The organism is Pseudomonas sp. RIT-PI-AD, from assembly GCF_025642785.1.
GTDB lineage: Bacteria > Pseudomonadota > Gammaproteobacteria > Pseudomonadales > Pseudomonadaceae > Pseudomonas_T.
Genome location: NZ_JANZKU010000006.1, coordinates 114,168 through 169,306, shown reverse-complemented (window position 1 = coordinate 169,306; position 55,139 = coordinate 114,168). Strand labels below are relative to the sequence as shown.

The window sequence follows — 55,139 nt, the reverse complement described above, 5'->3', positions numbered from 1 at the left end:
AAGTCGAAGTCGTGGGTCAGGTGGTAGTCGCGGGCATGGGGAAAGTAGCGGTAGTAGTGAGCGGCAGCGGCCGCCGTGTCGGCCTCGTCCAGGACGCGTGCTTCGGCGAGCAGGGTCAGGCGCCCGGCGGCCTGCACGTCGTCCGCGCCGCGCTCGCCCACCAGCAGCGAACACTTGGAGTCCTTCTGCAGGTTATGGGTGTGCTGGGCGATCCGGCTGATGAGGATCAGCGGGCGTCCCGCGCCGTCCAGGCAGTAGGGAACCACCGAACCGAAGGGGAAGCCGGGCATGGCTTTGGAATGGGTGGAGAGCACCCCCTGGTATTCCTTGAGCAGTAATTCTCGGGCATGCTGGGCCGCTTTATCACTCACCTTCAAGACTCCTCGCAAGATCCGGCGCAACGGACAGGCGCTCAGCATAACGGTTTAACGCCGGCGAGGAACACGCTCGCAACAACCTACGAGGGGATTGCCATGCAACTCAAAGACAAAGTCATCATCGTCACTGGCGGCTGCCAGGGTCTCGGCCGCGCCATGGGCGAATACCTCGCGGCCAAGGGCGCGCGCCTGGCGCTGGTCGACCTGAACGCGGAGAAACTCGAGGCGGCGGTCGCCGCCTGCAAGGCGGCCGGCGGAGAGGCGCGGGCCTACCTGTGCAACGTCGCCGACGAAGAGCAGGTCACCCAGATGGTCGCCCAGGTGGCAGATGATTTCGGCGCTATCAATGGCCTGGTGAACAACGCCGGTATCCTGCGCGACGGCCTCACCATTAAGGTGAAGGACGGCGAAATGAGCAAGATGAGCCTGGCGCAATGGCAGGCGGTGATCGACGTCAACCTGACCGGGGTGTTCCTCTGCACCCGCGAAGTGGCGGCCAAGATGATCGAGCTGAAGAACGAAGGCGCCATCGTCAACATTTCCTCGATTTCCCGCGCCGGCAACGTCGGCCAGGCCAACTATTCGGCCGCCAAGGCGGGCGTCGCCGCCGACACCGTGGTCTGGGCCAAGGAACTGGCGCGCTACGGCATCCGCGTGGCAGGGGTCGCGCCCGGTTTCATCGAAACCGAGATGACCGGCAGCATGAAACCGGAAGCCCTGGAGAAAATGACCGCCGGCATTCCTCTCAAGCGCATGGGCAAACCGGTGGAAATCGCCCACTCGGTGGCCTACATCCTGGAGAACGACTACTACACCGGTCGTATCCTGGAGCTGGACGGCGGCCTGCGCCTGTAACCGAGGGCAAACGGACCGGATCGAGGATCCGGTCCACGGGAAACGGGGAAAGGCGGAGAAGGCTCGAAGAACCGCCGATCAGGCGACGGTATCTACCGCGCCGCTGAGAACGGCCACGAACGCGGCCTGTTTCCCACCGTGGCGGAGACGCCGAGCGCACACCGCCCATCGGGCACGGCGAAAACCCGTGCCCTGCCCGGCGAACGGCCTTACCAGCCGACGCCGAAACCGACGCTGTAGCGGGTCTCATCCAAGTCGCCCTCGGCACCGCTGACCAAATCCTTCTCGGCCTTCATGTTCAGCGAAGCCCACTCGGTGACCTTGTAGCGCAGGCCGAGCTCGGCATCCAGGGTGTAGTCGGCGACGTTGCCCAGGGGCTTGCCCACTTCGCCGTTGGTGAACAGCTCGAAGGCCTTGCCGATCAGGTAGCGGTTGTAGTCCCACTTCACGCCGAGGGCGTAGAAGTTTTCCTTGTTGCCGGACTCGTACTCGTGGTCGGTGCGATTGAGCAGTGTGGTGAGCGAGAACGCCCCCAGCTCGTTATCCCAGAACTGGTAGCCAGGACCGGTACCCAGGGTGCGCTGGCGGCGCAATTCCTCGATCTTGTCGGTCTTGTATTCCGCCCTGCCCTGCCAGAACCAGTGTTCGTCGAGGAAACGGTCGAGGGCGTATTCGGCGCTCCAGTTATCGGTGGTCTTCACGTCGTCCTGGAATTCGCGGTTGTATTCGCCCTTGCCGTTATGACGCCAGAGACCATGGCGGGCGGAGGTCTTGAAGTCGACGTCGTAGTCGTCGGTATCCTTCTCGGCGCGCTTGTAGTCGAGGGACACGTCGATGTCACCCTTCCACACGAGGTCTTGGATCAGCGGCTTGGGCGTGAGGATCTGCTCGATACTCGCCAGCTCGACGGTCTTCGGCGCCTCGGTGCCGGTGGAAACCGTCACCTTGCCGGGGTCGGCGGGCTGCATCTTCTGTACCAGTTGGCCGTTAAGGTCGCGCTCGCTTTCCTGGCGAACCAGCAGGTCGTGCTTGCTTTCCAGGGTGGCGATCTTCTTCCAGTCCAGCGGGATGGAGCCGCCGTACTCGGTTTTCAGGACCAGCTTGCCGCCGTCGAAGACTTGGATGGTGCCGGTGAGGCGATCGCCGTTCTTCATCCAGACGGTATCGGCCAACAGCGGAGAGGAAACGGATGCGATGGACACGCACAACAGAGTTCTGGACAACATAAGCGATATACGCCCCAGGTTCGCGAAAAACCGGGCATTATCCGCATGCCCGGCGACAGAGCAACGACTGACCGTCGGAGAAAAGCCGAGTTCCACGAAAAATCCGCCCGTATCCAACCTCGCGCAGATTTTTCACCCGAAAAAATCACGCCGGGCGTCGTGTTGCCTCGGCCAGCCCGTTCGAAACGCATGAGAGATACCGGTGTGAGCAGTCGCACGCCCCCTCCCCAACCGGACAGTTGGGCGGCCTCGCCGCCGGACAGCGCCGAGGCGCGCCGGGAAGCGCTTTATCTGACCCTCGCGCAGGTCCCGGCGGGCCAGGTGATCAGCTATGGGCAACTCGCCGCCCTGGCCGGGTTGGGTCGCGCGGCCCGCTGGGTCGGCCGCACGCTGTCCCAACTGCCCGAGGGCACCGTGCTGCCCTGGCATCGGGTGCTCGGCGCCGGCGGACGGCTCAGCCTGGGCGCCGGCAGCGCATCCGGGGCTGAACAAAGGGCGCGATTGCGTGCCGAAGGGGTGACCATCCGAAACGATCGGGTGGACATGCGTCGCCACGGCTGGCATCCCATGCCGCCCAGCGGTTAGAGTGCGCGCTTCGTTCAGCACCGTGTTTTCCCGGACTTTCACGCCCCATGCCTCATAGTACCTGGCGCGCCGCCCTGGCCGCCTACGCCAGCCCCGCCACGCTGGTCCTGCTGCTCCTGGGGTTCGCCGCCGGCATGCCCTACATGCTGGTGTTTTCCACCCTGTCGGTGTGGCTGCGCGAAGCGGGGGTGTCCCACCAGGCGATCGGCTACGCCAGCCTGATCGGCCTCGCCTACGCCTTCAAATGGGTGTGGTCGCCGCTTCTCGACCAATGGCGCCTGCCGTTGCTCGGCACGCTCGGTCGGCGACGCTCCTGGCTGGTGCTGTCGCAGATCATGGTGGCGCTCGGGCTGATCGGCATGGCCTTGTGCGACCCCCAGCAACACCTGTCCTGGCTGATCGCCATCGCCGTGGTGGTGGCCTTCGCCTCCGCCACCCAGGACATCGCGGTGGATGCCTACCGCCTGGAAATCGTCGACGACAGCCGCCAGGCCGCCCTTGCCGCCAGCTACATGGCCGGCTATCGGGTGGCCGCCTTGCTGGCCACCGCGGGCGCCCTGTACTTCGCCGACTGGTTCGGCTCCACCGACCACGTCTACAAGCATGGCGCCTGGGCCAGCACCTACCTGATCTTCGCCCTGATGATGGTGCCGGCGCTGATCACCTGCCTGCTGATGCGCGAACCGCCGGTGCCGCTGCGTACCCAGCGCGCCGCGGCGCGCTTCGGGCTGTGGCGGCAATTGATGTCGGTGTTCGTGCTGATCGTGCTGCTGGTCTCGGTGCCGGCGCTGTTCACCCAGCTGTACAACACCGATTTCCACGCCGCGCTGTTCGAAGGCAACGACCCGTCGATCCTGATCACCGAAGACCGCGCCTTCCTGCGCGCCTTGCTCTACGCGATCCTCACCGGCTTCTGCCTGTCGAGCCTCGGGCGTCGCAGCCTGGCGCCGGTCCTCACCCCGATCAACGACTTTATCCTGCGTTACCGTTGGCACGCCCTGCTGATGCTGGGCCTGATCGCCACCTATCGGATGTCGGATACGGTGATGGGAGTGATGGCCAACGTCTTCTACATCGACCTCGGCTTCGCCAAGGACCAGATCGCCAGCGTCAGCAAGGTGTTCGGGCTGATCATGACCCTCGCCGGCGCCGGCGTCGGCGGCCTGCTGATCGTCCGCTTCGGCATCCTGCCGATCCTGTTTATCGGCGGCGTCGCCTCGGCCGCGACCAACCTGATGTTCGCCGTGCTGGCCGGGATGGGCGCGCATCTGAACATGCTGATGCTGACCATCTCCTGCGACAACTTCAGCTCGGGCATGGCCACCTCGGCGTTCGTCGCCTACCTGTCCAGCCTGACCAACCTCAAGTTCTCCGCCACCCAGTACGCGCTGCTCAGCTCGATCATGCTGCTGCTGCCGCGCCTGATCGGCGGCTACTCCGGCGCCATGGTGGAAAAGCTCGGCTACGAGCAGTTCTTCGTCTTCACCGCGCTCCTCGGCGTCCCCACCCTGATCCTGATCGCCCTGCAGTGGAGCCGCCAGCGCCGGCATCCCCTGGAGACGCCGGCGGACACTCCGGTCCCGGACACTCCGGCCGTCGAACGCGCCGACTGAGCGAGGCACCGGCCGTCTAGGCCGGCTCGCCCTGGTGAGTTTCCGCGGCATCGCTCTGGATCAGCTTGACGATGCGGTTCGGCAGGGCGATGTCCACGCCCGCGGCCCGCAGGCGGTCGCGAATCTCCTCGTTGAAGCGGAAGGTCACCGGCCAGTAGTCGCTATTGGATGTCCACAGGCGCAGCGAGAGGGTGATCGCGTTCTCGCCGAGCCCCGCCACCACCGCCACCGGCGCCGGCTCCTTGAGCACCCGCGGGTCCTCGGCCATGTCCATCAGCACCTGGCGCGCGCGGGACAGATCGGAGTCGTAGGCCACCTTGACGTCGAACACCACCTGGCGCGTGGCTTGCCGCGAGGTGTTGGTGATGATGCCGTTGGACAGGTTACCGTTGGGCACGATCACGGTCTTGTTGTCGCCGGTGCGCAACACGGTATGGAAGATCTGGATGCTGTCCACCGTGCCGCTCACGCCCTGGGCCTCGATCCAGTCGCCGATGCGGAAGGGCCGGAACAACAAGATCAGCACGCCGCCGGCGAAATTCGCCAGGCTGCCTTGCAGGGCCAGGCCGATGGCCAGGCCGGCGGCGCCGATGGCCGCGATGAAGGAGGTGGTCTCGACGCCGATCATCGAGGCGACGCTGAGGATCAGCAGCACCTTCAGAACGATGTTCGACAGGCTGCCGATGAAGGTCTGCAAAGCCGGATCGGCGTGCCGGAAGGCGAGCAAGGCGGAAAGCTTGACGGTCAGCCGGTTGACCAGCCACCAGCCGACCAGCAGCGTGGCCACCGCCAGCAACAGCCGGCCGCCGTACTCCATGAGCAACGGCAGCCAGGCTTCGGAGAGCCGGACCAGCTTGTCGATTTCCGCGTTGATTTCCATGACGTCCTCCTATGGGTATGAGCGCATAGGAAGTGCGACGCCCGCTTGACCCCGGAGGTTCCCGGTCAGGGATGCGTGTCGCTCAGTCGCGGAAGTTGATGTATTGCAGCGGCATCCCCAGCTCCTGGGTGCGCAGCAAGGCGATGGCCTCCTGCAGGTCGTCGCGTTTCTTGCCGGTGATGCGCACCTGCTCGCCCTGGATCGCCGCCTGAACCTTCAGCTTGGCATCCTTGATCAGCGCGACGATTTTCTTCGCCAGCTCCTTCTCGATACCTTCGCGGAGAATGGCTTCCTGCTTGACCACCTTGCCCGAGGCGTAGGGGTCCTTGAGCTCCAGGCACTGCGGGTCGATCTTGCGCTTGACCAGGCTGAGGCGGAGGATCTCGATCATTTGCTCGAGCTGGAAATCGGCATCGGCGGTCAGGGTGACGGTCTTATCCTTGTATTCGAAGGTACCCTTGCCGCGAAGATCGTAGCGACGCTCCAGTTCCTTGAGCGCATTATCGATGGCGTTGGTGACTTCGTGCTTGTCCAGTTCGGACACCACGTCGAACGAGGGCATGGACTCTCTCCAGATAGACGGCGGCAGCGGCATCACCGATGGGCTGCGCCTGGCTTGACGATTAAAATGCGCAGTCATTATATAACCGCAGTTATAAACACTGCCCGGCCATGTACCGGCTACCTCCCTCCTACGAGTCCCCTCAATGCCCAATCCCCAACTCAGCATCCTGGTGGTGGACGACGCCAAATTCTCCAGCGCCATGATCGGACGAGCCCTGAGCCAGGCCGGTTACCAGGATGTACGCTTCGCCAACAGCGCCATGGAAGCGTTGCGCCTGATCGAGCAGCGCCCGGCCAGCGTGCTCCTGGCGGATTGGCTGATGCCGGAAATAGACGGCTTGGAGCTCACCGGGCAGGTACGCCAGCTGGATGAAACCGCCGATCACTACACCTACGTCATCCTGCTCACCGGCAAGGAAGGCGAGAACGTCCTCAGCGAGGCCTTCGACAACGGCGTCGACGACTTCATCAGCAAGGCGGCGATGAGCGAGCAGTTGGTGCCACGGGTGTTCGCCGCCGACCGGCTGTGCAACACCCTGCAACGCCTGTTGCAGGAAAAGCGCCTGTTGACCCAGAACATCGCCAGCCTGGAACGGCGCAACCTGGTGGATCCGCTGACCGGGCTGGGCAATCCGCGCTACCTGCGCCAGAAACTCGCCGACAGCCTGCGCCAGGTCGAGTCCCGGGGCGGCGCGCTGTGCTACCTGCTGATCGGCTTGCAGGAGGCCGCGCAATTGCGCCAGCAGTACGGCGAGCGTTTCTACAACGAGCTGCTGCATAGCGTGGCCAGGCGCCTGCAACAACTGGTGCGCCCCCTGGACGTGCTGACTCGCCTGGACAACGACCACTTCGGCCTGATCACCCTGCTCGAAGACCTCCACGAGTGCTCGCCGAGCAGCTTCAAGCGCCTGCACGAGGGGCTCAACCTGAAGGCCTTCAAGACCAGCGAGGGCTTCATCAGCCTGAAGGCCGGGATCAGCCTGGTGGGCCTGGACACGCGCGCGCTGCCGGTGGAGGTCGATGACCTGATCCGCCATGCCGGCGCCCTGCTGCCGGACTCCTATGGCAGCGGGCGGGTCGCCGCCATGCGCCTGCCGCTGCCATGAGCGGCCGCGCGCAAGGCTCCTCGCGATGACCTGGCACATCCTCGGCGCCGGTAGCCTGGGCGGGCTCTGGGCCGCGCGCCTGGCCCGCGCCGGCCTGCCGGTGCGGCTGATCCTGCGCGACGCGCAACGCCTCGCCGCCTACCGCGCGCAGGGCGGCCTGACCCTGGTGGAGGACGGCGTCGCCCGGCGTTACCCGATCCCGGCGGAAACCCCGCAGCACCCCGCGGCGATCCCTCGTCTGCTGCTGGCCTGCAAGGCGTACGATGCCGAGGCAGCGGCCGCCGCCCTGGCGCCGCGCCTGGGTGGGCACAGCGACGTGGTGCTGTTGCAGAACGGTCTCGGTAGCCAGGACGCGGTGGCCGCGCGCCTGGCCTCCTCGCGCTGCATCCTCGCCTCCAGCACCGAAGGCGCCTTCCGCGACGGGGATTTCCGTGTGGTATTCGCCGGCGCGGGGTTCACCTGGCTGGGCGACCCGCGCGATCCAACGCCGCCGGCCTGGCTCGCCGACCTCCAGGCCGCCGCCATCCCCCATGGCTGGAGCGCGGACATCCTCTCGCGGTTGTGGCGCAAGCTGGCGCTGAACTGCGCGATCAATCCGCTCAGCGTGCTCTACGACTGCCGCAACGGCGCGCTGGCCGGACACGCCGAGGAAATCGCCGACCTCTGCGCCGAACTGGGCCGCTTGCTCGAAGCCTGCGGCAGGACCGAGGCGGCACTCGACCTGCGGGACGAAGTGACGCGGGTGATCGAGGCCACCGCCGGCAACTTCTCCTCCATGCATCAGGATGTCGCCCGCGGCCGGCGCACCGAAATCGCCTACCTGCTCGGCCATGCCTGCGCCGCCGCGGCGCGACGTGGGCTCGCCCTGCCGCGGTTGCAGGCGCTGCAACGACGGCTGCGGGCGCACCTGGAACGACGCGGATTGCCGCTGGACTGACCCCGCGCTACCCTGCCCGCTCCTCCCTCGATCGGGCCTACCCGTGATCCGTCTGCGTCGCAGCCTCGATAACCTGCCGGTCGGCCAGAAACTGCTGGCGGCGTTGCTCGCGCTGCTCACCACGGTGCTGCTGGTGGCCAACACCGCGTTCATCTGCGCCGCCTACTGGATTTCCCAGGAAAGCATGGCGCCCCAGGCCTTGCAGACCCTCGGCCGGCTGATCGCCAGCCCGCCCCTGAGCCAGCAGGCCCTGGCTTCGCCGGCCGCCGCCGAGGAAGTGCTCAAGCGCCTGGACACCTACGCCCCGCTGCGCGCGGCGGCCCTCTACGATGGCAGCGGCCAGTCCCTGGCGCAGTTGCATCGCGGCCACAGCCTGGAATTGCCGGAGCATCTGGACGAACTGGATAACTGGCGCCACAGCGAATTCCGCGCCAATCAACTGATCGAGCTGCCGCAGCCGGACAAGCCGCCCGGTCACCTGCTGCTGGTGGCGTCCAGCGAATTGCCCGGGGTGTTCTACACCGGCACCCTCACCGCCAGCCTGGTGATCCTCGCCTTCAGCGTCCTGCTCTGGCTGCTGGTGGCGCGGCAGATCCGCCGCCTGGTGACGCGGCCGATCCGCAACCTGGAAGAGCTCTCCCGGCAGGTCACCCGCGAGGAGAACTACTCGCTGCGGGCCTCCCGCGGCAACCAGGACGAAATCGGCAGCCTGGCGGACGCCTTCAACACCATGCTCAGCCGCATCGAGGCCCGCGAACAACAGCTCAAGCGCGCCCGCGACGACGCCCAGGAGGCCTCCGACCAGGCCCAGAGCCTGGCCGAGGAAACCCGCCACTCGAACCGCAAGCTGGAGCTGGAGGTGCAGGTCCGCAGCAAGATCGAGAAGAAACTCACCGGTTTCCAGAACTACCTCAACAGCATCATCGACTCGATGCCGTCGGCGCTGATCGCCCTGGACGAACAGCTCTTCGTCACCCAGTGGAACCAGGAAGCCAGCGCCCTCTCCGGGACCTCCCTGGACGACGCGCTGAACCAGCCGGTGTTCCTCGCCTTCCCTTCGCTGAAACCGTTCCACGCCCAGATCAAGCACACCGCCGACCAGCACGTGGTGGAAAAGATCGAACGGGTCACCTGGCCCAAGGACGGCGAGCCGCGCCACTACGCGCTGACCTTCTACCCGCTGATGGGCGGCGGCGGTCGCGGCGTGGTGATCCGGATCGACGACATCACCCAACGCCTGTCCATGGAAGAACTCATGGTGCAGTCGGAAAAGATGCTCTCGGTCGGCGGGCTGGCGGCGGGCATGGCCCATGAGATCAACAACCCCCTCGGCGCCATCCTGCACAACGTGCAGAACATCCGCCGGCGCCTCTCGCCGGAGCTGGAAAAGAACCTGGAGCAGGCGGAACTCACCGGCGTGCGCCTCGAGCGGGTGCGCAGCTACCTCGAGGCCCGTGAGGTCCCGCGCTTGCTGGACGGCATCCAGCAGGCCGGCGCGCGGGCGGCGAAGATCGTCAGCCACATGCTGTCGTTCAGCCGGATGAGCACCCGCCAGCTGGCGCCCTGCCAGTTGCCGGTGCTGATCGACCAGGCCGTCGACATCGCCGGCAACGATTTCGACCTGACCGAGGGCTTCGACTTCAAGAGCATCGCCATCGTCCGCGATTTCGACCCCCGGCTCGGCCCGGTGCCGGCCACCGCCAACGAGCTGGAACAGGTCCTGCTCAACCTGCTGAAGAACGCCGCCCAGGCGATCCACCAGCGCGAGGACGACATCGAGGGGCGCATCGACCTGCGTACCCGGCTCAACCCGCCCTGGGCGGAAATCCAGGTGGAAGACAACGGCGGCGGCATGCCGGAGAACGTGCGCAAGCGCATCTTCGAACCCTTCTTCACCACCAAGGAAGTCGGCCAGGGCACCGGCCTGGGCCTGTCGGTTTCCTACTTCATCGTCACCAACAACCATAAAGGGCAGATGGAAGTGCAGTCGAAACCGGGCCAGGGCACCTGTTTCACCCTGCGCCTGCCGCTGACCACCGCCCCCGAAGGAACCCCGAGCTGATGGGCAACCGACTCTCGAAGATCTACACCCGCACCGGCGACCGTGGCGAAACCGGCCTGGCCAACGGCCGGGTGGCCAAGGATCATCCGCGCATCGAAGCCATCGGCGAAGTGGACAGCCTGAACAGCCAGCTCGGCCTGTTGCTGGCCGAACTCGCCGAGCAACGCTCGCGCTGGCCAGGCCTGGCCGAACCGCTGGAGGTGCTGGGGCCCTGCCAGCACCGCCTGTTCGACCTGGGCGGCGAACTGGCGATGCCGGATTACCAGGCCCTCCAGACGGAGGAAGTGACGCGCCTGGAGGCCGCCATCGACCGCTGGAACGACGAGCTCGGGCCGCTGGAAAACTTCATCCTGCCCGGCGGTTCGCGGTTGATCGCGCAGACCCACGTCTGCCGCAGCCTGGCCCGCAGCGCCGAGCGCCGCTGCCAGAGCCTGAACGGCGAAGAACCCCTGCGCGCGGTGACCCTCGCCTACCTCAACCGCCTCTCCGACCTGCTGTTCGTGGCCGCCCGCCTGGTCGCCCGGCGCCAAGGGGTGGCCGAAGTGCTCTGGCAGGCCGCGCCCAAGCTCGGCGACTGACGCGCGCCGGCAGCCGCTCAACCCCAGCGGGGCACCGGGTCGCGTACCGCCGGGGTCGCCCACGGCGGCGGCTCGGCCTCGCCTGCGGCTTCGAGCGGATTGCTCCGGCGCTGGTACTGCCGCGGCGACAGGCCGTAGCGCGCGCGGAACTCCCGGGAGAAATGCGCGCCGTCGGCGAAACCGCAATCCAGCGCGACCTGGGTGATGCTGCCGCTGCCGTTGAGCAGCAGCCAGCTACCGTACTCCAGCCGCAAGGTACGGGTGAACTCCATGGGCGAGATGCCCAGCGCCTGGTGGAAGGCCCGCGCCAGTTGCCGCCGCCCCAGGCCCACGTAACGTGCCACCGCGTCCAGCGAGGGCAGGCTGTCGATACGTTGCTCGATGTAGTGGGCGGCCTGGCGCACCCGGTCGTCCTTGATCGCGCCGAGGTCGGCGTAGAAGTGTGCCTGCGGCAGCTCGCCGGGGCGCATGCCCTGCAGCATCATGTGGCGCACCGCCCGCTGCGCCCGGTCGCGCCCGCAATGGCGCGCCACCAAGTACAGCGCCAGATCGATGGCGGCGGTCGAACCGGCGCAGGTGATCAGGTCGCCCTCGTCGATGAACAGATGGTCGACCGCCGCGCGGGTCTTCGGAAACCGCCCATGGAAGGCATCCAGCACGTTCCAGTGCACGCAGACGGTGCGCGTCCCCACCACCCCGGCCTCGGCCAGCGCGAAGGTGCCGGTGCAGATGCCGAGCAGGCGGGTACGGCTCGCCGCCACCCGGCGCAGCCAGGTACGCAGGGACTCCGGCAGCGGGCTCAGGTAATCGTTGCCGCCGCAGACGGCCAGGTAGTCGAAGGCACCGATGTCCTCGCTGAGGCCTTCGGTGACATCGAGGGTCAGGCCGGCGCTGGAAGTGCGCGGCAGCCCGTCGGCGCTCATCACCCGCCAGGTGATCTCCAGTTGGCGACTGCCGCCGCCGATGTCGGCGGCCAGCCTGAGCACATCGACGAAGCCGGAGAACGCGGCCAGGGTGAAGCGATCCAGCAGCACCAGGCCCAGGGTCAGGCGCGGCGGTCGCTCCGGACATGTCGGCGCCGGCGTGCCCGCGCTCGGGACAGCCCTTCCCCGGATCGCTTCGTCGTCCTGCGAAGGCATCGGCATGACTCGATCGTTCAAGTTGGTGACCTCGTGGTGCAAGCCCCGTCGCCTGGCTTGGTGCAAGATCGATGCCGTTGACATTGACCCGGCGCGAGGCACGACATGAAATTCGGAACGACACTCCAGTTCAAGGCGGCTCTCCTGGCAACCGCGGTAAGCGGCGTGTGTGCGCAGGCGGCGACGGCCGAGGAAAAATCCCTGACCGTCGCCCTCTACGGCGGCAACTGGGGCGATGCGTTCGTCAGTTGCGTCGCGCAGCCCTTCACCCGCGCCACCGGGGTCAAGGTGGTCACGGAAATCGGCACCTCCACCACCACCCTCGCCAAGCTCCAGCAACAACGGGCCAAGCCGGGCATCGACGTGGCCTGGATGGACGGCGGGATCAGCGAACTGGCCGAGCAGGCCGGGGTACTCGATGCCCTGGACCCCAATGCCATCCCGCATCTGGCCGATGTCGTCCCGCAAGGCCTGTACCGCGCCGGGGAGCATGTCTTCGCGGTGAGCAGCGGCTACTACTCCCTCGGGCTGACCTACAACACCCACGAAATCACCCAGCCGCCGACCAGTTGGGACGACCTGTGGAAACCCGCCTATGCCGGCGCCGTGACCCTGCCTTCGCCGGCCAACTCGGCCGGGGTACCCTTCCTGTTCTTCCTCGCGCAGGTCCGCGGCATCGACTCCGCCGACCTGTCGCCGCTGCTGGAGCACCTGGCGAAGCTGGATACCTCGTCCTACTACGACAGCTCCGGCGCGGCGAGCAATGCCTTCCAGAGCGGCGAGGCGATCATCGGCGCGCACTTCAACGTCGGCGCCTGGGACCTGATCGACAAGGGCCTGCCCATCGGCTTCGTGGTGCCCAAGGAGGGTGCCTGGGCCACCGACGCGCGGCTGCACCTGATCAAGGGCGCGCCGAACAAAGCGGCCGGGCAGCGTTTCATCGACACCGCGCTGACCCGCGAAGCGTCCGCCTGCCTGGCCGAAAAGCTGTACCTCGGCCCCGCGGTGAAGGGGGTCCAGGTCGCACCGGCGGTGGCCGCCAAGCTGCCCTGGGGCACACGGGGTTCCCTCGCCGACCTGCGCATGCTCGATTGGGGCACCATCAATGCCCGACGCGCGGCGGTCACCGACGAATGGAACCGCAAGGTCGCCCGCTGAACCCACGACGAGGTAGCAGCATGCCGGCGTTATTGAACATCGAGGCGGTCAGCAAGCGTTTCGGCGCCTTCGCCGCCCTGCAGGACATCCACCTGCACATCGGGCAGCGGGAGTTCGTCGCGCTGCTCGGCCCCAGCGGGTGCGGCAAGACCACTCTGCTGCGCACCATCGCCGGCTTTTCGCACCCGGACAGCGGGCGCCTGTCGATCGACGGCCAGGACATCGGCCGTCTGCCCCCCTACCGGCGCCCGCTGAACACGGTGTTCCAGAACTACGCGTTGTTTCCCCACATGACCGTGCTGGAAAACGTCGCCTACGGGCCTCGCCGGCAGGGCGCCAGCCGCCGCGAAGCCGGGCAACGGGCGAACGAGGCGCTGACCCTGGTCGGCCTCGAGGACCTCGGCGAGCGCTACCCGCGGGAAATGTCCGGTGGCCAGCAGCAGCGGGTGGCCCTGGCCCGCGCCATCGTCAATCGACCCAAGCTGCTGTTGCTCGACGAGCCCCTGTCGGCGCTGGACCTGAAGCTGCGCAAACGCATGCAGCTGGAGCTCAAGCACCTCCAGGAAAAGCTCGGCATCGCCTTCGTCTTCGTCACCCACGATCAGGAAGAGGCCATGACCATGGCCGACCGCATCGTGGTGATGAACGCCGGGCGCATCGAACAGGTGGGCAGCACCACCGAGGTCTACAGCACACCGGCCACGCGCTTCGTGGCGGAGTTCATCGGCGAGGCCAACCTGATCGACTACCGCCTCGACCCCGAGGGCCGGGTCCGGCTCGACGCGCAGGCGCTCGCCCTGACGCTGCCGGCCCCCGCTGCGCCCGCCGGCATCGCCGTGCTGCGCCCGGAACACCTACGGCTCCTCGACGAGGGCGATGACGGCGCGGCGTGTCGCCTGCACGCCCGGGTGAAGGACATCGTCAGCGTGGGCAGCCACACGCTGCTGCACGTGGAGACCGACGAAGGCGCCCAGTTGATGGCGCGCACCCCTGGCCTGCCCAGCCGCCACCTCGGGGTCGGCAGCCGGGTGACGCTGGGCTTCGAGCCCGTCCATCTGCACCTCATAGGCGCGCCGCGATGAGCCGCGTCCCGGGCATGCCGATGGCGATGCTGGCGGCACCGCTGGCGTTCTTCCTCGCGTTCTTCCTCGCCCCGCTGGCCGTGGTGATCCTCGCCAGCCTCGGCGACGCGAACGGCGCCTGGACGCTGGAGCAATACCTGCGGGTGCTCGCCGACCGCTACCACTGGGAGGTGATCCTGGTGACCTTCCGCATCGCCTGCCTGACCACCCTGGCGAGCCTGGCGCTGGGCTATCCGCTGGCCTGGTACCTGACCCGCATGGTGCGCTGGCGGGCCTGGCGACGCGCCTGCGTGATCCTGCTGGTGGTGCCGATGTTCACCAGCAACATCGTGCGCTCGTTCGGCTGGATGGTGCTGCTCGGGCGCAAGGGCCTGCTCAACCAGAGCCTGCTGGACAGCGGCCTGATCGAGCGGCCGCTGCGCCTGCTCGGCACCGAGACGGGCATTCTGATCGGCATGGTCTACGTGCTGCTGCCGTTCATGGTGCTGGCCATCGGCAATGCCCTGAGCCGCCTCGACGCCTCCCACGAGCTGGCCTCCGCCGACCTCGGCGCGACCCCGCGGGCGACCTTCCTACACGTGATCCTGCCGCTGACCCTGCCCGGGGTGATCTCCGGCTGCATCATGGTCTTCACCCTGGCGGTGAGCGCCTACGTCACCCCGGCGCTGCTCTCCGGCGGCCGGGTCACCGTGCTGTCCATGCTGATCTTCCAGCAGTACAGCTCGGTCTTCGACTTCCATTACGGCGGCGCCCTGAGCGTGGTGCTGCTAGTGTTCACGCTGGTGATGGTCGGCCTCGCCGGGCGCATCGGCCGCCCGAGGGGGGACGCCTGATGCCGACGCGCCTGCTGTTGCGCCTGGTGGCCTGGGCCACCCTCGCCTACCTGCTGCTGCCCCTTTTGGTGATCCTGGGCGCCTCGCTCACGGCCACGCCCTACCTGGCGTTCCCGCCCCAGGGCTGGACCCTGGACTGGTACCGGCAGATGCTCGCCGACCCGAGCTACCGCGCCGCCTTCGCCACCAGCAGCCAGCTGGCCCTGGGCGCTACCCTGCTCTCGGTGCTGCTCAGCGTGCCCGCCGCGCTGGCCATCGCCCGCTACCGCTTTCCCGGGCGCCAGGCCGTCAGCGCCCTGCTGATGTCGCCGCTGGTGCTGCCGCACATCGTGCTCGGCGCGGCACTGCTGCAATTCGGCGGCTACTTCGGCCTGGTGCGCAGCTTTCCGGCCCTGCTCATCGGTCACACAGTGATCGTCGCGCCCTTCGTCCTGCGCGCGGTCCTGACCCTGCTGACGCCGGAACAGCGCGCCCTGGAAGAGGCCTCCTACGACCTCGGCGCGAGCCCCTGGTCGACCTTCTGGCGAGTGGTCCTGCCGCAGATCCGGCCCGGCATCGTCACCGGTTCGATCTTCGCCTTCATCTCGTCCTGGATAAACGTCGAGCTGTCGGTGTTCAACACCAGCGCCGCGCTGAACACCATCCCGGTGAAGCTCTTCAACTACGTGCAATACACCATCGACCCGCTGATCGCCGCCGTGTCCGGCGCCACCATCGTGGCCGCCATCGTCGCGATCCTCGCTCTGGATTTCATCGGCCTGGACCTCTTGCCAGACCGGAAATGAACGCCACCCACCCGTCAGTCCCCAGGAGTTCGGTCATGCGCAAGCAAGACGTGTTCGATGTCATCTATACCCATACCGAAGGCGAGCCGCTGTGCATCGTCCACAGCGGCATTCCCTATCCGGCAGGCTCCAGCATCCTCGAGAAGCGCGCCTTCCTCGAAACCCACTACGACTGGTTGCGCATGGCGCTGATGCGCGAACCGCGCGGCCACAAGGACATGTTCGGGGTGTTCCTCACGCCGCCGTCCAGCCCCGACTACGACGCCGGCCTGATCTACATCGACGGCACCGAGTACTCGCACATGTGCGGCCACGGCACCATCGCGGTGAGCATGGCGATGGTCGCCCTGGGCCTGGTGGCACGCGACCCCGGTGGCCTGACGCGAATCCGCTTCGAGACCACCGCCGGGCTGGTGGTGGCCGAAGTCGCCAGCGAGGGCGACGAGGTGCTCTGGACCCGCTTCGAAAACGTCCCCGCCTACGTGGCCGCCCAGGACATCCCGGTGCACCTGCCCGGCTACGGCGACGTGAAAGCCGACATCGCCTGGGGCGGCAACTATTTCGGCATCGTCGACCTGAGCGACTGCGCCCTGCGCATCAGCCCGGAAAACGGCAGCGAGCTGTCGCGCCTGGGACTGCTGGCGCGGGAACAGATCCGCCAGCAGACGAGCATCCAGCACCCCACCGAGGCACACATCAACAACCTCAACTTCATCACCTTCTGGCACCCCGCCGAGCGCGAGGACGTGTTCTACAAGAATGTCCACGTGTTCAGCGCCGGCCAGCTCGACCGCTCCCCCGGGGGCACCGGCACCAGCGCCATGATGGCGATGTTCGAGGCCCGCGGGAAACTCGCCATGAACCAGCCGATCCGCTCGGAAGGCCTGCTCGGCAGCGGCACCTTCGAAGGCTGCCTGCTGGGCGAGGTCGACCTGGACGGCACCCGCGCGGTACGCCCGACGGTGAAGGGCACCGCCAGCATCCTCGGTACGTCCCGCTGGGTCATCGACCGCGAGGATCCGGTCGGCGCGGGGTTCATCGTATCCTGAGGACCGGGCGGAGAACCCTCGCGGGTTCTCCGCCGCCCCGGACGTTTCGCCCGCCCATTGAACTCCGCGCCCGGGAAGGCGGCCTTAGACAAGGCAGGTCCGCTTGATCCTCACCAACGGCACGGTCGCCAGGCCTGGCCGTCCAACGAACGGGGACGCTCCATGGAGTTCAAGGATTACTACCAAGCCCTCGGCGTAGCGCCGGAGGCCGACGAGAAGACCATCAAGACCGCCTACCGCAAGCTCGCCCGCCAGTACCACCCGGACGTCAGCAAGGCGCCCGACGCGGAAGAAAAATTCAAGGAAGTCGCGGAAGCCTACGAGGTGCTGAAGAACGCCGAGAAACGCGCCGAGTACGACGAGTTGCGCCGCTATGGCGATCGCGGCGGCTTCCAGCCCCCACCCGGCTGGCGCTCCTCGGCCGGCCAGGGCGAACCCCACGGGCGCTTCGACGGCGACTTCTCCGACTTCTTCGAGTCCATCTTCGGCAGCCGCGCCGGCGCCCCGCGCGGACCGCGACGCGGCCAGGACGTGGAACTGGAGCTGCCGGTATTCCTCGAGGAAACCCTCGCCGAGCAGCCCAAGCAAATCAGCTACAAGGTGCCGGCGTTCGATGCCCAGGGCCGCCGCGAGGACCTCACCCGTACCTTGAACCTGAAGATCCCGGCGGGCGTGCTCGACGGCGAGCGCATACGTCTCAAGGGCCAGGGCGCACCCGGCTCCGCCGAGGGCCCCGCGGGGGACCTGTACCTGACCCTGCGCCTGGTGCCCCACCCGCTGTTCGACGTCGAGGCGCACAACCTGATCCTCACCGTGCCGCTCGCCCCCTGGGAGGCCGCCCTGGGCGCGAAGATCGCCGTGCCGACCCTGCACGGGCGGATCAACCTGAGCATCCCGCCGGACAGCCAGAGCGGCCAGCGCCTGCGCATCAAGGGCAAGGGCCTGCCCACCCGCGATGGCCATGGCGACCTGTTCGCCCTGCTCAAGGTGGTGATGCCCGACAAGACCCCCGAGGACGCCCGCGATCTATGGCGGGAACTGGCGCAGCGGACACCCTTCGACCCACGTGCGGAATGGAGTAAAGCGCCATGACCACCCTGATCCTGACCCTCGGGGTCGACGAATTCTGCCGCTCGACCAACCTGTCGCGGGACGTGCTGGTGGAGATCGTCGAACTGGGCATCCTAGAACCCCGCGAACCCCAGGTCGAACCCTGGTCGTTCGACGTGGATTCGCTGATCCTGGCCAAGCGCGCGCTGCGCCTGAAGCAGGATTTCGAGCTGGACTGGCCGGGGATCGCCCTGGCATTGCGCCTGTTCGACGAACTGGACCAACTGAAGCGGGAAAACCGCCGGCTGCGCCAGCGCCTGGAACGCTTCACCGCGCATTGAACGACGGGCTGGCGGCCAGCCCCGGGCAACGGCCGGCGCGGCCGAGCCGGCCTGCTGCGGATATGGCCCGTCAGCGCGTCGCGCGCGCACGTCGACGACGAGAGAGAAGGCACCGGTCGGATCGGGGGCCGGGAGCGCCCCCGCGAACAGCGGATGAGCGCCCGCGCAGCGATCCCGCACCGACGATGGCGCGGAACGGCACCCTCGCCGGCCCGGCCGTTCGACGGTTGCAGAGGCATGCTGCCGGCCGTCGGCGCCCGGTGCAGCCCGCGCACCTGACGGCCACCCAGGACGCCGCAGTCCGACTACTCCAGCTCAGCCGGCCACAGCGCACGGATGCCGGCGATCCCCTGGGCGCCGCTGCGCCAGGCGCGCGGCAGGTCGTCCACGCCGAGCCCACCGAGCAGGAACGCCGGCGCGCCGAACCCGCGCAACCATTCGCTGGCCCGCTCCCATCCCAAGGCCGTGGCTTCGGGATGAGTGCGGGTCGGCTGGAGCGGCGACAGGGTGACGAAATCCACGCCGATTTCGGCAGCCAGGGCCAGCTCCTCGGCGCTGTGGCAGGAGGCCGCCAGCCAGCGTTCGCGCGGAAAGGGGCGTCCGTTGCGCGCGTATTTGCGCAGTTGCTCGGCCGTCAGGTGCCAGCCCGCGGCTGGAAAATCCCCCAGCCATTCCAGCGGCCCCTTGAGCATCAACTGCGCGCGACCGGCGCAGAGGCCCAGGGCGTCCACCGCCATGTCGCGGTACTCGGCGCTGAACATGCCCGGGGCGCGCAACTGAACCAGGCTCACGCCGCTGTCCAGCGCGGCGCGCAAGCCCTGGAGCAACTGCGCGGGGGACAGTGCCTCCGGGGTGATCAGGTAGCGATCCGGCAGGCGCGCGGCGGCGACGATGGGCTGGTTGGCGGCGGGAAACTCGTATTCCGGCAGCCGCTTGGGCGCCACCCAGGCCAGGGGCTGGCCCTCGGCGCCATGGGGCTCGCCATCGAACGCCGAGACCTCCCAGACATCCAGCAGCACCTGCTTGTCCGGGTAATCGTGGCGGATCTGGATCAGCGGCCGCGCGGCGGTCACCACGATGCCGAGTTCCTCGGCCAGCTCGCGGGCCAGCGCGGCCTCCACCGTCTCGCCGGGCTCGACCTTGCCGCCGGGAAACTCCCAGAGGCCGCCCTGGTGCTTATCCTCGGGACGTTTGGCGATCAGGACGCGGCCGTCCGCCGCGCGGATGACCGCAGCGGCCACATGGATGGGATTCATGGATGGGTCTCCGTTTCTTCGAGGGCCGCCCGGCACCAGCGCTGGAAGGCCGGCCACCGATGCAGGGTTTCGACGTAGGCGGCGGCCACGACCGGCACTTCCACGGCATAGCTGCGCAACCGCGCCGCCACCGGCGCATAGAAGGCGTCGGCGAGGCTGGGCCGCCCGAAGAGAAAGTCGCCGTCTGCGCCGAAGCGCTGGCGGCAATCGGTCCAGAGCGCGCCAATCCGCGCGATATCGGCCAGCGTTTCCGGCGACAACTCCACCGGGGCCGGGCGCCGCTTCAGGTCCATCGGCAATTGGCTGCGCAGGCTGGCGAAACCGCTGTGCATCTCCGCGCACAAGGAACGCGCCAGGGCCCGGGCGTAGCGCTCGCGGGGCCACAGGCCCGCCTGGGGAAAGCGTTCGGCGAGGTATTCGGCGATGGCCAGGGAATCCCATACCGGGCCTTCCTCGGTGTGCAGCACCGGCACCTTGCCGGTGGGCGACTGCGCCTGCAACAGCGCGCGGCTGTCGGCGCGGTACAGCGAGATGCGCCGCTCCTCGTAGGGTGCGCCACTCAACTCCAGGGCCAGGGCCGCGCGCAGCGACCAGGACGAATAGGTCTTGTTGCCGATCACCAGGGTGAGGGACATGGCGGGTTTCCGGTTCCAGTCGAAGGGCGGCCGACCCTAAGGGGCCTGGGCGAAGCGGGCGAACTCCGCTGTTTCATGAGCGGATGCCGCCGGGATATCCGCGGCGGCCTGGCCGGTACGGTCCGGCCAGCCCGCCGCCGCGCGGGCGGCTCGCCGTCAGGTGCGGTATTCCGCGTTGATCTTCACGTACTCGTGGGACAGGTCGGTGGTCCAGATGGTTTCGCTGCACGCGCCGCGGCCCAGCTCGATGCGGATGCCGATCTCCTCGCGGGCCATCACCGCGGCGCCCTGTTCCTCGGTGTAGCTGGCCGCACGCCCGCCCTTGCTGGCGATGCAGACGTCGCCGAGGTAGACGTCGATCTTGCTCACGTCCAATTGCGGCACGCCGGCGCGGCCGACGGCGGCGAGGATGCGCCCCCAGTTCGGGTCCGAGGCGAACAGCGCGGTCTTGATCAACGGCGAGTGGGCCACCGCGTAGGCCACGTCCAGGCACTCCTGGTGCGCGGCACCGCCGTTCACCTGCACGGTGACGAACTTGGTGGCGCCTTCGCCGTCGCGGACGATGGCCTGCGCCACCTCCATGGAAACCTCCAGCACGGCCTGCTTCAGGGCGGCGAACAACGCGCCGCTGGCCTGGGTGATTTCCGCCACCGGCGCCTGACCGGTGGCGATCAGCATGCAGCAATCGTTGGTCGAGGTATCGCCATCGATGGTGATGCGGTTGAACGACTTGTTCGCCGCATCGCGCAACAGGTCCTGCAACACGCCCTGAGCGACCTTGGCGTCGGTGGCGATGTAGCCGAGCATGGTCGCCATGTTCGGCTTGATCATCCCGGCGCCCTTGGAAATGCCGGTCACGGTCACCGTCACGCCATCGTGGACGAACTGCCGGCTGGCGCCCTTGGGTTGGGTGTCGGTGGTCATGATCCCGGCGGCGGCGGCGGCCCAGTTGTCTTCCGCCAGGTCGGCCAGCGCATCCGGCAACGCGGCGACGATCTTGTCCACCGGCAGCGGTTCGCCGATGACGCCCGTCGAGTACGGCAGCACCGCGCTCGGGTCGACCCCGGCCAGCTCGGCCAGGGCTGAGCAGGTGCGGGTCGCGGCGGCGATGCCGGGCTCGCCGGTGCCGGCATTGGCGTTGCCGGTGTTGGTCAGCAGGTAGCGCACCGGGCCGAGGAAACGGCTGCGGGCAAGGATCACCGGTGCGGCGCAGAAGGCGTTGAGGGTGAACACCCCGGCCACCGTCGAACCCTCGGCGCAGCGCATGACCACGATGTCCTTGCGTCCCGGGCGCTTGATGCCGGCGGAAGCGATGCCGAGTTCGAAGCCGGGAACCGGGTGCAGGGTGGGCAAGGGACCAAGACCAACAGCCATGAGCAGCGCTCCTTGTCAGAAGGAAGGATCGAACGGTAAAACGCCGCGAACGGTCAGCCGGTCGCGGCGCGGAATTCAGCGGAGCGCCAGGGGCGTCCCGCTACGGGCCAGGGGCGTGAGCGGCCGTCAGACGATCTGCCCGTGGCAATGCTTGTACTTCTTGCCGGAGCCACAGGGGCAGGGTTCGTTACGGCCGATCTTCGGCTCGGTGCGGACCGGTGCGCTGGCGACGGCGACATCGCCCTCTTCCTGGGTCGCGTCGTCCTGCTCGAGGCCGGGCGCTTCGGCATGCTGGAACTGCATGCGCTTGGCCATTTCCTCGGCTTCGCGGCGCAAACGCGCCTCTTCCTCGGCCGGATCGTCGCGGCGGACCTGGACGAAGGACATCACCCGAATGGTGTCGCGACGGATCGAATCCAGCAGTTCCTGGAACAGGGTGAAGGACTCGCGCTTGTATTCCTGCTTGGGGTTCTTCTGGGCGTATCCGCGCAGGTGGATCCCGTGGCGCAGGTGATCCATGGTGGACAGGTGGTCCTTCCACAGGTCGTCGAGCACGCGCAGCAGCATCTGCTTCTCGAAGGAACGCAGGGCTTCCGGACCGGCCATCTCTTCCTTCTCGCGGTAAGCCGCGACCAGTTGCTCGAGGATCTTCGCCCGCAGGGTGTCTTCGTAGAGTTTCTCGTCTTCGTCGAGCCACTGCTGGATCGGCAACTGGATGTTGAAGTCGCTGAACAGCGCCGCTTCCAGGCCGGCGACGTCCCATTGCTCCGGCAGCGATTGCGGCGGGATGTGAGCGTCGACGGTGCGTTTGAGGACGTCCTCGCGGAACTCGGCGATGGTCTCGCCGATGTCGTCCGAGGCCAGCAGGCTGTTGCGCATGTGATAGATCACCTTGCGCTGCTCGTTGGCCACGTCGTCGAATTCGAGCAACTGCTTGCGAATGTCGAAGTTGCGGCCTTCGACCTTGCGCTGGGCCTTCTCGATGGCGTTGGTCACCATGCGGTGCTCGATGGCCTCGCCGGACTGCATGCCCAGCGCCTTCATGAAGTTCTTCACCCGGTCGGAGGCGAAGATGCGCATCAGGCTGTCCTCGAGGGACAGGTAGAAGCGGCTGGAACCCGGGTCGCCCTGGCGACCGGCGCGGCCACGCAGCTGGTTGTCGATACGGCGCGACTCGTGGCGCTCGGAGGCGATCACGTGGAGGCCGCCGGCCTCGATGACTTGCTGGTGGCGCTTCTGCCAGTCGGCCTTGATCTGTGCCACTTGCTCCGGGCTGGGATTGTCCAGGGCGGCGACTTCGACTTCCCAGTTGCCGCCGAGGAGGATGTCGGTACCGCGGCCGGCCATGTTGGTGGCGATGGTCACCGCGCCGGGGCTACCGGCCTGGGCGATGATCTCGGCTTCCTTCTCGTGATACTTGGCGTTGAGCACCTTGTGCTCGATGCCCGACTTGATCAGCAGCTGCGAGACGTACTCGGAGCTCTCGATGGAGGCGGTACCGACCAGCACCGGGCGGCCGCTGGCTTGGCATTGCTTGATGTCGGCGATGATCGCCTCGTATTTCTCTTCCTGGGTCAGGTAGACCAGGTCGTTGAAGTCCTTGCGCGCGACGTCGCGGTGGGTGGGGATCACCACCACGGCCAGGCCGTAGATCTGGTGGAACTCGAAGGCCTCGGTGTCGGCGGTGCCGGTCATGCCGGACAGCTTGTTGTAGAGGCGGAAGTAGTTCTGGAAGGTGGTCGACGCCAGGGTCTGGCTCTCGGCCTGGATCGGCAGGTTTTCCTTGGCCTCGATGGCCTGGTGCAGGCCCTCCGACAACCGGCGGCCGGGCATGGTGCGGCCGGTGTGCTCGTCGATCAGCAGGACCTGGTCGTTCTGCACGATGTATTCGACGTTGCGGTGGAACAGTTTGTGCGCGCGCAGGCCGGCGTAGACGTGGGTCAGCAGGCCCAGGTTGTGCGCCGAATACAGGCTCTCGCCCTCGGCCAGCAGACCGGCCTGGGTGAGCTGCTCTTCGATGAACTGATGGCCCTGCTCGTTGAGTTCGACCTGGCGGGTCTTCTCATCGATGCTGAAATGGCCTTCCTGGGTGACCTGTCCCTCGACTTCCTCGATGTGCTGGGTCAGCCGCGGGATCAGCTTGTTGATTTCGATGTACAGCTTGGAGCTGTCTTCGGCCTGACCGGAGATGATCAGCGGGGTACGGGCCTCGTCGATCAGGATCGAGTCGACTTCGTCGATCACCGCGAAGTTGAGCTCGCGCTGGAACTTGTCTTCCAGGCTGAACGCCATGTTGTCGCGCAGGTAGTCGAAGCCGAATTCGTTGTTGGTACCGTAGGTGATGTCGGCGGCATAGGCGGCGCGCTTTTCCTCGGGCGGCTGGAACGGCGAGACCACGCCGACGGTGAGGCCGAGGAATTCATACAGCGGGCGCATCCAGTTGGCGTCGCGGCGCGCCAGGTAGTCGTTGACGGTGACCACGTGCACGCCTTTTCCGGAAAGCGCGTTGAGGTAAACCGCCAGGGTCGCCACCAGGGTCTTGCCTTCGCCGGTGCGCATCTCAGCGATCTGGCCTTCGTGGAGGGTCATGCCGCCGATCAACTGCACGTCGAAGTGGCGCATCCCCATCACCCGCTTTCCCGCCTCGCGGGCCACGGCGAAGGCTTCTGGAAGCAGTTGGTCGAGGGTCTCGCCCTTGGCGACGCGGCCTTTGAACTCTTCGGTCTTGGCCCGCAACTGCTCGTCGGTCAGCGCCACCATCTGCTCTTCGAGCACGTTCACGGCCTGTACCGCCTTGGCCATGCGCTTCACTTCACGCTCGTTCTTGCTTCCAAAGAGTTTCTTCAACAAAGGCGCAAACATATCGACAGGGTCTTCCACGCGTAGGGATGAAGGGCGGTCCGGAGTCGCCCCAGCAGCCGGCACGGCTGCGTGCGAAAGGGGGCATTCTACTCGGATTCGTCGGAGAGGAAAGTGGCGTTACTCCACAGCCTCGGCTCGGGCGATGTAGCCGGCGGGGTTGACCGCTTGCCCGTTCTTGCTGACTTCGAAGTGCACATGATAACCGGTGGAGCGGCCGCTGCGGCCCACCTCGGCGATGGTCTGGCCACGCTGCACCAGGTCCCCCACCTGCACCTTGTTGCTCTGGTTGTGGGCGTAGAGGCTCACGTAACCGTCGGCGTGACTGATCTCGACCAGGTTGCCGTAGCCATTCTTGCGACCGGACCAGGTCACCACGCCTGCCGCCACCGCCACCACGTCGCTGCCCGCCTTGGCGGCGAAATCGATGCCCTTGTGGACGCTGGCGCGACCGGTCAGGGGATCGCTGCGCTGACCGAACGGCGAGGACACGTAGCCCTGCAATACCGGCCAGCCGGACAGTTGCCGCGCCTCGTCGAGACGGCGATCGGCGAGCATCTGCTCCAGCACCTGCAATTGCCGCTCGCGGCTGTCGAGGCGCGCCGCCAGTGCGTCGAGGCTGGTCATCAGCGGGGTCGGTGCGAAGGCCGGCGCGTCCACCAGTTCCTCGGGACCGCCCTGCCCCACGTCGTGGGAGAAGTCGAATTCGTCGGGGTCCAGCTTGGCCAGTTCGGTCAGACGCTCACCGAGCGCGTCGAGGCGGGTCAGTCGCGCCTGCAACTGGGCGACGTGGGCGCCCAAGGCGTCCAACTGGCGCCGGGCATCTTCCCGGCCGGCCCTGGCGTCGACCCGCAGGGCGGCATTGACCGCAGCGTGGGCATCCAGATCCGCCTCGCTGGCCTCCTGGGAAGAGAACCAGCGGGCACCGGCCGCGATGCCCCCGGCCAGGATCAGCGCCAGCGCCAACAGCGCCGCGCCGATCAGCCAGCGCGCATCGAGGCTGAGCGAACGCGTCGCGCCGTGCCGGCGGCTCAAGAGAATGATGTGCATGGGCTCCCCACAGTTCGAATAGGTGGTCGTCGGCGACCTTCTGCTACCATGGCCGCCTCCCATACCTCAGGCTTCCCGCCATGTCTTTTCGTCCCTTGCCGGCCCGGGGCACCGCCGCGCTCCTGCGCGAGACGAAGCCCCTGAAGGCCTTGTTCGACGAGGCGCAGCGCATCGACCGCCTGCAGCGCCTCCTGGAAAGCCAATTGCAACCGGCGGCGCGCGAACACTGCCATGTCGCTTCCTGGCGCGACGGTTGCCTGCTGCTGATCCTCACCGATGGCCACTGGGCCACGCGCATGCGCTATCAACAGCGTCGCCTCGAACGCCAATTGCGCGGTTTCGAAGAGTTCGCGACCTTAACGAAAATCCTCTTCAAGGTGCAACCTCCCGCCGCCCCGCGTAACGCGGGTGGAAGGACGCTGGAATTGTCCGTCTCGGCGGCCGAAAGCATTCAGTCCACCGCCGACGGCATCAGCGATGCGGGGCTGCGTGCGGCCCTGGAGCGACTGGCGCGACGAGGCAAGCGGAGCGACTGACGGCCTTTCCTTCCCGCATGCGCATAAAAAAACGGGCCACCCGAAGGTGGCCCAAGGAAAGGAAGGAAGGTCTTGCTCAACCGGCGGCAGCGGGGCGCATGTAGGAGATCGGTGCGCTGCTGGCATCGTCGAAGGTGACGACTTCCCAGGCATCGGTCTGCTCGATGAGCGCCCGGAGCAGGCGGTTGTTCAGGGCATGCCCCGATTTGAAACCACGGAATTCGCCGATCAGGCTGTTGCCCAGCAGGTACAGGTCGCCGATCGCATCCAGGATCTTGTGCTTGACGAATTCGTCCTCGTACCGCAGGCCGTCTTCGTTGAGCACACGGTTCTCGTCCACCACGATGGCGTTTTCCACGCTGCCGCCCAGGGCCAGGTTCTGCGAACGCAGGTACTCGATGTCGCGCATGAACCCGAAGGTCCGCGCGCGGCTGACTTCCTTGACGAAGGACGTGCTGGAGAAGTCGACGCTGGCGGTCTGGGTGCGACCGCGGAACACCGGGTGGTCGAAATCGATCTCGAAACTCACCTTGAAGCCATCGAACGGAATGAAGGTGGCGCGCTTGTCGCCCTCTTCGACCGTCACTTCCCGGACGATGCGGATGAATTTCTTCGGCGCCTCCTGCTCCTGCAGGCCGGCGGATTGAATCAGGAACACGAAGGGACCGGCGCTACCGTCCATGATCGGTACTTCGGGCGCGGAGAGTTCGACGTAGGCGTTATCGATGCCCAAGCCCGCCATGGCGGAAAGCAGATGCTCGACGGTGTCCACCTTGATGTCGCCGCTGATCAACGTGGTCGACATCGTGGTCTCGCCGACGTTTTCGGCCCGCGCGGGGATTTCCACCACGGGGTCGAGGTCGGTGCGGCAGAACACGATCCCGGTGTCCACCGGTGCCGGCTTCAGGGTTAGGTAAACCTTCTCCCCGGAGTGCAGGCCGACGCCAGTGGCACGGATGATGTTCTTCAGTGTGCGTTGTCTGATCATGGCTTGGCCGCTACGCTAGTTGCGAATTGTTTTCAACAATGGCCGGCGATAATAGCAGAACCGACCTTTGCTGAAAACCAATCGCCTTCATGGTCCTGATACAGTCCATCAATCAGCCTGGCGCCGCAGGAAGGCCGGAATATCCAGGTAATCGAGATCGTCCTGGGTATTCAGCTTGGCTGCGGTCGCCGCGCCGGAATGGCTCTGGCGCTGTACGGTGGGACGCTCGTAGTCCTTGTAGTTGACGGTCTGATCGGCGCGAGCCGCAGGCGTCGCCTGGCTGGCGGCGGCTACCTGGACGGTGTTGTCGATGACTTTCACCGGTTTTTCCAGGCGTGCGCCGAGGCCGGTGGCGACCACGGTGACGTGCAGTTCGTCGCGCATGTCGGCATCGATGACCGCGCCGACCTTGACGGTGGCGTGCTCGGAGGCGAACGCCTCGATGATCTCGCCCACCGCGGCGTATTCGCCCAGGGAGAGATCCAGACCGGCGGTGATGTTCACCAGGATGCCGCGGGCGCCGTGCAGGTTGACGTCTTCCAGCAGCGGATTGCGGATCGCCGCCTCGGTGGCCTCACGCGCCCGGTTCGGACCGCTGGCGCAGCCGGTACCCATCATCGCCATGCCCATTTCGCCCATGACGGTCTTGACGTCGGCGAAGTCGACGTTCATCAGGCCCGGACGCTGCATGATATCGGAGATGCCGCGTACCGCGCCGGCCAGTACGTCGTCCGCCTTGGCGAATGCCGAGAGCAGGCTGGCGTCCTTGCCGAGGATGGTCAGCAGTTTTTCGTTGGGGATGGTGATCAGCGAGTCGACGCACTCGGACAAGGCACGGATGCCTTCGTCGGCGACCTGCATGCGTTTGCGCCCTTCGAACGGGAAGGGACGGGTGACCACGGCCACGGTCAGGATGCCCATTTCCTTCGCCACTTCGGCGATGATCGGCGCCGCACCGGTACCGGTACCGCCACCCATGCCGGTGGTGATGAACACCATGTCGGCGCCCTGCAGCACCTCGGCGATACGCTCGCGGTCCTCCATGGCGGCCTGGCGGCCGATTTCCGGGTTGGTACCTGCGCCGAGTCCCTTGGTCACGCCTGGGCCGAGCTGCAGCACAGTGCGCGCACCGACGTTCTTCAGGGCCTGGGCATCGGTGTTGGCGCAGATGAATTCGACGCCTTCGATGTTGTTCTGGACCATGTGGTTGACGGCATTGCCGCCGCCGCCGCCCACACCGATCACCTTGATTACTGCGCTTTGCGGGATGTTATCTACGAGTTCGAACATGTTCCCCTCTCCTTCCTTTCTAGTTGTACGCCTACAGCCACCGCGGATTAAAAGTTGCCCTGGACCCAACGCTTGAGCCGTTCCAGGACAGGTGTCTTGGGTTCATCGTTGTAACTGATGTTGCCGGGCATGATCACGCCGTCGGCCTGCTTCTGCAGGCCGTAGAGCAGCAGCCCCACGCCCGTTGAATAAATCGGATTGCGCACCACGTCGGCCAGCCCCTTGACGGTATGGGGGACGCCCAGCCGGACCGGCATGTGGAAGATTTCCTCGGCGAGTTCCACCGCCCCTTCCATTTTCGAGGTGCCGCCGGTCAGTACGATGCCGGCCGGGATCAGGTCCTCGTAGCCGCTGCGACGCAGTTCCGCCTGGATCAGCGTGAACAACTCGTCGTAGCGCGGCTCGACCACCTCGGCCAGGGCCTGGCGGGACAACTCGCGCGGCGGACGGTCGCCGACGCTCGGTACCTTGATGGTTTCGCCGGCTCCGGCCAGCTTGGCCAGGGCGCAGGCGTAACGGATCTTGATTTCCTCGGCGTACTGGGTGGGCGTGCGCAGCGCCATGGCGATGTCGTTGGTCACCTGGTCGCCGGCGATCGGGATGACTGCCGTGTGGCGAATCGCCCCTTCGGTGAAAATCGCGATGTCGGTGGTACCGCCGCCGATGTCCACCAAGCACACGCCCAGTTCCTTTTCGTCGTCGGTCAGGACCGAATAAGCCGAAGCCAGTTGTTCCAGAATGATGTCGTCGACCTCCAGGCCGCAGCGGCGCACGCACTTCTCGATGTTCTGTGCGGCGTTCACCGCGCAGGTCACGACGTGGACCTTGGCTTCCAGGCGCACGCCGGACATGCCCAAGGGCTCGCGTACGCCTTCCTGGTTGTCGATCACATAGTCCTGGGGCAAGGTGTGCAAGACCCGCTGGTCGGCTGGGATCGCCACCGCCTGGGCCGCGTCCAGCACGCGCTCCAGATCGGCCTGGCTGACCTCGCGATCGCGAATCGCCACGATGCCATGGGAGTTGAGGCTGCGAATGTGGTTGCCCGCCAGGCCGACGAAGGCCGAATGGATCCGGCAGCCGGCCATCAGTTGGGCTTCCTCGATGGCGCGCTGGATCGATTGCACGGTGGATTCGATGTTCACCACCACGCCTTTCTTGAGGCCACGGGACGGATGGGTGCCGATGCCGACGATCTCCAACTGACCATCGGCCGCCAGTTCGCCCACCAGGGCGACGACCTTGGACGTCCCGATGTCCAGCCCAACGATCATCTTGCCGCTCTGCACGCTTGCCATGATTCTTTGCCTACTCCTCAATTCACTGCACGGGAGGCCGTGGCCAACGCCGTCGGCGCAACGGGTTCGCGCCAGCCCACGGCCAGGCCGTTGGGATAACGCAGGTCGACTCGAGCGACTTTGTCGATCTGTTCTTTCAGCGCCTTGTCGTAAATCGTGATGAAACGCCGCATTTTTTCCACCAGATGGTCACGACCGAGCAACAGTTCCAGGCTCTGACCCGCAGCGGCGCCGCCAGTGCCCGCCTGAGCGGCGGTGAGGAACCAACTACCGCGCTCGCGCAGTTCCAGCCGGGAAATGGAGAAGCCCAGCGGACGCAGCATCTGGCTGAGCACCTGATACTGCTGCATCACCTGCTCCTGGGCGCGCTGCGGGCCCCAGAGCTGCGGCAGGTGCTCGTAATGGGCCACCTCGCGGGGCGCGAACGCCTGGCCTTGGTTGTTCAACAGGGCTTCGTCGCCCCAGCGCGCGATGGGAAGCTGCTCCTCCAGATGGATGGCCACCTGGTCCGGCCATACGCGGCGGACTTCGGCGCTGGCGATCCAGGGCATCTGCTCCAGTTCGTGGCGCATGGCGGTCAGGTCGACGCTGAAGAAACTGCCTTCGGCATAGGGCGCGATACGCTCCTGAACCGCTTGCTGGCTGATGTAGCTGAGATCGCCCTGCACGCTGATCTTGGCGATCGGGCGATCCGCATACGGCAACGCCAACTGCGCCAGTTCGTAGGTGCCGAAGCCGAGTCCGACCAGCAGGAACGGCCAGGTCAGGCGCTTGATGAAGCCGAAGCTGGGCTTGGGCACGCGCACCCGGGCGCTCAGCGGCTCCTTGGCCACCAGGCGGCTGGCGCCGCGAGGCACGGCTTTGCCCTTGCCCGCGCCCATGGGCGCGCGGAGGGATAGGGGGGAGTGCGAATGGCGGAACGTGGCGGCGTGCATGTCATCGACCCCGCGCTTCGATGCTGTCGGCGAGGATCGCCAACACCAGTTGCTGGAAATCCAGACCGGCGGCCTTCGCCGCCATCGGCACCAGGCTGTGATCGGTCATGCCGGGAACGGTGTTGACTTCGAGCAGCCAGAAACGGCCCTCGGCGTCCTGCATGACATCCGCCCGTGCCCAGCCCTGGGTGCCGACGGCTTCGCAGGCACGCGCGGTGAGCGCCTTGAGTTCCTCTTCGCGCTCCGGCTCCAGGCCGCAGGGGATGCGGTACTGGGTGTCGGAGGCCAGGTACTTGGCGTCATAGTCGTAGAACGTATGGGGGGTGCCCAGGCGGATCGCCGGCAGGACCTGGCCGCGCAACATCGCGATGGTGAATTCCGGCCCGTTGATCCACTGCTCGACCAATACCTGGGAGTCGTACTCGCCGGCAGCCTGCCAGGCGGCGACCAATTCGTTCACCTCGGCCACCTTGGCCATACCGATACTCGAGCCTTCATGGGCCGGTTTGACGATCAACGGGAAGCCCAGTTCCCTCGCCGCGGCATGGCAATCCTCGACGCTGGCCAAGACCGCGTGGCGCGGCGTCGGCAGGCCAAGGCTTTGCCAGACCTGCTTGGTGCGCAGTTTGTCCATCGCCAGCGCCGACGCCAGGATGCCGCTGCCGGTGTAGGGAATCCCGGCGCATTCCAGCAAGCCCTGCATGGAGCCGTCCTCGCCGCCACGGCCGTGCAGCACGATGAAGGCGCGATCGATGCGCTCCGCGCTCAGGCGCTGCAGGAAATCGTCGCCGACATCGATACCGAAGGCGTCCACGCCAGCCGCCTGCAAGGCTTCCAGCACGGCCTGCCCGGACTTCAGCGAAACCGCCCGTTCGGCGCTCTTGCCGCCATACAGGACGGCGACGCGGCCGAACACGGCGGGCTCGAGGGTGCAGCGCAAGGTGTCACTCATAGCGATTTCCTTTCGCCGGCGTCGGCCGGCGAAGCGTTCTGGAACAGCGGGTTCTGGATCAGTTGCGGGGCCAGCGCGCCGATGTCGCCGGCGCCCTGGCAGAGCAGGATGTCGCCGGCGCGCAGCAGCGGCTTGACCAGCGGGGCGAGGTCGACGCCACGCTCGATGTAGATCGGGTCGAGCTGGCCGCGCTGGCGGATGCTGTGGCAGAGCTGACGGCTGTCCGCGCCGGGGATCGGCTCTTCGCCGGCCGGGTAGACCTCCATCAGCAACAGCACGTTGGATTCGCTGAGCACCTGTACGAAGTCTTCGTACAGGTCGCGGGTACGGGTGTAGCGATGCGGCTGGTAGACCATCACCAGGCGGCGCTCCGGCCAACCGCCGCGCACGGCTTTGATCACCGCCGCCACTTCGCGGGGATGGTGACCGTAATCGTCCACCAGCATCACGCTGCCGCCGTCCACCGGCAACTCGCCGTAGACCTGGAAGCGCCGCCCCACGCCTTCGAAGCCGGACAGGCCCTGGACGATGGCCTCGTCGGAAATGCCTTCGTCGGTGGCGATGACGATGGTCGCCAGGGAGTTCAGTACGTTATGCAGCCCGGGCATGTTCACCGACACGTCCAAGGGCGCACGGTCCTTGCGCAGCACCGTGAAATAGGTGCGCATGCCGTCCTGGCGAATGTTGATCGCGCGGACGTCGGCATCTTCGGCGAAGCCGTAGGTGACGGTCGGCCGGGCCACCTGGGGCAGGATCTCGCGCACCACCGGATCGTCGACGCAGAGCACCGCCAAGCCGTAGAACGGCAGGTTGTGCAGGAACTCGACGAAGGTCTTCTTCAACTTGTTGAAGTCGCCTTCGTAGGTGGCCATGTGGTCGGCGTCGATATTGGTGACCACCGCGACCATCGGTTGCAGGTGCAGGAAGCTGGCGTCGCTTTCGTCGGCCTCGGCCACCAGGTAACGGCTGGTGCCCAACTGGGCATTGGTGCCGGCCGCGTTCAGGCGGCCGCCGATGACGAAGGTCGGGTCCAGCCCGCCGGCGGCGAATACCGAGGCGGTGAGGCTGGTGGTGGTGGTCTTGCCGTGGGTACCGGCGACAGCGATGCCGTGGCGGTAACGCATCAGCTCGGCGAGCATCTCGGCGCGGGGCACCACCGGGATGCGGCGTTCCAAGGCGATGGCGACTTCGGGGTTGGCCTTGTTGACGGCGCTGGAGACCACCAACACGTCGGCGCTCTCGGCGTTTTCCGCGCGATGGCCGATGAATACCTGGGCGCCGAAACGCTCCAGTCGCTCGGTCACCGACGAGGCGCGCAGGTCGGAGCCGGACACCTGGTAGCCGAGGTTGAGCAGCACTTCCGCGATGCCGCACATGCCGACCCCGCCGATGCCGACGAAGTGGATGCGGCGAATCCGGCGCATTTCCGGTTGCGGGGCGGCTTTCTGGCTCTTAACCACGGGCCACCTCCAGGCAAATGTCCACCACCTGGCGGGTGGCATCGGGCTTGGCCAGACGGCGGGCGATCACGCCCATGGCCTCGAGTTTTTCCGGTTGCATCAAAACCTCGGTCAGCTGCGCGGCGAGTCGGTCCGCGTCAGTCGCATGTTGCGGGAGAAGGAAGGCAGCGCCCTCCTTCGCCAGGTATTCGGCGTTGCGGCTCTGGTGATCGTCGATCGCCTGGGGCAAAGGCACCAGGAACGACGGCAGGCCGGCGGCTGCCAGCTCGCTCACGGTGAGCGCGCCGGCCCTGCACACCACCAGGTCGGCCCAGGCGTAGGCCTTGGCCATGTCTTCGATAAACGGTGCCACCTCGGCCTCGATACCCAGTTCCCGATAACGCGCGGCGGTGGAGTGGTCGTGGCGTTTGCCGGCCTGGTGGAAGATCGTCGGGCGGTGCTCCGCCGGCAATTTCGCCAGTGCCTCCGGCAGCAGGCGGTTCAACGGCTCGGCGCCCAGGCTGCCCCCGAGGATCAGCAAATGCGGACGACGGCCGGCGAGCGCTTCCCGCGCGCTGTCGATGAACAGCTCCTCGCGCACCGGGTTGCCAGTCGTGCGGCGCCTGTCGCTGTTGGCGAAGGTATCCGGGAAGGCCTCGCAGATACGCGTGGCGAAAGGCGCGAGGCTGCGATTGGCGGTGCCGGCCACGGCATTCTGTTCGTGGATCACCAGGGGCGCGCCCTTGAGTTTCGCCGCCAGCCCGCCGGGCCCGGTGACGTAGCCGCCCATGCCGAGCACGCAGACCGGGCGCAGCTCGCCCATCACCCGGCGCGCCTGCAGCAGGGCGCGAACCAGTTGGAAGGGTGCCTTGAAGAGGGATTTCCAGCCCTTCCCGCGCAACCCGCTGACCTGGATCAGGTGCAGAGGCAGGCCGGCGGCCGGAACCAGGTCGTTCTCGATGCCGCGCGGAGTCCCCAGCCAGTGCACGCGGTAGCCCCGTGCCTGGAACTCGCGGGCGCAGGCCAGGGCCGGGAACACGTGGCCGCCGGTTCCGCCGGCCATGATCAGCACGTTAGCGGACATGTTTCAGTCCCCCCGTGGCGACCGGCTCTTCGCGGAAATCCGATTCGTCGAACTCGACGTCCTCGCTGCCCAGTTGGGTGCGCCGCTCCCACTCGATGCGCAGCAGCAAGCCCATGCTGACGCAGCAGATCACCAGGGAGCTGCCGCCATAACTCAGGAAGGGCAAGGTCAGCCCCTTGGTCGGCAGCAGGCCGACGTTCACCCCGATGTTGATCAGGAATTGCCCGATCCAGAGGAAGCTCAACCCATAGGCGATGTAGGCGGAGAAATACTGCTTGGCCTGTTCGGCCCAGATGCCGATGTAGAGGGCCCGCACGCTGACGAAGACGAACAGCGCGACGGTGACCAGCGCGCCCACCAGGCCGAGCTCCTCGGCCAGCACCGAGAACACGAAGTCGGTGTGGGCTTCCGGCAGGTAGAACTGCTTCTGCACGCTGTTACCGAGGCCGACGCCGAACCATTCGCCACGCCCGAAGGCGATCAGCGCCTGGGTCAGCTGGTAACCGGAGCCGAACTGGTCGGCCCAGGGGTCGGTGAAGGTGGTCAGGCGCGCCATCCGGTAGGGCTGCGCCTGGACCAGCACGAATACCGCGCCCGCGGCCAGGGCGACCATGAGGCCGAAACGGAACAGGCCGACCCCGCCGAGGAACAGCATGCCCGCCGCCGCGCCCATCATCACCACGGTGGCGCCGAAGTCCGGTTCCAGCAGCAACAGGCCGGCCATCGGCAACAGCACCACGAAGGGCTTGAAGAAGCCCATCCAGCTTTCCCGTACTTCTTCCTGCTGGCGCACCAGGTAGCCGGCCAGGTAGATCACCACGAAGACCTTGGCGATCTCCGAAGGCTGAACGTTGAAGGCGCCGAACCCGATCCAGCGCATCGAGCCGTTCACTTCCCGGCCGAGCCCGGGGACCAGGACCATCGCCAGCAGGCCGAACGCGCCCAACAGCAGCATCCAGCCCCAGCGTTGCCATGTGGCCAGCGGAATCATCATCACCAGGCCGCAGGCACCCAGGCCGATGGCCAGGTAAATCAGGTGGCGGATCATGTGGTACAGCGGGTTGCCCGATTGGGCGGCGGCTACTTCCGAGGAAGCCGAGGTGATCATGACCAGGCCCAGGCCGAGCAACGCCATGCAGCCGGCCAGCAGGGGGAAGTCCAGGTCGATGCCACGATGGCTGAACAACGGGGACGGGAAGGGCCGCAGGATGGAAAGCATCAGTTCAGCCCCTCTGCCGCATGGGCGAACACACGTCCGCGCTCTTCGAAATTCTTGAACATGTCCAGGCTCGCGCAGGCAGGCGACAGCAGCACCGCGTCGCCCGGCTGGGCGAACTCGGCGCAGCGCCGCACCGCATCCTCGAGGGTGGCGACGCGCAATTGCGGTACGCCGTCGCCCAGGGCCGCAGCGACACGCTCGGCGTCGCGGCCGATCAACACCACCGCGCGGCAATAACGGCCGACCGGGGCGCGCAAGGCGGAGAAATCGGCGCCCTTGCCATCGCCGCCGGCGATCAGCACCAGCTTGCCGTCGATATCCGCGCCCAGGCCTTCGATGGCCGCCAGGGCGGCGCCGACATTGGTCGCCTTGGAGTCGTCGTAGAAGTCCACGCCTTCCCAGCGGCGAATCCACTGGCAACGGTGGGCCAGGCCGCCGAAGCGCCGAAGGGTTCTCAGCATCGGCGCGAAGGGCAGGCCCACCGCATGGCCGAGGGCCAGGGCCGCCAGGGCGTTGGCCTGGTTATGGGCGCCACGGATTTTCAGCTCGCGCACGGGCATGAGTGCTTCGAATTGGAACGCCAGGTATTTCTCGCCGCCCTCCTCGATCAGGCCGAAGCCGCGGAAGTCCGGCTTGTTCAGGCCGAAGGTCCAGCACGGCAGTTGGTCCGCCACCAGCGGACGCGACAAGGCGTCGCCACGGTTGACCACGATCTGCCGGGCACCGCGGAAGATCCGGTGCTTGGCCAGGTGATAGGCCTGCAGGTTCGCATAGCGGTCCATGTGGTCTTCGCTGACGTTGAGCACGGTCGCCACCTCGGCATCCAGCCGCTCGGTGGTCTCCAGCTGGAAACTGGAGAGTTCCAGCACGTAGAGCTCCACATCCTCGCCCAACAGGTCCAGCGCAGGCACGCCGAGATTGCCGCCGACGGCGACGCGCCGGCCGGCTTCCGCGGCCATTTCGCCCACCAGGGTGGTGACGGTGCTCTTCGCATTGGAGCCGCTGATGGCGACGATGGGTGCCTTGGCCTCGCGGGCGAACAGCTCGATGTCGCCCGACAGCCGCACACCGCGCTTGGCGGCTTCCTGCAAGGCGGGCATCGCCAGGGACAGCCCGGGGCTCACCAACAACTCGCTGGCGCGGCAGAGGAAGTCCACATCCAGCTCGCCACAACGCACTTCCACCTCGGGGAAGCATTCGCGCAGCGTGGCCAGTTCCGGCGGGTTCGCACGGGTATCGGCGACGGCGAAGGCGATGCCCTTGCGCGCCAGATAGCGCACCAGGGACATGCCGCTCTTGCCGAGGCCGACAACGATGCGGAACTGGTCGGAAGCGATAAGACTCATGCTCGTCCTGTGCTCAACGCAGTTTCAAGGTGGCCAGGCCGACCAGCACCAGGATCACGGTAATGATCCAGAAGCGCACGATCACGCGGGGCTCGGGCCAGCCCTTGAGTTCGAAATGATGGTGGATGGGGGCCATGCGAAACACGCGGCGGCCGGTGAGTTTGAACGAGGCGACCTGGATCATCACCGAGAGGGTTTCCATGACGAACACCCCGCCCATGACGAACAACACCACTTCCTGGCGGACGATGACGGCGATGGTGCCCAGGGCGGCGCCCAGGGCCAGCGCGCCCACGTCGCCCATGAAGACCTGGGCCGGATAGGTGTTGAACCAGAGGAAACCGAGGCCGGCACCGATCAACGCGCCGCTGAACACGATCAGTTCGCCCGCGCCGGGCACGTAGGGGATCAGCAGATAGTCGGCGAACTTCACGTTGCCCGACAGGTAGCAGAAGATGCCGAGGGCGCCGCCGACCATTACCGTCGGCATGATCGCCAGACCGTCCAGGCCATCCGTCAGGTTCACCGCGTTGCTGGAGCCGACGATGACGAAGTAGCTCAACACCACGAAGCCGATCCCCAGGGGGACTTCCACGTCCTTGAGCATCGGCAGGATGAAGGTGGTCTCGATGGGGGTCTGGGCGGTCGCATAGAGGAACAGTGCCGCGCCCAAGCCGAATACCGACTGCCAGAAGTACTTCCAGCGGCTGGGTAGCCCGCGGGAATTCTTCTCGATCACCTTGCGGTAGTCGTCGACCCAGCCGATGGCGCCGAACAGCAGGGTGACGGCCAGCACCACCCAGACGTAGCGATTGCTCAGGTCGGCCCACAGCAGGGTGCTGACGGTGATGGCCGAGAGGATCAGCGCGCCGCCCATGGTCGGCGTACCGGACTTGGACAGGTGCGACTGCGGACCGTCGTTGCGCACCGCCTGGCCGATCTGGCGGTTTTGCAGGGTGCGGATCATCCAGGGACCCAGCCACAGCGAAAGCACCAGCGCGGTGAGCACGCCGAGAATCCCGCGCAAGGTGAGGTACTGGAAGACCCCGAAGCCCTTGTAGAACTGTTGCAGGTACTCGGCCAACAGCAGCAGCATTTAATGTGTCTCCCGGTTGAAACCACAAAGCGCAGCGACGACGTGCTCCATCGCTGCGCTGCGCGAACCTTTGATGAGAATGGTGGTGTCGGCGTCCTGCTCGACGCCCAGCGCTTCGATCAGGCTGGGCTGATCGGCGAAGTGACGGGCGTTCTCGCCGAACGCCAGGGCGGCATGGGCCATCAAGGGCCCGACGGCGTACAGCGCATCGACCTTGCCGGCGGCGTAGGCGCCGACGTCGCGATGGCCCTGCTCGGCCCACTCGCCCAGCTCGCCGATGTCCCCGAGCACCAGGACGGTGCGGCCGGGAAAGCCGGCGAGTATATCAATCGCCGCGCACATGGACGTGGGATTGGCGTTGTAGGTGTCGTCGATCACCCGCATGCCGTTGGCCGCCAGGCAAGCGGCCGCGCGGCCCTTCACCGGTTGCAGACGTTGCAGCCCGGCCTGGATTCCGACCAGCGGCGTTCCCAGCGCGTGGGCGGCGGCGGCGGCGGCAAGTGCGTTGGCGACGTTGTGCCGCCCCAGCAGGTTGAGCTGGATCGGTACGCTGCCGGCCTTGCCGCGCAGGGTGAAGGCGGCACAGCCGCGGGCGTCCTGGTGCAGGTCGTCGGCATGGAAATCGGCACGGGGGTCGCCAAGGGCGAAGCTCAGGATCGCGCGGTCGCCGGCGCGGGCGCGCCACTGCTCGAACGCCTTGTCGTCCAGATTGAGCACCGCGACACCATCGGTGCCGAGGCCTTCGAGAATCTCGCCCTTGGCCTCGACGATCTTCTCCGGGCCGCCGAACTCGCCGACGTGGGCGGTGCCGGCGTTGTTGATGATCGCCACCTGGGGCCGGGTCAGGCTGACCGTGTAGGCGATCTCGCCCAGGCGCGAGGCACCCAGCTCGATGACCGCGCTGCGGTGCTCCGGGGACAGCTCCAGCAGGGTCAGGGGTACACCCAGGTCGTTGTTCAGGTTGCCACGGGTCGCCAGGACCGCATGCTCCCCCGCATCGGCGCGCAGGATCGCAGCGAGCATTTCCTTGACCGTGGTCTTGCCGCTGGAGCCCGTCACCGCGGCCAGCTTGCCGCTGAACGCGTCGCGGTTCAGCGCGGCGAGGCGGCCGAGGGCCAGGCGGGTATCCGCCACGATCAGTTGCGGCAGGTCCGAATCGGCGACCTCGCGCTCGACCAGGGCGGCGACCGCGCCCTTGGCGGCGACTTCGTTCAGGTAATCGTGTCCGTCGAAGCGCGGACCGCTCAGGGCGATGAACAGTTGGCCAGGGGCAATGCGCCGGCTGTCGCTGGATACCGCGTCGAACGCGACATCGGCGCCGCGCAGGCGACCGCTCACGGCGGTAGCGACCTGGGAAAGGCGGAGCGGCTCAAGCATGGGCGACTCCCCAGGCAGCCAGGGCGGCAGCCGCTTGTTGCAAGTCGGAGAACGGCTGGCGAACGCCGGCGATTTCTTGATAGTCCTCATGGCCTTTGCCGGCCAGCAGCACCACATCCTCGGCCGTAGCCGTCGCGATTACTCGAGCGATCGCATCGCCACGGCCGTGCACGAACTCGACCTCGGACGCGTCCGAGAAACCCGGGCGGATGTCGGCGAATATCTGTGCGGGGCTTTCGCCACGCGGGTTGTCGTCGGTGACCACCACCGCATCCGCCAATCGCTCGGCGGCGGCGGCCATCAGGGGGCGCTTGCCGCGGTCGCGATCGCCGCCGCAGCCAAATAGGCAGAACAGGCGACCGCGTACGTGAGGGCGTAAGGCTTCCAGCACTTGCTCGAGGGCGTCCGGGGTATGGGCGTAATCCACCACCACCAGCGGTTTCTCCGCGCCGCCGAGGCGCTGCATGCGCCCGACCGGCCCTTGCAGGTTCGGCATCGCCCGGAGGATTTCATCCAGCGGATAGCCCAGGCCGAGGAGCGCGCCGGCCACCGCCAGCAAGTTGCTGAGGTTGAAACGGCCCAGCAGCGGACTGCGCAACAGCCCTTCGCCTTGAGGCGTCACCACATGGGCGTTCACGCCGTGATCGTCGAAACGTGCTTCGCGGCAATAAAGGAAGGCGGCCGGGTTCTTCAGGCTGTAGCCGATCAGACGGGATTCGCGCTTTTCCTCCGCCAAGCGGAGCCCGAAGGCATCGTCGAGGTTGATCACCCGGCAGCGCAGGCCTGGCCAGTCGAACAGCCGTGCCTTGGCGGCACCGTAGGCGTCCATCGAACCGTGGTAGTCGAGGTGGTCGCGGGACAGGTTTGTGAATACCGCGACGTCGACGTGGAGTGCAGCGATCCGGCCCTGGTCGAGGCCATGGGAGGAAACCTCCATGGCGACCGCGCGGGCCCCGGCTTGTTTCAACTGCGCCAGGGTAGCTTGCACCGCCAGCGGGTCGGGAGTGGTGTGGCGCCCGCTTTCGAGCGCCTCATGGAACCCGGTGCCGAGGGTGCCGACGATGCCGCAGCGCTCGCCCAGGCGATCCAGAGCCTGGGCCAGCAGTTGGCTGACGCTGGTCTTGCCATTGGTGCCGGTGACACCGATCAGATGCAGCCCCCGGCTCGGCTCGCCGTAGAAGCGCCCGGCGATGGCCGACAATTGCTGGGACAGGCCCTTGCAGGGGATCAGCGCCACACCGGGCGCCTCGATGGGCGAAGCGCCCTCGGCTTCGTAGGCAACGGCTGCCGCGCCGCGCGCCACGGCGTCGGCGATATGAGTGCGACCGTCCTGCTGCAGCCCGGGCACCGCGAGGAAAAGATCCCCCGGGCGTACCTTGCGGCTATCCAGGGTCAATTCGCGGATCAGGGTCGCGCTTTCAGCCTGGGGAAGGAGTTGATTCAGCGGCATCGGCATCAGAGCGGCCCTCCCTTGCCCGGGTTTTGCGCCACGGCCTGGTCGTCCGTCTTCAGGTTATCCGGGGCGATGTTCATCAGGCGCAGGGTACCGGCCATGACCTTGCCGAAGACCGGCGCGGAGACCAGGCCCCCGAAATAGCCGGCCTTGCTCGGTTCGTCGATCACCACCGCGATGGCGATACGCGGATTGCTCATCGGGCCGAAGCCGGTGAACAACGAACGGTAGGCGTTTTCCGCGTAACCCTTGGTGCCTACGCTGGTCTTGCGCGCTGTGCCACTCTTGCCGGCGACGTGATAACCCGGCACCTGGGCGCGGAACACACCGCGCGGCGCCTCCACCACCTGCTGCAACATGCCCTGCATGGTCTTGGCGACGTCTTCGTTGATCACCTGCACGCCATCGGGTATCCGATCCGCGCGGGTCATGGTCAGGGGCACGCTGCGACCGCCGTTGGCCAGCACGGAATAGGCATGGGCCAGTTGCACCGCGGTCACCGACAGGCCATAGCCGTAGGACAGGGTGGCGGTCTCGGCCTTGCGCCATTCGCGGTAGTTGGGCAGGTTGCCGACCCGCTCGCCGGGGAAGCCCAGCCCGGTGTCCTGGCCGAGGCCGACCTGCTGCATGACGTTGTAGATGGCTTCGCCGCCGATATCGAAGGCGACCTTGCTCATCCCGACGTTACTGGAGTTGATCAGGATGCCGGTCAGGTCGAGGATGCGGCCCTCGGTCTTGGACACGTCCTTGATGGTGTAGCGGCCGATCTGCAGCGAGCCGGGCCAGACTTCGACGGTGTCGCTGGGTTTCCAGCGCCCGCTCTGCAAGGCCGCACTCATGGAGAAGGGTTTCATGGTGGAGCCGGGCTCGAACACATCGATCATCGCCCGGTTGCGCATCGCCGCCGGTTGCAGGTTGCGGCGATTGTTCGGGTTGTAGGTGGGCTGGTTGGCCATGGCCAGCACTTCGCCGGTCTTCACGTCGACGATCACCAGGCTGCCGGCCTTCGCGCCGTTCTCCACCAACGCGTTGCGCAGCTCACGGTGGGCCAGGTACTGCAGACGCAGGTCGATGGAAAGCGCCAGGGCCTTGCCGGGCTTGGCGTTCTTGGTGACCTGCACGTCCTTGATCAATCGCCCGCGGCGATCCTTGACCACCTGGCGTTTGCCGGGCACGCCTGCCAACCACTGGTCGAAGGCCAGCTCCACCCCTTCCCGGCCGCGATCATCCACGTCGGTGAAACCGACCACGTGGGCGGTGACCTCGCCAGCCGGGTAGAAACGGCGAAACTCCTCGATGGAGTACACCCCGGGCACTTTGTGCTGGAGTACGCTCTGGCCCTGCTCGGGGGTCAGGCCACGGACGAGATAGAGGAATTCGCGGTTGGCGTTCTGATCGATACGCTCGACGAATGCCTTGGGATCCTGCCCGAGCGCCTGGGCCAGCGCCGGCCAGCGGTCCCGGGACCCCATCATTTCCTTGGGATTGGCCCACAAGGTCACCACCGGTGTGCTCACCGCCAGGGGCTCGCCGTTGCGGTCGGTGATCAGCCCGCGGTGCGCCGGAATCGGAATGTGGCGCATGCTGCGCGCGTCGCCCTGCCCTTGCAGGAAGGTGTGGTCGATGACGTGAAGATCGATGATCCGCCAGGAAATGGCGGCCACCATCAACCCCAGCAGCGCGAGCACCAAGCGAAAGCGCCAGGGATAGAGCGCGCCCTCGAGATTCCTCATGGCGCCACCATCCGCACTTCGCCCGGCTCGGGGATGCGCAGCTTCAATTGTTCGCTGGCCAGGGTCTCGATGCGGTTGTGCGCCGTCCAGGTGCTCTGTTCGAGGATCAGCCGCCCCCACTCGGCCTGGGCCTTGTCGCGCACGCTCATTTCCCCATACAGGGTGTTGAGCAACTGGCGATTCCAATGGGCGCTGTAGGCGACGCCGATGGCGGAAAGCAGCACGCCGATGAACAGCACCAGCATCAACAGGCTGCCAGTAGGCAAAGGCTTGGCCTGGAAGCGGTTCATTTCAGCTTCTCCGCGATGCGCATCACTGCGCTGCGCGAGCGCGGGTTGGCTTTGAGTTCTTCAGTGGAGGCATAGCTGGGCTTGCCGAGGAGTTTCATGCGCGGCTCGAACGCGGCCGGGCGGATCGGCAAGTCGCGCGGCAAGGTATCGGCCTCGCCCTTGGCGTGCTTGCGCATGAACTGTTTGACGATGCGGTCCTCGAGCGAATGGAAGCTGATCACCACCAGCCGGCCGCCGACCGCCAGGCTTTCCAGCGCCGCCTCCAGGCCGCGATGCAGGTCGTCCAGCTCGCTGTTGATCTTGATGCGCAGCCCCTGGAAGGCGCGGGTCGCCGGGTTCTTGCCCTTTTCCCAGGCCGGGTTGGCCTCGGTGAGCACGGCGGCCAGGTCGGCGGTGCGCTCGAACGGCTTCTCCGCGCGCCGCTGCACCACGGCTCGCGCCATGCGCTTGGCGAAACGCTCTTCGCCGTACTCCTTGAAAACCCGGGCGATCTCCGCTTCGTCGGTCTGCGCGATCCATTGGGCGGCGCTGATGCCCTGGCTCGGGTCCATGCGCATGTCCAACGGGCCGTCGTTGAGAAAGCTGAAGCCGCGCTCGGGGTCGTCCAGTTGCGGAGAAGAAACGCCCAGGTCGAGCAATACGCCCTGGACGGAACCCTGCAGGCCACGCGCCCTGGCTTCCTCGCCAAGTTCGGCGAAGCTGCGCTGCACAACGACAAAGCGGCCGTCCTCGGCCGCCAGCGCTTGCCCCGTCGCGATCGCCTGTGGGTCTTTGTCGAACCCCAGCAGGCGACCTTGCGGACCGAGTTTTTCGAGGATCGCCCGGCTGTGCCCGCCCCGCCCGAAGGTGCCGTCGAGGTAGCAGCCATCCGCTCGAATGGCCAGCCCTTCGACGGCCTCGTCGAGCAATACGGTGATGTGGCGGAGGCCGTTGGTCATAGTCACAGGATCAAGTCACGCAGTTCATCCGGCAGGCCACCGGGTTGTTGAATCGCAGCCAGGTCCGCCTCGGCGACGACATTCCAGCTCGCTTCGTCCCACAATTGGAACTTGTTCAGTTGGCCGACCAGCATCGCGTGCTTGTCCAGCTTGGCGTACTCGCGCAAACGCGGCGGCACCAAGATGCGGCCGCTGCCATCCAGCTCCAGATCCACCGCATTGCCGATCAGCAAACGCTGCAGGCGACGGCTCTCTTCGCGAAGGGAAGGCAATTCACGCAACTTGGCTTCGATGAGCTCCCATTCCGGGAGCGGGTAGATACTCAGGCAGGGGTCGATGGCGTCGATGGTTACGATGAGCTGGCCAGCGCAACGCGAAACGAGCTCGTCACGATACCGACTCGGCATCGCGAGGCGCCCTTTGGCGTCGAGACTGATAGCGTTAGCTCCGCGAAACAAGGCTGCGCATCCCCTGGTGATTGGCTATCCGTGCCCTGAAATATCCACTTCATCCCACTTTCTGCCACTTCCGCACACTATAGGAATGCGCCTACCCCACCGTCAAGGCGCGGAAAAAGCGAAAAACCCTTACGGGACGGCGATTTAGCGGCGTTTACAGGGAATTGGCGGGGCTTTGACGCAAGCTGGAACGTATAAAAACAAAGCAATTCAAGAAGCTATTGCTTGAACTTAAAGTGCTTTCTCAGCTTTAAGACTTTTTAGATATGAGAAGGGGTGCGAATGAAGCGGGGAAGAAGAGGTGGAGAGTCGGTCTGTAAGCCGGGTTCTGTCGAGGACAGTCATTCCTCTACGACGGCCATCGCTGGACGCCTCTAGCAACCTACCCGGATCCAACGCGGGCCACGTCTAGGATCCCTATTTGGTCTTGCTCCGAGTGGGGTTTACCTAGCCACGAACTGTTGCCAGTCGCGCGGTGCGCTCTTACCGCACCTTTTCACCCTTACCGGCGCCGAAGCGCTTAGGCGGTTATTTTCTGTGGCACTTTCCGTAGGCTCACGCCTCCCAGGCGTTACCTGGCACTCCGCCCTATGGAGCCCGGACTTTCCTCCCTCGCGCTTCGCGGAACGAAACGCAACGGCGACTGTCCGACCGACTCTCCGCCGCCAAGAGTACCCACAGGCGACCGGAAGAACAAGCTCAAGTATCCGCGTGGCGGTCCAGCGCGGCCTGGTACAGCAGATTCTTGCGTACGCCGGTGATCTCGGCCGCCAGTGCCGCCGCACGCTTGAGCGGCAGTTCGGCGAGCAGCAGATCCAATACGCGTAGGGCCTCCGCGCTCAAAGCCTCCTCGCCCTCCGGTGCTTGCCAGCCCGCCACCAACAGCACGCACTCGCCGCGCTGCTGGTTGCTGTCGGCGGCGACCCAGTCGATCAGTTCGGCAAGCGGCGCGCCCTTGAGCGTCTCGAACGTCTTGGTCAGTTCCCGCGCCAGCACCGCCTGGCGCTCGTCGCCGAACACCGCGCGTAAATCGCCCAGGCAATCCAGCAGCCGGTGGGGCGCCTCGTAGAAGATCAGGGTCCGCGGTTCTTCCTTTATATGCTCCAGGCGAGCCCGCCGGGCCGTGGCCTTGGCCGGCAGGAAGCCTTCGAAGATGAACCGATCCGAAGGCAGTCCCGCCGCGGAAAGTGCCGCGACCAGCGCGCAGGCGCCGGGAACCGGCACCACCCTGACGCCGGCGGCGCGCACCTGCCGCACCAGATGGAACCCGGGGTCCGAGATCAGCGGGGTGCCCGCATCCGAAACCAGAGCGACATCGTCGCCCGCCTGCAACCGCGCCAGGATGCGGCCGCCCTGTTCGCGCTCGTTGTGATCGTGGCAGGCGATCAGGGGCGTCTCGATACCGAAGTGTTGCAACAGCCGCACCGAATGCCGGGTGTCCTCGGCGGCCACCAGCGCGGCGTCGCGGAGAATGCGCAGAGCGCGGGCACTGATGTCGTCCAGGTTGCCGATGGGCGTCGCCACGACATACAACGTGCCCGTTACGCTGGCCGAAACACTGGAGACAGTCACTGCGGATTCCTCAAAAGCGAAAGCGCGCATTGTAGCCCGTTTCACACCAGCGACATCGCACCCACGGCGGGGCTTGGGTACAATCCCCGCTCATTTGCTCAAGCACCGGGAACGCTTACATGATCGCTTGCCTGCGTCCGCTCTTCGCTCTCAGCCTCGCCGGCCTGCTGGTCGCCTGCGTCAGCTCGCCCTCGTCCAACCTCGGGGAACTGCCGCGCACTCCACAGGCCAGCATCGAGCAATTGCTGCAGCAAGCCGACCAGAGCAAGCCCGAACAAGCCAACCTGCTCAGGCTTTCGGCAGCCGATCAGGCCTATCGCCAGCAGGACTTCGCCCGGGCCACGCGCATCCTCGAGTCCATCAAACTGGAGACCCTCAAGCCCGCCCAGCAAGTCTTCGCCAGCACCCTCGCCGCGGAACTGGCGCTGGCGCGCAAGGAGCCCAAGTCGGCACTGAAAGCCCTCAGTCATCCCAGCCTCGAACGGCTCGCCGAACTCCCCGTCGAGCAGCAGGTTCGCACCCAGCTGACCCGCGCCCAAGCCCTCGAAGCCGACGACCAGCCCCTGCCAGCGGCCCGGGAACGGGTGTTCATCGCACCCTTGTTGTCCGGCGACGCGGCCAAGGCGAACCATGAAGCCATCTGGAAGCTGGTGTCCTCGCTACCTAAAGACCAACTGCAGACCGCCGACGAGGCCGACCTCGCGGGCTGGCTGGAACTGGCACGCATCAGCAAGGACGCCGCGACGCTCGAACAGCAACAAACCGCCATAGACGAATGGCGCAAGCGCAATCCGCAGCATCCGGCGTCGCTGCAATTGCCACAGTCGCTGGTCAAGCTCAAGGAGTTGGCCAGTCAGCCGCTGACCAAGATCGCCCTGTTGCTGCCCCAGGAAGGCCAGCTGGCCGGCGTAGCCCGCGCCCTGCGCGACGGTTTCCTCGCCGCGCAATACCAGGCGCGCCAGGCGGGACAGAACCCTCCGGCGATCGAGCTGTACGACAGTTCGCGCATCGCCTCGCTGGACGACTTCTATAAACAGGCCCAGGCCGCCGGCGCACAACTGGTGGTCGGCCCCCTGGAAAAACCCTTGGTCAAACAACTGGGTGACCGCCCGCAATTGCCCATCACCACACTGGCGCTGAACTACAGCGATGCCGGCCAAAAAGGCCCCGCACAGCTCTTCCAGTTCGGCCTGGCCGCGGAAGACGAAGCCCGCGAAGTGGCACGGCGCGCCTGGGCGGACGGCATGCGCAGCGCGGTCGCGCTGGTGCCGCGCGGGGAATGGGGCGACCGCGTGCTGGCGGCTTTCCAGCAGAGCTGGCAAGCGGATGGCGGTACCCTGCTCGGCGCGGCGCGCATCGATCAGCCCGTGCAGTTGGCCCAGCAGATCGCCGACCTGTTCCAGGTGCGTCAGAGCGCGGCCGAGCCCGCCCGCCGGCAGGATATCGACTTCATCTTCCTCGCCGCGACGCCCCAGCAGGCGCAACAGATCAAGCCGACCCTGGCGTTCCAGTACGCGGGCGACGTCCCGGTGTATGCCACCTCCCATGTGTTCAGCGGCAGCAACGATCGCGCGCAATACAACGACCTCAACGGCATCCGCTTTTGCGAAACGCCCTGGCTGCTGAACGTGGACGATCCCTTGCGTCAGCAGGTGAGCGGGCAATGGCCACAAGCGGGCGGCAGTTTCGGTCGTCTCTATGCGATGGGGGTCGACGCCTTCCGCCTGGCGCCTCGCCTGACCCAGCTCAAGGCCTTGCCGGAAAGCTCGGTCGAGGGCCTGTCCGGCACCCTCAGCCTGAACCCCGCGCAGCGCATCGAGCGCCGCCTGCCCTGGGCGGAATTCCGCGACGGCCAGGTGCAGCGTCTGCCCGACAGCGGCCTTTGAGCGAACGCCAGGACAGCGGCCAGGCCGCCGAAGCCCTCGCCTGCGAACACTTGCTCGCCCAGGGCATGCGGCTGGTCGCGAAGAACTGGCGGAGCCGCCTGGGCGAGCTCGATCTGGTCATGCTTCATGGCGATACAGTAGTATTCGTCGAGGTCCGCTATCGGCGGCACGCCGCCTGGGGCGGGGCTCTGGAAAGCGTCGACGCCCGCAAGCGCGCCAAGCTGACCCGCGCCGCCCAGCAGTTCCTCCAGCAGGAAAACCGCTGGGCCAAATGCCCGTGCCGTTTCGATGTAGTGGCCGTCAGCCCCGGCGGCGGCCAACTGCCCCCGCGCTTGGACTGGATTCAGAACGCATTCGATACCTGAATCCCACCAGCGCCACACTGAAGGTCGTAACCATGGACATGCAAACCCGTATCCTCCAGCACTTCCAGGCCAGCATCGACACCAAGCAGCAAGCCATGGAAGTCCTCGCGCCGCACATCGAGCAGGGCAGCCTGGCGATGGTCAACGCGCTGCTCAACGAGGGCAAGATCCTCTCCTGCGGCAACGGCGGCTCGGCCGGCGACGCGCAGCATTTTTCCTCGGAACTGCTGAACCGCTTCGAGCGCGAACGCCCCAGCCTGCCGGCCGTGGCCCTGACCACCGACACCTCCACCCTCACCTCGATCGCCAACGACTACAGCTACAACGAAGTCTTCTCCAAGCAGATCAGGGCATTGGGGCAACCCGGCGACGTCCTGCTGGCGATCTCCACCAGCGGCAACTCGGCCAACGTGATCCAGGCCATCCAGGCCGCCCACGATCGCGAGATGGTGGTGGTGGCCCTAACCGGCCGCGACGGAGGAGGCATGGCCTCGCTGCTGCTGCCGGAAGACGTGGAAATCCGCGTACCGGCCAAAGTGACCGCACGCATCCAGGAGGTCCACTTGCTGACCATCCATTGCCTGTGCGACTTGATCGACCGTCAATTGTTTGGGAGTGAAGAATGACCCGTTCCCCGCTGATCCTCGCCTGCCTGGCCGCCAGCCTCATCCTCGGCGGCTGCGGCTCGCGCACCGTGGGCAAATCGATAGACGACCAGTTCACCCCGTCGAAAGTGAGCGCGAAGATCGCGCAGACCAACGCCGACCTCAAGACCAACTCGCACATCGTCGTCGCCAGCTACAACGGCGTCGTACTGCTCGCCGGCCAGACCCCCAGCGCCGAGCTGAAGAATCAGGCCGAGCAGGCCGCGCGCTCGGTAGCGGGGGTGAAGAAGCTGTACAACGAGCTGCAGGTGATGTCGCCCTCCTCCGTATCCAGCCTGGCACGCATGAATGACGGCACCATCACCAGCAAGATCAGGACCCAGATGTTCGCCGACGGCAACATCCCGAGTTCGCGGATCAAGGTCGTCACCGAGAACGGCCTGGTCTTCCTCCTGGGCCTGGTGAGCCATCAGGAAGCCGACCTGGCCACCCGGGTGGTGCAGGAAACCGCGGGCGTGCAGAAGATCGTCAAGCTCTTCGAATACACGAACTGAAGAGAAAGCCGCCGAGGTGACCAGGCGCGCCCCGGCTGGACGAATGCCTCGATCAGGCTTAACCCGGGGTCATGCGGAAACGCATGACCCCGCGGCATTCATTTGACGACCTTGAGGCTCGGGCGACCGCTCGGCCGCGGAGGCTCGCCGCCGCCGGAAGGACCGTCGTCGTCCGGCCCAGACGGCTCGTCTTCTCCCGCCACCGGCGGCTCCAGGTCGAAGACCATGCCCTGGCCGTTCTCCCGTGCGTAGATGGCCATCAAGGCAGCGGTGGGAATGTACAGGCTGTGGGCGACTCCACCGAAGCGACCCTCGAAGCTGACCGCCTCGTTATCCATCTGCAAGTGGCGCACGGCGCTGGGCGAAACGTTCAGCACGATCTGCCCGTCGCTGGCGAAACCCGGCGGCACGCGGACGCCCGCATGCTCGGCATTCACCAGCAGATGCGGCGTGCAGTTGTTATCGACGATCCACTCGTAGAGTGCGCGGACCAGATAGGGACGGCTGGAATTCATCGCAGACTCCTCAACGCATGGCGCGCTCGACACCCGACAGGCTGACCTGGAAGGTGCCGCGCGCGAAATTGCGCTCCATGTAATCGAGCAAGGGCTTGGCCGGACGGGGCAATTCGATGCCCAACTGCGGCAATCGCCAGAGGATGGGCAGCAGGCAGCAATCCACCAGGCTGAAGTCCTCGCTCAGGAAAAACGGTTTATCGGCGAACAGGGGCGATACGCCCGTCAGGCTTTCGCGCAACTCCTTGCGTGCCTGCGCCCGGATCGCCTCCTTGCTGCGGGGATCGAGTATGCGCTCCACCTGGGAACACCAGTCACGCTGGATGCGGTGCATCAGCAGGCGACTGTTCGAACGCGAGACCGGATAGGCCGGCATCAGGGGCGGATGCGGGTAGCGCTCGTCGAGATACTCCATCACCACCGTCGACTCGTACAGCACCAGGTCGCGATCCGCCAGGGTCGGCAGGGTGCCATAGGGGTTCAGCTCGGCGAGCACGGAGGGGCACTGGCCAGCTTTGACCTCGATGATCTCGGCGACCACCGCTTTTTCCGCCAGAACCAAGCGGACTCGGTGGCTGTACTGATCGGCCGGATCGGAAAAACAGGTCAGCTTGTTGATGGTGCCCATGAGGCTCCTCCGCGCAGTTTCGACTTTTGGGAGGCAGAAAGACGCGCGCGCCCCGTGGGGCGCGCGCTACGAACGGCCAGATGCTTCAGCTCAGTGCACGTCCTTCCAGTATTCGCGCTTGAGCAGGTAAGCGAACACGAAGAAGAAGGCCAGGTACAGCAGCACGTAAGTACCGATGCGTTGGCTCTCCAATTTGACCGGGTTGGCCGAGTAGGACAGGAAGGTCACCAGGTTCTTGACCTTCTCGTTGAACTGCTCCTCGGTCAGGCTGCCGGTTTTCGGCACGATGGTCAGTTGGTCGCACGCCTCGTGGGTCAACGGGGCGCCGGTCAGCGGATCATATTGTTTCTTGCCATCCTCCACGACCTGGATCTGCTTGCAGCCGATGACCTGGCGACCCTGGAGGCCCACCAGCACGTTCGGCATGCCGACGTTCGGGAACATCTTGTTGTTGACGCCCCATGGCCGCTTGGAATCTTCATAGAAGGTCCGCAGGTAGGTGTAGAGCCAATCCGCGCCGCGCACCCGGGCGACCAGAGTCAGATCCGGCGGCGCGGCACCGAACCAGGTCTTGGCGTCCTGAGGCTGCATCCCGATTGACATGTGGTCGCCGATCTTGGCGCCAGTGAAAACCAGGTTGTTCAGCATCAGCTCTTCGGAAATACCCAGGTCATGGGCGACGCGCTCGTAGCGCTGGAACTTGGCACTGTGGCAGCCCATGCAGTAGTTGGCGAACGTACGGGCGCCATCCTGCATGGCGGCCTTGTCGGTCAGGTCGATATCGACCGAGTCCGGATGGAAGCCTTCGCTGTTGGCGAATCCCAGAACCGGCAGAAGCGCGAGAACAAGTGCAGCAAATTGCTTTTTCATCAGCCAGTCACCCTTTCCGGAACCGGTTTGGTCTTTTCCATCCTGGTGTAGAAAGGCATCAGGAGGAAATAAGCGAAATACAGACAGGTGCAGATCCGCGAAACCAGCGTTCGCTCATCGGTCGGTGCCAGCACGCCCAGCACGCCGAGGATCACGAAGGAGATGCAGAACACCAGCAGCCAGACCTTGCTCAGCCAGCCCTTGTAACGCATCGATTTGACCGGGCTGCGATCCAGCCACGGCAGCACGAAGAGCACCGCGATCGCCGCGCCCATGGCGATCACGCCCATCAGCTTGTCCGGCACCGCGCGCAGAATCGCGTAGAAGGGGGTGAAGTACCACACCGGCGCGATGTGCTCGGGCGTTTTGAACGAGTTCGCCACTTCGAAGTTAGGTTTCTCCAGGAAATAGCCGCCCATTTCCGGGAAGAAGAACACCACGGCACAGAAGACGAAGAGGAAAACCACGACGCCGACAATGTCCTTGACGGTGTAGTACGGGTGGAACGCGATGCCATCCAGCGGCACGCCGTTCTCGTCCTTGAATTTCTTGATGTCGACGCCGTCCGGGTTGTTCGAACCGACTTCATGCAACGCCAGGATGTGCAGCACGACCAGCCCGAGCAGCACGATGGGCAAGGCGATCACATGCAGGGCGAAGAAGCGGTTCAGGGTGATGCCGGAGATCAGGTAGTCGCCGCGAATCCATTGGGTCAGGTCGCCGCCGATGACCGGGATGGCCCCGAACAGCGAGATGATCACCTGCGCACCCCAGTAGGACATCTGGCCCCAAGGTAACAGGTAGCCCATGAAGGCCTCGGCCATCAGCGCCAGGTAGATCAGCATGCCGAAGATCCACACCAGCTCGCGCGGCTTCTGGTAGGAACCGTAGAGCAGGCCGCGGAACATGTGCAGGTAGACCACGATGAAGAACGCGGATGCGCCGGTGGAGTGCAGGTAGCGGATGATCCAGCCGAATTCCACGTCACGCATGATGTATTCGACGGAGGCGAACGCCTCTTCGGCGGACGGCGTGAAGCTCATGGTCAACCAGATCCCGGTCAGGATCTGGTTCACCAGGACCAGCAGCGCCAGGGAGCCGAAGAAATAGAAGAAGTTGAAGTTTCTCGGAGCGTAATACTTGCTCAGATGGTCTTCCCACATCTTGGTCGCGGGGAAGCGCGCATCGACCCAATTCATGAACTTGCTCATCAGGCCTTCTCCTGGTCCACGCCGACGACGATGATGTCATCCGACTCATACGAGTGCGGCGGTACCGGCAGATTCAAGGGTGCCGGCTGCGACTTGTAGACGCGTCCGGCCAGATCGTAGCGGGAACCGTGGCAAGGGCAGAAATACCCTCCGACCCACTGCGCGCCCAGGTCGGCAGGCGCCACTTCCGGACGGAAGGAAGGCGAGCAGCCAAGGTGGGTGCAGATGCCGACCAACACCAGGATCTCCGGCTTGATCGAACGACTCTTGGGATCCACGTAAGTGGGCTGCACCGAAGCCTTGGACTCGGGGTCCGCCACCTGGCCGGCGATCTTTTCCAGGTTGCCCAGGATTTCCTGCGTACGGCGCACGATGAACACCGGCTGACCGCGCCACTCGGCCACCATCTGCTGGCCCGGTTCGATCTTGCCGATATTCACTTTCACGGGCGCACCCGCGGCCTTGGCCTTCGCACTGGGAAACCACGATCCCACGAAGGGGACCGCAGCACCCACCGCTCCTGCAGCACCCACCACGGACGTGGCTGCTACGAGGAAGCGACGCCGGCCTGCATTCACGCCGTCATTGCTCATTCAGTCGTCTCCCATCAGCTTTTGTGGCCTGTTGTTCAGGCCTCTACTAAGTAAAAATCTAGCCACGCAAAAAATTCGCCAAATGGTAAAGAAAACCCCCTTTCCTGACAAGGTAATAGCCGGATACAAATCCGCTGAAACCCTTGATGAATCGGGGATTCGGCCGTGCGACACGCTGTCGCACACGTCTTTTACAGGCAAAAAAAAACGTCCAGATCCCGAAGGATACTGGACGTTTTGGGACCAGCGCCGATCAGCGCTTGGAGTATTGCGGACGCTTACGCGCTTTACGCAGACCGACTTTCTTACGCTCGACTTCGCGGGCATCGCGAGTCACGTAGCCGGCTTTACGCAGCGAGCTGCGCAGGGTCTCGTCGTAGTCGATCAGTGCACGGGTGATACCGTGACGGATGGCTCCGGCCTGACCGCTGACACCACCACCGAGAACGGTGACGAAGATGTCGAACTTCTCCAGGGTCTCGGTCAGCTCCAGCGGCTGGCGCACGACCATGCGAGCGGTTTCGCGACCGAAGAACTGATCCAGGGTGCGATTGTTGATGGAGATCTTGCCAGTGCCCGGACGCAGGAAAACGCGTGCGGTGGAAGTCTTACGACGGCCAGTGCCGTAGTTTTGAGTCGCCGACATAATCAACTATCCCGTTAAATCTTGAGTTCTTGGGGTTGCTGAGCGGTGTGGGGGTGAGCAGCACCCTTGTACACTTTCAGCTTGCGATACATGTCGCGACCCAGAGGGTTCTTCGGCAGCATGCCCTTGACCGCAGTCTCGATCACGCGCTCGGGGGCCTTGGCGATCAGCTTCTCGAAGTTGATCTCTTTGATACCGCCCGGGAAACCGGAGTGCGAGTAGTACATCTTGTCGGTAGTCTTGGCACCGGTCACGCGCACTTGCTCGGCGTTGATCACGACGATGTAATCGCCAGTGTCGACATGCGGAGTGTACTCGGGCTTGTGCTTGCCGCGCAGACGGCTCGCGATCTCGGTGGCCAGACGACCCAGGGTCTGACCGGCAGCGTCGACGACATACCAGTCGCGCTTAACGGTTTCCGGTTTTGCAGTAAAAGTCTTCATTCGCTATAGCCTCAGGGGCCGCCCTGAAAATAAGACGGCGGATCTTACTGAATAGTGCTTGCCTTGACAAGGTCAAGACGGCCGGAAACAGACGCTGTCGGGGGCTCGGGTCAGCGCGTCCGCTACGGCAGGGGTTCGGCAGGCTAGGCATCCCCACCTTCCTTCTGCGACGAGCTAGGCATCCCCATCGAGAAAGCCGCGGAATTATGCCCATTTCAGGGGAAATAGCAACCCGATTTTCCCTTGTCGCTCCACCGAGCCGGCGTCGCTGCGGCTTTTTCGCTAAGCTTGCGGGCCTCTGGCCTGCGGGCTCAGCGCCTTTCCACGAACGAGGAGAACCCTATGGAATTTCGCCAACTGGACGGAACCGAGATTCGCGTCAGTGCCCTCTGCCTGGGCACCATGACCTGGGGCGAGCAGAACGACCAGGCCGACGCCTTCGCCCAGATCGACTGCGCCAAGGCCCACGGGGTCAACTTCATCGACACTGCGGAGATGTACCCGGTGCCACCCAAGGCGGAGACCTACGCCAGTACCGAACGCATCATCGGCGACTATTTCCGCCAGCGCGGCGACCGCGCCGACTGGGTCCTGGCCAGCAAGATCGCCGGGCCGGGCAACGGTATCGATTACATCCGCGGCGGCCACTTGCGCCACGACCGGGCGAATATCGCCGCGGCCGTGGATGCCAGCCTGCAACGCCTGCAGACCGACTGGATCGACCTCTACCAGTTGCATTGGCCGGAACGCAGCACCAACTTCTTCGGCCAACTCGGCTATCGCCACAAGGAAGAGACCTTCACTGCCCTGGAAGATACCCTCGATGCCCTGGACGAGCAGGTTCGCGCCGGCAAGATCCGCCACGTCGGCCTGTCCAACGAAACGCCCTGGGGCACGATGAAGTTCCTGCAGTTGGCGGAAAGCCGTGGCTGGCCGAGGGCCGTCTCGATCCAGAACCCCTACAACCTGCTCAACCGCAGCTTCGAGGTAGGCCTGGCGGAAATCGCCATTCGCGAAGGCTGTGGGTTGCTGGCCTATTCGCCCCTGGCGTTCGGCATGCTTTCGGGCAAATACGAGAATGGTGCGCGCCCCGCGCAGGGCCGGATCACCCGTTTCTCCCGCTTCACCCGCTATACCAACCCGCAAGCGGAAGCGGCCTGCTCGCGCTACGTCGCCCTGGCCCGCGAGCATGGCCTGGACCCGGCGCAGATGGCGCTGGCCTTCGTCACCTCGCGCCCCTTCGTCACCAGCAACATCATCGGCGCGACCACCCTCGAGCAACTGGAGAGCAACCTCGCCAGCGCCCGCCTCACCCTGAGCGACGAACTGCTCGGCGCACTCGACGAGATCCACCGGCAGCAACCCAACCCCGCACCCTGACGAGCGGAGAGACCGCCCAGGCTTTGCCGCCCGACTAGGCGAACAGGT

The 55,139-nt window shown here is 65.9% G+C and carries 55 protein-coding genes and 1 other RNA gene (2 of these 56 cut by a window edge); 20 read left to right on the top strand and 36 right to left on the bottom strand.

Translation table 11 applies throughout. From position 1 onward, the window contains the following. Positions 1–371 carry the 5' portion of a DUF2470 domain-containing protein gene (locus tag OGL92_RS07785; RefSeq protein WP_263142409.1) on the bottom strand. Its footprint begins 349 nt before the window's first position, so only the first 371 of its 720 coding nucleotides appear in the window; the start codon lies at positions 369–371; the stop codon falls past the left edge of the window. Between the two features lie 102 nt (positions 372–473). Here OGL92_RS07785 and OGL92_RS07780 point away from each other — a divergent pair, with 102 nt between their 5' ends. Beyond that, positions 474–1,232, top strand: coding sequence for an SDR family oxidoreductase (locus OGL92_RS07780; RefSeq protein WP_263142408.1), 759 nt, complete (start codon positions 474–476; stop codon positions 1,230–1,232). A gap of 209 nt (positions 1,233–1,441) precedes the next feature. Here the strand turns inward: OGL92_RS07780 and OGL92_RS07775 are convergent, their stop codons facing one another. Beyond that, a complete protein-coding gene (locus OGL92_RS07775) occupies positions 1,442–2,458 on the bottom strand; it encodes a DUF481 domain-containing protein (protein WP_263142406.1) in 1,017 nt (338 codons plus the stop codon). 189 nt (positions 2,459–2,647) lie between these two features. On the opposite strand from OGL92_RS07775, the gene OGL92_RS07770 reads away from it, so the two are divergent. Continuing rightward, positions 2,648–3,043 carry an MGMT family protein gene (locus OGL92_RS07770; RefSeq protein ID WP_263142404.1) on the top strand — a complete coding sequence of 132 codons (396 nt, stop codon included), beginning with the start codon at positions 2,648–2,650 and terminating at the stop codon, positions 3,041–3,043. 47 nt (positions 3,044–3,090) lie between these two features. Further along, the gene (locus OGL92_RS07765) at positions 3,091–4,656 is read left to right on the top strand and encodes an AmpG family muropeptide MFS transporter (RefSeq protein WP_263142402.1); all 1,566 of its coding nucleotides are present in this window, start codon (positions 3,091–3,093) and stop codon (positions 4,654–4,656) included. A 16-nt stretch (positions 4,657–4,672) separates the two neighbouring features. On the opposite strand, the gene OGL92_RS07760 is transcribed toward OGL92_RS07765, so the two are convergent. Then, a complete protein-coding gene (locus tag OGL92_RS07760) occupies positions 4,673–5,536 on the bottom strand; it encodes a mechanosensitive ion channel family protein (protein ID WP_263142401.1) in 864 nt (287 codons plus the stop codon). A gap of 82 nt (positions 5,537–5,618) precedes the next feature. Then, on the bottom strand, positions 5,619–6,098 hold the full coding sequence (locus OGL92_RS07755; protein WP_263142400.1) for a YajQ family cyclic di-GMP-binding protein: 480 nt from the start codon (positions 6,096–6,098) through the stop codon (positions 5,619–5,621). Between the two features lie 145 nt (positions 6,099–6,243). Between OGL92_RS07755 and OGL92_RS07750 the strand changes: the two genes are divergently transcribed. The 4 genes from OGL92_RS07750 to OGL92_RS07735 are packed head-to-tail and all read left to right on the top strand — an operon-like array spanning position 6,244 to position 10,783. After that, positions 6,244–7,206 carry a response regulator gene (locus OGL92_RS07750; protein ID WP_263142394.1) on the top strand — a complete coding sequence of 321 codons (963 nt, stop codon included), beginning with the start codon at positions 6,244–6,246 and terminating at the stop codon, positions 7,204–7,206. Between the two features lie 25 nt (positions 7,207–7,231). Continuing rightward, positions 7,232–8,143, top strand: coding sequence for a putative 2-dehydropantoate 2-reductase (locus OGL92_RS07745; RefSeq protein WP_263142390.1), 912 nt, complete (start codon positions 7,232–7,234; stop codon positions 8,141–8,143). A 46-nt stretch (positions 8,144–8,189) separates the two neighbouring features. Further along, positions 8,190–10,205 (top strand): ATP-binding protein, encoded by a 2,016-nt coding sequence (locus OGL92_RS07740; protein WP_263142585.1) that lies wholly within the window; start codon positions 8,190–8,192, stop codon positions 10,203–10,205. Then, complete coding sequence (locus OGL92_RS07735; RefSeq protein WP_263142389.1) at positions 10,205–10,783, top strand: cob(I)yrinic acid a,c-diamide adenosyltransferase; 579 nt, start codon at positions 10,205–10,207, stop codon at positions 10,781–10,783. Before OGL92_RS07740 ends, OGL92_RS07735 begins: the two co-directional genes overlap by 1 nt. A gap of 17 nt (positions 10,784–10,800) precedes the next feature. On the opposite strand, the gene OGL92_RS07730 is transcribed toward OGL92_RS07735, so the two are convergent. Continuing rightward, positions 10,801–11,928, bottom strand: coding sequence for a GlxA family transcriptional regulator (locus OGL92_RS07730; protein ID WP_263142387.1), 1,128 nt, complete (start codon positions 11,926–11,928; stop codon positions 10,801–10,803). Positions 11,929–12,027: 99 nt separating this feature from the next. On the opposite strand from OGL92_RS07730, the gene OGL92_RS07725 reads away from it, so the two are divergent. From OGL92_RS07725 to OGL92_RS07695, 7 genes are all read left to right on the top strand, one after another. Further along, positions 12,028–13,080, top strand: coding sequence for an ABC transporter substrate-binding protein (locus OGL92_RS07725; protein ID WP_263142385.1), 1,053 nt, complete (start codon positions 12,028–12,030; stop codon positions 13,078–13,080). Between the two features lie 20 nt (positions 13,081–13,100). Next, positions 13,101–14,162, top strand: a complete 1,062-nt coding sequence (locus tag OGL92_RS07720) for an ABC transporter ATP-binding protein (RefSeq protein WP_263142383.1) — start codon at positions 13,101–13,103, stop codon at positions 14,160–14,162. After that, positions 14,159–14,995 carry an ABC transporter permease gene (locus OGL92_RS07715; protein WP_263142382.1) on the top strand — a complete coding sequence of 279 codons (837 nt, stop codon included), beginning with the start codon at positions 14,159–14,161 and terminating at the stop codon, positions 14,993–14,995. The genes OGL92_RS07720 and OGL92_RS07715 overlap by 4 nt, the downstream gene beginning before the upstream one ends. Then, entirely contained in the window at positions 14,995–15,780 is a 786-nt protein-coding gene (locus OGL92_RS07710; RefSeq protein WP_263142381.1) for an ABC transporter permease, read from the top strand. Before OGL92_RS07715 ends, OGL92_RS07710 begins: the two co-directional genes overlap by 1 nt. Positions 15,781–15,815: 35 nt before the next feature. Next, positions 15,816–16,829 carry a proline racemase family protein gene (locus OGL92_RS07705; RefSeq protein WP_263142380.1) on the top strand — a complete coding sequence of 338 codons (1,014 nt, stop codon included), beginning with the start codon at positions 15,816–15,818 and terminating at the stop codon, positions 16,827–16,829. 162 nt (positions 16,830–16,991) lie between these two features. Then, entirely contained in the window at positions 16,992–17,921 is a 930-nt protein-coding gene (gene cbpA, locus OGL92_RS07700) for a curved DNA-binding protein (RefSeq protein WP_263142378.1), read from the top strand. Then, a complete protein-coding gene (locus tag OGL92_RS07695) occupies positions 17,918–18,220 on the top strand; it encodes a chaperone modulator CbpM (protein WP_263142377.1) in 303 nt (100 codons plus the stop codon). The genes cbpA and OGL92_RS07695 overlap by 4 nt, the downstream gene beginning before the upstream one ends. A gap of 305 nt (positions 18,221–18,525) precedes the next feature. Here the strand turns inward: OGL92_RS07695 and OGL92_RS07690 are convergent, their stop codons facing one another. From OGL92_RS07690 to OGL92_RS07670, 5 genes are all read right to left on the bottom strand, one after another. After that, on the bottom strand, positions 18,526–19,476 hold the full coding sequence (locus OGL92_RS07690) for a Nudix family hydrolase (protein ID WP_263142374.1): 951 nt from the start codon (positions 19,474–19,476) through the stop codon (positions 18,526–18,528). After that, positions 19,473–20,111 carry a glutathione S-transferase family protein gene (locus OGL92_RS07685; protein WP_263142373.1) on the bottom strand — a complete coding sequence of 213 codons (639 nt, stop codon included), beginning with the start codon at positions 20,109–20,111 and terminating at the stop codon, positions 19,473–19,475. The genes OGL92_RS07690 and OGL92_RS07685 overlap by 4 nt, the downstream gene beginning before the upstream one ends. Before the next feature lie 156 nt (positions 20,112–20,267). Beyond that, on the bottom strand, positions 20,268–21,485 hold the full coding sequence (gene argJ / locus OGL92_RS07680; protein WP_263142370.1) for a bifunctional glutamate N-acetyltransferase/amino-acid acetyltransferase ArgJ: 1,218 nt from the start codon (positions 21,483–21,485) through the stop codon (positions 20,268–20,270). A gap of 126 nt (positions 21,486–21,611) precedes the next feature. Continuing rightward, positions 21,612–24,347, bottom strand: coding sequence for a preprotein translocase subunit SecA (gene secA, locus OGL92_RS07675; protein ID WP_263142368.1), 2,736 nt, complete (start codon positions 24,345–24,347; stop codon positions 21,612–21,614). Positions 24,348–24,464: 117 nt separating this feature from the next. Beyond that, entirely contained in the window at positions 24,465–25,394 is a 930-nt protein-coding gene (locus OGL92_RS07670; protein WP_263142366.1) for a M23 family metallopeptidase, read from the bottom strand. A gap of 80 nt (positions 25,395–25,474) precedes the next feature. On the opposite strand from OGL92_RS07670, the gene OGL92_RS07665 reads away from it, so the two are divergent. Then, positions 25,475–25,930, top strand: a complete 456-nt coding sequence (locus OGL92_RS07665) for a DUF721 domain-containing protein (protein WP_263142364.1) — start codon at positions 25,475–25,477, stop codon at positions 25,928–25,930. Positions 25,931–26,006: 76 nt separating this feature from the next. Here OGL92_RS07665 and lpxC read toward each other — a convergent pair whose 3' ends face one another. The 18 genes from lpxC to rsmI all read right to left on the bottom strand — a co-directional run bounded on the left by lpxC (position 26,007) and on the right by rsmI (position 45,395). After that, on the bottom strand, positions 26,007–26,918 hold the full coding sequence (gene lpxC / locus OGL92_RS07660; protein ID WP_263142363.1) for a UDP-3-O-acyl-N-acetylglucosamine deacetylase: 912 nt from the start codon (positions 26,916–26,918) through the stop codon (positions 26,007–26,009). A 108-nt stretch (positions 26,919–27,026) separates the two neighbouring features. Beyond that, complete coding sequence (gene ftsZ / locus OGL92_RS07655; RefSeq protein ID WP_263142362.1) at positions 27,027–28,208, bottom strand: cell division protein FtsZ; 1,182 nt, start codon at positions 28,206–28,208, stop codon at positions 27,027–27,029. A 47-nt stretch (positions 28,209–28,255) separates the two neighbouring features. Next, positions 28,256–29,503: a cell division protein FtsA gene (ftsA, locus tag OGL92_RS07650; RefSeq protein ID WP_263142361.1), complete on the bottom strand. Its 1,248-nt coding sequence runs from the start codon at positions 29,501–29,503 to the stop codon at positions 28,256–28,258. Between the two features lie 17 nt (positions 29,504–29,520). Beyond that, positions 29,521–30,384, bottom strand: coding sequence for a cell division protein FtsQ/DivIB (locus OGL92_RS07645; protein WP_263142582.1), 864 nt, complete (start codon positions 30,382–30,384; stop codon positions 29,521–29,523). A gap of 55 nt (positions 30,385–30,439) precedes the next feature. Next, complete coding sequence (locus tag OGL92_RS07640) at positions 30,440–31,390, bottom strand: D-alanine--D-alanine ligase (protein WP_263142359.1); 951 nt, start codon at positions 31,388–31,390, stop codon at positions 30,440–30,442. After that, the gene (gene murC, locus OGL92_RS07635; RefSeq protein ID WP_263142581.1) at positions 31,387–32,814 is read right to left on the bottom strand and encodes a UDP-N-acetylmuramate--L-alanine ligase; all 1,428 of its coding nucleotides are present in this window, start codon (positions 32,812–32,814) and stop codon (positions 31,387–31,389) included. The genes OGL92_RS07640 and murC overlap by 4 nt, the downstream gene beginning before the upstream one ends. Positions 32,815–32,842: 28 nt before the next feature. Then, complete coding sequence (gene murG / locus OGL92_RS07630; RefSeq protein ID WP_263142357.1) at positions 32,843–33,913, bottom strand: undecaprenyldiphospho-muramoylpentapeptide beta-N-acetylglucosaminyltransferase; 1,071 nt, start codon at positions 33,911–33,913, stop codon at positions 32,843–32,845. Continuing rightward, a complete protein-coding gene (ftsW, locus tag OGL92_RS07625; RefSeq protein ID WP_263142354.1) occupies positions 33,903–35,132 on the bottom strand; it encodes a putative lipid II flippase FtsW in 1,230 nt (409 codons plus the stop codon). The genes murG and ftsW overlap by 11 nt, the downstream gene beginning before the upstream one ends. Next, positions 35,132–36,478 (bottom strand): UDP-N-acetylmuramoyl-L-alanine--D-glutamate ligase, encoded by a 1,347-nt coding sequence (gene murD, locus OGL92_RS07620; protein ID WP_263142352.1) that lies wholly within the window; start codon positions 36,476–36,478, stop codon positions 35,132–35,134. The genes ftsW and murD overlap by 1 nt, the downstream gene beginning before the upstream one ends. A gap of 13 nt (positions 36,479–36,491) precedes the next feature. Beyond that, positions 36,492–37,574 carry a phospho-N-acetylmuramoyl-pentapeptide-transferase gene (gene mraY / locus OGL92_RS07615; protein ID WP_263142349.1) on the bottom strand — a complete coding sequence of 361 codons (1,083 nt, stop codon included), beginning with the start codon at positions 37,572–37,574 and terminating at the stop codon, positions 36,492–36,494. Next, positions 37,575–38,951 carry a UDP-N-acetylmuramoyl-tripeptide--D-alanyl-D-alanine ligase gene (murF, locus tag OGL92_RS07610; protein WP_263142347.1) on the bottom strand — a complete coding sequence of 459 codons (1,377 nt, stop codon included), beginning with the start codon at positions 38,949–38,951 and terminating at the stop codon, positions 37,575–37,577. After that, positions 38,944–40,407 (bottom strand): UDP-N-acetylmuramoyl-L-alanyl-D-glutamate--2,6-diaminopimelate ligase, encoded by a 1,464-nt coding sequence (locus tag OGL92_RS07605; RefSeq protein WP_263142346.1) that lies wholly within the window; start codon positions 40,405–40,407, stop codon positions 38,944–38,946. The genes murF and OGL92_RS07605 overlap by 8 nt, the downstream gene beginning before the upstream one ends. Further along, positions 40,407–42,137 carry a penicillin-binding protein 2 gene (locus OGL92_RS07600; RefSeq protein WP_263142345.1) on the bottom strand — a complete coding sequence of 577 codons (1,731 nt, stop codon included), beginning with the start codon at positions 42,135–42,137 and terminating at the stop codon, positions 40,407–40,409. The genes OGL92_RS07605 and OGL92_RS07600 overlap by 1 nt, the downstream gene beginning before the upstream one ends. Continuing rightward, positions 42,134–42,427 (bottom strand): cell division protein FtsL, encoded by a 294-nt coding sequence (gene ftsL / locus OGL92_RS07595; RefSeq protein ID WP_263142344.1) that lies wholly within the window; start codon positions 42,425–42,427, stop codon positions 42,134–42,136. The genes OGL92_RS07600 and ftsL overlap by 4 nt, the downstream gene beginning before the upstream one ends. After that, on the bottom strand, positions 42,424–43,365 hold the full coding sequence (rsmH, locus tag OGL92_RS07590) for a 16S rRNA (cytosine(1402)-N(4))-methyltransferase RsmH (RefSeq protein ID WP_263142342.1): 942 nt from the start codon (positions 43,363–43,365) through the stop codon (positions 42,424–42,426). The genes ftsL and rsmH overlap by 4 nt, the downstream gene beginning before the upstream one ends. 2 nt (positions 43,366–43,367) lie before the next feature. Continuing rightward, positions 43,368–43,823, bottom strand: coding sequence for a division/cell wall cluster transcriptional repressor MraZ (gene mraZ, locus OGL92_RS07585; protein WP_263142341.1), 456 nt, complete (start codon positions 43,821–43,823; stop codon positions 43,368–43,370). 301 nt (positions 43,824–44,124) lie between these two features. Further along, positions 44,125–44,482: RNase P RNA component class A (gene rnpB / locus OGL92_RS07580), an RNA gene on the bottom strand. 40 nt (positions 44,483–44,522) lie between these two features. After that, positions 44,523–45,395, bottom strand: coding sequence for a 16S rRNA (cytidine(1402)-2'-O)-methyltransferase (gene rsmI, locus OGL92_RS07575; protein WP_263142339.1), 873 nt, complete (start codon positions 45,393–45,395; stop codon positions 44,523–44,525). 119 nt (positions 45,396–45,514) lie between these two features. Between rsmI and OGL92_RS07570 the strand changes: the two genes are divergently transcribed. Genes OGL92_RS07570 through OGL92_RS07555 form a run of 4 tightly spaced genes read left to right on the top strand, consistent with a single transcriptional unit; the run spans position 45,515 to position 48,805 of the window. Then, positions 45,515–47,281, top strand: coding sequence for a penicillin-binding protein activator (locus tag OGL92_RS07570; RefSeq protein ID WP_263142337.1), 1,767 nt, complete (start codon positions 45,515–45,517; stop codon positions 47,279–47,281). Then, positions 47,278–47,646, top strand: coding sequence for a YraN family protein (locus tag OGL92_RS07565; RefSeq protein WP_263142336.1), 369 nt, complete (start codon positions 47,278–47,280; stop codon positions 47,644–47,646). The genes OGL92_RS07570 and OGL92_RS07565 overlap by 4 nt, the downstream gene beginning before the upstream one ends. A 32-nt stretch (positions 47,647–47,678) precedes the next feature. Further along, positions 47,679–48,272 (top strand): phosphoheptose isomerase, encoded by a 594-nt coding sequence (locus OGL92_RS07560; protein WP_263142334.1) that lies wholly within the window; start codon positions 47,679–47,681, stop codon positions 48,270–48,272. After that, positions 48,269–48,805: a BON domain-containing protein gene (locus OGL92_RS07555; protein WP_263142328.1), complete on the top strand. Its 537-nt coding sequence runs from the start codon at positions 48,269–48,271 to the stop codon at positions 48,803–48,805. The genes OGL92_RS07560 and OGL92_RS07555 overlap by 4 nt, the downstream gene beginning before the upstream one ends. 98 nt (positions 48,806–48,903) lie before the next feature. Here the strand turns inward: OGL92_RS07555 and OGL92_RS07550 are convergent, their stop codons facing one another. From OGL92_RS07550 to rplM, 7 genes are all read right to left on the bottom strand, one after another. Further along, positions 48,904–49,320 (bottom strand): ClpXP protease specificity-enhancing factor, encoded by a 417-nt coding sequence (locus OGL92_RS07550; RefSeq protein ID WP_263142326.1) that lies wholly within the window; start codon positions 49,318–49,320, stop codon positions 48,904–48,906. Between the two features lie 10 nt (positions 49,321–49,330). Next, positions 49,331–49,948, bottom strand: a complete 618-nt coding sequence (locus OGL92_RS07545; protein ID WP_263142324.1) for a glutathione S-transferase N-terminal domain-containing protein — start codon at positions 49,946–49,948, stop codon at positions 49,331–49,333. A 90-nt stretch (positions 49,949–50,038) separates the two neighbouring features. Next, the gene (locus OGL92_RS07540; RefSeq protein ID WP_263142323.1) at positions 50,039–50,818 is read right to left on the bottom strand and encodes a cytochrome c1; all 780 of its coding nucleotides are present in this window, start codon (positions 50,816–50,818) and stop codon (positions 50,039–50,041) included. Further along, on the bottom strand, positions 50,818–52,029 hold the full coding sequence (locus OGL92_RS07535; protein ID WP_263142322.1) for a cytochrome bc complex cytochrome b subunit: 1,212 nt from the start codon (positions 52,027–52,029) through the stop codon (positions 50,818–50,820). Before OGL92_RS07535 ends, OGL92_RS07540 begins: the two co-directional genes overlap by 1 nt. Then, a complete protein-coding gene (petA, locus tag OGL92_RS07530) occupies positions 52,029–52,622 on the bottom strand; it encodes a ubiquinol-cytochrome c reductase iron-sulfur subunit (protein ID WP_263142321.1) in 594 nt (197 codons plus the stop codon). Before petA ends, OGL92_RS07535 begins: the two co-directional genes overlap by 1 nt. Positions 52,623–52,875: 253 nt before the next feature. Next, positions 52,876–53,268 carry a 30S ribosomal protein S9 gene (gene rpsI, locus OGL92_RS07525; protein WP_263142319.1) on the bottom strand — a complete coding sequence of 131 codons (393 nt, stop codon included), beginning with the start codon at positions 53,266–53,268 and terminating at the stop codon, positions 52,876–52,878. 14 nt (positions 53,269–53,282) lie between these two features. Then, entirely contained in the window at positions 53,283–53,711 is a 429-nt protein-coding gene (gene rplM, locus OGL92_RS07520) for a 50S ribosomal protein L13 (protein WP_263142317.1), read from the bottom strand. A gap of 342 nt (positions 53,712–54,053) precedes the next feature. On the opposite strand from rplM, the gene OGL92_RS07515 reads away from it, so the two are divergent. Then, positions 54,054–55,091 carry an NADP(H)-dependent aldo-keto reductase gene (locus OGL92_RS07515; RefSeq protein ID WP_263142316.1) on the top strand — a complete coding sequence of 346 codons (1,038 nt, stop codon included), beginning with the start codon at positions 54,054–54,056 and terminating at the stop codon, positions 55,089–55,091. Between the two features lie 34 nt (positions 55,092–55,125). Here OGL92_RS07515 and nfi read toward each other — a convergent pair whose 3' ends face one another. Next, positions 55,126–55,139, bottom strand: the 3' portion of a protein-coding gene (nfi, locus tag OGL92_RS07510) for a deoxyribonuclease V (RefSeq protein ID WP_263142313.1). The gene runs 697 nt beyond the window's last position; the window shows 14 of its 711 coding nt (coding positions 698–711); its start codon lies off the right edge, out of view; the stop codon is at positions 55,126–55,128.

Bases quoted from the DNA above. Each gene is read 5' to 3' on its own strand.
- rplM (WP_263142317.1), bottom strand. From the start codon at position 53,711: ATGAAGACTTTTACTGCAAAACCGGAAACCGTTAAGCGCGACTGGTAT.
- OGL92_RS07640 (WP_263142359.1), bottom strand. From the start codon at position 31,390: ATGAGTGACACCTTGCGCTGCACCCTCGAGCCCGCCGTGTTCGGCCGC.
- rpsI (WP_263142319.1), bottom strand. From the start codon at position 53,268: ATGTCGGCGACTCAAAACTACGGCACTGGCCGTCGTAAGACTTCCACC.
- OGL92_RS07570 (WP_263142337.1), top strand. From the start codon at position 45,515: ATGATCGCTTGCCTGCGTCCGCTCTTCGCTCTCAGCCTCGCCGGCCTG.
- murG (WP_263142357.1), bottom strand. From the start codon at position 33,913: ATGTCCGCTAACGTGCTGATCATGGCCGGCGGAACCGGCGGCCACGTG.
- OGL92_RS07715 (WP_263142382.1), top strand. From the start codon at position 14,159: ATGAGCCGCGTCCCGGGCATGCCGATGGCGATGCTGGCGGCACCGCTG.
- OGL92_RS07725 (WP_263142385.1), top strand. From the start codon at position 12,028: ATGAAATTCGGAACGACACTCCAGTTCAAGGCGGCTCTCCTGGCAACC.
- OGL92_RS07645 (WP_263142582.1), bottom strand. From the start codon at position 30,384: ATGGGCGCGGGCAAGGGCAAAGCCGTGCCTCGCGGCGCCAGCCGCCTG.
- murC (WP_263142581.1), bottom strand. From the start codon at position 32,814: ATGCGCCGGATTCGCCGCATCCACTTCGTCGGCATCGGCGGGGTCGGC.
- ftsA (WP_263142361.1), bottom strand. From the start codon at position 29,503: ATGGCAAGCGTGCAGAGCGGCAAGATGATCGTTGGGCTGGACATCGGG.
- secA (WP_263142368.1), bottom strand. From the start codon at position 24,347: ATGTTTGCGCCTTTGTTGAAGAAACTCTTTGGAAGCAAGAACGAGCGT.
- OGL92_RS07775 (WP_263142406.1), bottom strand. From the start codon at position 2,458: ATGTTGTCCAGAACTCTGTTGTGCGTGTCCATCGCATCCGTTTCCTCT.
- cbpA (WP_263142378.1), top strand. From the start codon at position 16,992: ATGGAGTTCAAGGATTACTACCAAGCCCTCGGCGTAGCGCCGGAGGCC.
- mraY (WP_263142349.1), bottom strand. From the start codon at position 37,574: ATGCTGCTGCTGTTGGCCGAGTACCTGCAACAGTTCTACAAGGGCTTC.
- OGL92_RS07600 (WP_263142345.1), bottom strand. From the start codon at position 42,137: ATGAGGAATCTCGAGGGCGCGCTCTATCCCTGGCGCTTTCGCTTGGTG.
- petA (WP_263142321.1), bottom strand. From the start codon at position 52,622: ATGAGCAATGACGGCGTGAATGCAGGCCGGCGTCGCTTCCTCGTAGCA.
- OGL92_RS07735 (WP_263142389.1), top strand. From the start codon at position 10,205: ATGGGCAACCGACTCTCGAAGATCTACACCCGCACCGGCGACCGTGGC.
- OGL92_RS07780 (WP_263142408.1), top strand. From the start codon at position 474: ATGCAACTCAAAGACAAAGTCATCATCGTCACTGGCGGCTGCCAGGGT.
- OGL92_RS07710 (WP_263142381.1), top strand. From the start codon at position 14,995: ATGCCGACGCGCCTGCTGTTGCGCCTGGTGGCCTGGGCCACCCTCGCC.
- OGL92_RS07770 (WP_263142404.1), top strand. From the start codon at position 2,648: ATGAGAGATACCGGTGTGAGCAGTCGCACGCCCCCTCCCCAACCGGAC.
- OGL92_RS07730 (WP_263142387.1), bottom strand. From the start codon at position 11,928: ATGCCGATGCCTTCGCAGGACGACGAAGCGATCCGGGGAAGGGCTGTC.
- murF (WP_263142347.1), bottom strand. From the start codon at position 38,951: ATGCTTGAGCCGCTCCGCCTTTCCCAGGTCGCTACCGCCGTGAGCGGT.
- OGL92_RS07760 (WP_263142401.1), bottom strand. From the start codon at position 5,536: ATGGAAATCAACGCGGAAATCGACAAGCTGGTCCGGCTCTCCGAAGCC.
- OGL92_RS07515 (WP_263142316.1), top strand. From the start codon at position 54,054: ATGGAATTTCGCCAACTGGACGGAACCGAGATTCGCGTCAGTGCCCTC.
- OGL92_RS07685 (WP_263142373.1), bottom strand. From the start codon at position 20,111: ATGTCCCTCACCCTGGTGATCGGCAACAAGACCTATTCGTCCTGGTCG.
- murD (WP_263142352.1), bottom strand. From the start codon at position 36,478: ATGAGTCTTATCGCTTCCGACCAGTTCCGCATCGTTGTCGGCCTCGGC.
- OGL92_RS07695 (WP_263142377.1), top strand. From the start codon at position 17,918: ATGACCACCCTGATCCTGACCCTCGGGGTCGACGAATTCTGCCGCTCG.
- OGL92_RS07720 (WP_263142383.1), top strand. From the start codon at position 13,101: ATGCCGGCGTTATTGAACATCGAGGCGGTCAGCAAGCGTTTCGGCGCC.
- OGL92_RS07540 (WP_263142323.1), bottom strand. From the start codon at position 50,818: ATGAAAAAGCAATTTGCTGCACTTGTTCTCGCGCTTCTGCCGGTTCTG.
- OGL92_RS07605 (WP_263142346.1), bottom strand. From the start codon at position 40,407: ATGCCGATGCCGCTGAATCAACTCCTTCCCCAGGCTGAAAGCGCGACC.
- OGL92_RS07765 (WP_263142402.1), top strand. From the start codon at position 3,091: ATGCCTCATAGTACCTGGCGCGCCGCCCTGGCCGCCTACGCCAGCCCC.
- OGL92_RS07690 (WP_263142374.1), bottom strand. From the start codon at position 19,476: ATGAATCCCATCCATGTGGCCGCTGCGGTCATCCGCGCGGCGGACGGC.
- ftsZ (WP_263142362.1), bottom strand. From the start codon at position 28,208: ATGTTCGAACTCGTAGATAACATCCCGCAAAGCGCAGTAATCAAGGTG.
- argJ (WP_263142370.1), bottom strand. From the start codon at position 21,485: ATGGCTGTTGGTCTTGGTCCCTTGCCCACCCTGCACCCGGTTCCCGGC.
- OGL92_RS07755 (WP_263142400.1), bottom strand. From the start codon at position 6,098: ATGCCCTCGTTCGACGTGGTGTCCGAACTGGACAAGCACGAAGTCACC.
- OGL92_RS07745 (WP_263142390.1), top strand. From the start codon at position 7,232: ATGACCTGGCACATCCTCGGCGCCGGTAGCCTGGGCGGGCTCTGGGCC.
- OGL92_RS07550 (WP_263142326.1), bottom strand. From the start codon at position 49,320: ATGAATTCCAGCCGTCCCTATCTGGTCCGCGCACTCTACGAGTGGATC.
- OGL92_RS07750 (WP_263142394.1), top strand. From the start codon at position 6,244: ATGCCCAATCCCCAACTCAGCATCCTGGTGGTGGACGACGCCAAATTC.
- OGL92_RS07665 (WP_263142364.1), top strand. From the start codon at position 25,475: ATGTCTTTTCGTCCCTTGCCGGCCCGGGGCACCGCCGCGCTCCTGCGC.
- OGL92_RS07545 (WP_263142324.1), bottom strand. From the start codon at position 49,948: ATGGGCACCATCAACAAGCTGACCTGTTTTTCCGATCCGGCCGATCAG.
- OGL92_RS07555 (WP_263142328.1), top strand. From the start codon at position 48,269: ATGACCCGTTCCCCGCTGATCCTCGCCTGCCTGGCCGCCAGCCTCATC.
- OGL92_RS07535 (WP_263142322.1), bottom strand. From the start codon at position 52,029: ATGAGCAAGTTCATGAATTGGGTCGATGCGCGCTTCCCCGCGACCAAG.
- lpxC (WP_263142363.1), bottom strand. From the start codon at position 26,918: ATGATCAGACAACGCACACTGAAGAACATCATCCGTGCCACTGGCGTC.
- OGL92_RS07560 (WP_263142334.1), top strand. From the start codon at position 47,679: ATGGACATGCAAACCCGTATCCTCCAGCACTTCCAGGCCAGCATCGAC.
- OGL92_RS07705 (WP_263142380.1), top strand. From the start codon at position 15,816: ATGCGCAAGCAAGACGTGTTCGATGTCATCTATACCCATACCGAAGGC.
- rsmH (WP_263142342.1), bottom strand. From the start codon at position 43,365: ATGACCAACGGCCTCCGCCACATCACCGTATTGCTCGACGAGGCCGTC.
- ftsL (WP_263142344.1), bottom strand. From the start codon at position 42,427: ATGAACCGCTTCCAGGCCAAGCCTTTGCCTACTGGCAGCCTGTTGATG.
- ftsW (WP_263142354.1), bottom strand. From the start codon at position 35,132: ATGCTTTCCATCCTGCGGCCCTTCCCGTCCCCGTTGTTCAGCCATCGT.
- OGL92_RS07670 (WP_263142366.1), bottom strand. From the start codon at position 25,394: ATGCACATCATTCTCTTGAGCCGCCGGCACGGCGCGACGCGTTCGCTC.